Here is a 57671-nt window from a genome sequence, read left to right as displayed (position 1 = left end):
TACCAATGTCGTACTCGACATCAGAGGGGATATAGTTAAACACCTCTGGTTCAAAGATGTAAATACCTGTATTGATGTTGGTGCTGAGGGCTTCTTCAGTTGAAGGTTTTTCTTGGAAAGCTTTAACACGCCCCTCTTCGTCAGTGACTACCACACCGTAGCTAGAAACTTCTTCCTTGGGGACAGATTTTGTAATAATAGTAGCGATCGATCCTTTAGCTCTATGCCATTTAACTGCGGCAGTTAAATCCAAATCAATCAAAGCATCACCGCACAACACCACAAAGGTATCATCAAAAAACGGTGAGAAGTCTTGGATACGCCGCATTCCTCCAGCAGAACCGATTGCTTCTCCCTCCAGTTTACCTTCGTCATCAATTTTCCCTTCAAAGGAATAGGCAATCTGCACCCCAAACCGTTGACCGTCACGAAAATAGTTTTCTATTTCTTCAGCCAAATGACTAACGTTGACCATAATCTGGTCAAATCCATGTTGGCGTAACAGTTCCAGCAAGAACTCCATCACTGGCTTTTGCAGGATGGGAATCATTGGTTTGGGAATTGTGTAGGTAATCGGACGCACGCGAGTACCCTTACCAGCCGCGAGAATCATCGCTTTCATAAAAATTTATTCCTCAACCACAAGCCAGTTTACTTTTATCGAGTGATACTTAATCATCAGTTTTTATTTCTGCTGTAAGTCATCCCCCAAACAGGGATAACAGGAATTTAGTGGTTATTGCAACCATAAGTATACTTAGATGACAAGCGATCGCTTATCTTTTCAGGGTAACTGAAAGTTTCAACATTTTAAAACCCCTCATTTGTATGAAGGGTTAATGCATCAAGTCATTTTAGACGATTCACCAAACAGCAAAGCTAATTACGACACAGTTGTGAACCGCTAGCCTTTTCAACAAGTCCGTCACCGGATTGTTCCAGAACAGTACCCATTCCCAATGGCTTATCCGTTTTTACGATCGCCTCCGGCGTGCGGAATGCGATCGCGCATATTAGGGATTTCCAAGTAAAAAAATATTCCGTCGCAGAGGGACAAGGGGGACAAGGAAGACAAGGGAGACAAGGAAGAAAGAAGTCTAGTTGAGTAGACAAATTGAATAATTTATTTTTTGGAGTTCCCTTACAGCAGAATTCAGAATTAGAATAGGCTCTGTGCCTAGCTACCAGACCTATATGCTATACTTCACTAACCTGAAATCTGCTGTATTTATAGTAAATTTAACTAATAATTCAATTAATTATAGTAATTAATGTGACTAGTCTAGAAAATATTTGCTATGATATCAGGATTTAATCTAAAATCTATGGTAAATATCTAGATATTTTTAACTAATTCAGATAAGATAATAAATTTGTCTGTTGCGTCACACTTCCTTTGTATATGTCCAAAACTTACACCGTAGAAATTAATCACCAAGGTAAAATTCATACATTGCAAGTTCCCGAAGATGAAACGATCTTATCAGTTGCCGATGCTGCTGGTTTGGAACTGCCAAGTTCTTGCAATGCAGGTGTTTGTACAACTTGCGCCGGTCAAATATCTGAAGGAACTGTGGATCAAGCTGATGGCATGGGCGTTAGTCCAGATTTACAAAAGCAAGGTTATGTGTTGCTTTGTGTTGCCAAACCCCTTTCTGATTTGAAAGTTGAGACAGAAAAGGAAGACATCGTTTATCAGTTACAATTTGGCAAAGACAAATAATCTGTGAACAGTTATCAGTATATCGGATGATTATTCATAACTGAATAACTGTTCACTGGAAATTACTAAACCCGATGGATAACATAAGTATTTCATTGCAACTGACATCAGCTATTGTAGAAACTACAAATTAACAGGATTTCCCAAGATGACAACTCATTTTATTACCGCAGAAATTGATTTACAAGAAACTCCCGCCGAATTACTAGAAGTAATTGAAACAGAATTGAAGAAACAAGGTGAACCCCTCCGTTGGGCTGTTACCTCTGTAGATGTTAAAGAACAAAAAGCTACAGTTGAAGCCGTGGTAACTACAGTCAAGAGTTAGGAGTTAGGAGTTAGGAGTTAAAAGTTATGAGTTGATGGCTTCTGATTTCTATAATTCATCACTCATCACTCATCACTTAAAATGAATCGTCCATACACAGCTATCTTAATTGTGCCAACTGGCGTTGGGGCTGCCATTGGGGGTTATGCAGGAGATGCTTTACCTGTTGCCAAAGTTATGGCACAGGTTTGCGATCGCCTAATTACTCACCCCAATGTCCTTAACGGCGCAAGTTTGTACTGGAATCTCCCTAACGCTTTCTATGTTGAAGGTTACGGGCTTGACAAATTTGCCTCTGGATGCTGGGGTTTGCGTCCAGTCCGCAACAACAAAGTAGGTTTGCTTTTAGACCAAGGCATTGAGCCAGAGTTACGGCTACGACATATACAAGCTGCCGATGCAGTCAGAGCAACTCTGGGATTGACCTTAACTGATTATGTAATTAGTGATGCACCATTAGATGTAGAATTACGGACTACAGCATCGGGAGCTAGTTGGGGAACAATTGGCAACCCAGATAGTTTGTTACGGGCAGCTGAGATATTAATTGAAAAAGCGGGGGCAGAAGCGATCGCAGTTGTTGCCCGTTTCCCCGATGATATGGACTCAGATGCAGTACAAAAATACCGCCACGGTGAAGGCGTTGATTCCTTAGCAGGTGCAGAAGCCGTAATTAGCCATTTGCTAGTGCGAACCTTTCAAATTCCTTGCGCCCATTCTCCCGCCCTTTTGAGCGAACCTCCCCAACCTGATTTATCCCCCCGTTCCGCCGCCGAAGAATTAGGTTATACCTTTTTGCCGTGCGTCCTTGTAGGATTAAGTCGTGCCCCACAATTTATAATAGAGAAAAGAGCGATTGCATCAGATAAAGGAGATATTTGGGCAGATGAAGTGGATGCTGCGATCGCACCTGCAAATGCTTGTGGTAGCAGTGCCTTACTGAGTTTAAGCCAAAGACGATGCCAAATAATTACAGTAGAAGAAAATAAAACTCTGATCGAAGTTCCTCCCCAAGCGTTGGGGATCAAAGCTCTACAGGTAAACTCATATTTGGAAGCAGTAGGCGTATTAGTAGCACACAAAGCAGGCATCAACCCTTCCGCTCTCCGTCCCAAATTATTACCTTTGCAGCCAGTAATTAAAAGTTAGGAGTTAGGAGTTATTTCTATCTCGCCCCCTGCCCCCGCCCCTTTCCCCTTAAAAAACCTGTGGTTGAACAACAAAAGCAAGAGCCAGAAATTCCATATCTGACACGCATCCAAGTACTTGGGGCGATGGGAGCGACTGCAATCATTTTGTTGATAGTCGCCAAATTGTCATTGCACTTTGGTAACTTTTCCCTATTTTCCTGGAAGTGGAACCAGAAGGATTTGCTGTTGGGTGTAGGATTGGGGTTTGTCATCACCGCGTTAAGTGGCATAGCCTATCGCGTTTGGACTCCCTACCGTAAAAGTGCAGATTATTATTTAGAAGTGGTACTAAAGCCCTTAGCCTTACCAGACTTAATTTGGCTGGGGTTGCTACCGGGTTTGAGTGAAGAATTATTATTTCGGGGTGTAATGCTGTCAGCTTTAGGCTTGGATAATGTCGCTGTCATTGTATCTAGTCTTTGTTTTGGCATCTTGCATTTTAGCGGTTCTCAACAATGGCCTTATGTAATTTGGGCAACGATTGTCGGGATGATATTGGCATATAGCGCCTTGCTCACGGGAAACTTATTAGTGCCGATTGTCGCTCACATGATTACTAATTGGACTTCTAGCTATTTCTGGAAAATGTGGCAATTGCGGCAATTAAAAAATATGTAGAAATCAGTGCGTAGGCGTAGCCCAACCCAGGGAGATCCCCGACTTTTTCAATAAGTCGGGGATCTAAATTTAGCTTAAGTAAGTGACGTTAAGCTTAGTGTATTTTTGGACGAAGAAGCTGCCAGAGCGATCGCTAATGGTAAAATCCGATGTTCCTGAATTTGAATCCTGGCATGGAGTGTTTCTGCTGTATCATCCGGCAATACTGGGACTGCGGCTTGCATTAAAATTGGGCCGCTATCCATTTCTAAACAAGCTATATGTGCCGTACAACCAGTAATTTTTACCCCAGATGCCAAAGCTTGTTCTACAGCATGGATTCCCTTGAAGCTAGGTAACAAACTAGGATGGATATTAATAATCCTCTCAGGAAAGGCATCAATAAAAACTGAGGTTAACAATCGCATCCAACCCGCCAAAATCACCCATTCGACATCGTAGTGCCGCAATGTCTGCACAATTTTCTCATCCAACTCTTCTCGAATTTTATAGTTGCGGTGATTCAACAAAACAGCTTCTACACCTCTATTGGCTGCTCTGACGGCTGCTTTCGCCGAGGGGTTATTGTAAATTAAAACTTGAATTTGGGCATTTAGCTGTCCATCTTGGATAGCTTGAGCAACTACATCAAAATTGCTGCCATTCCCAGAAGCCATAATTCCCAGTTTTAAAGGTGCGACTTGCTGGCAATCGCTAATGCTGGGAGAAACCAAGCTAGGGGTAGAATCAGGGCGGAAGGTCATAAACAGCTAAGAGGGAAAATTATAGATGCCAAAACCAAAAATATATACTAAGTCGTGGTTGGATAATGATACAGCAGCAGCCTGGATTTTTCTCACACCAGCACTAATTTTACTAGGCGTTTTTATCATTTGGCCGATCGCCTATTTGTTTTACCTCAGCTTCACTGCTGGTAGCTTCACTTTAAAAGGTATTTATTGGATAGGCTTAAAAAACTATTGGCGCTTGCTACTCGACTCCGACTTCTGGCAAGTTCTGGGTAACACCTTTTATTTTACTGTTGCCACCATCATTCCCAGTATAGTTATTTCCTTGGGCTTGGCAGTGCTATTAAACCGCTCTATTCCCTTGCGAGGTATCTTGCGGAGTGCCTATTTTTTGCCTTCAATTATCTCACTGGTGGCAGCCGGTTTGGGATTTCGCTGGCTGTTTCAAACATCAGGGCCAGTTAACGGACTTTTAGATTTTTTTGGTATTCCAGCTATCTCCTGGCTAGGAGATACATTTTGGGCAATGCCGGTAATTATTTTAATGAGTATTTGGAAACAACTAGGTTTCAATATGGTAGTTTTTTTAGCAGGGTTGCAAGCAATTCCTCCCAGTCGTTATGAAGCGGCAGATTTAGATGGAGCAAATGCTTGGCAACAATTTTGGTATATTACTCTGCCTGGATTGCGCCCTACTGTAATATTTGCAATCATCACTACCGCGATTTTTACATTGCGGAGTTTTGAGCAAGTTTATGTGATGACTGGTGGAGGCCCGCTGAATTCGACTAATTTGCTGGTTTATTACATTTATCAAGAAGCTTTTGCTCAATTTGATTTCGGTTATGCTGCCGCCGGCGCGACGATATTACTAGCAGTGACGATGGTACTAGTTTATTTGCAACTGCAAACTTGGGGAGAGGAGTAGGGGAGGTAGGGGGAAATTTGGGAAATTGCTAAATTATCGCGCAAATATACAATGCCAAAGAATGTTGTGCATTTAATTAGTTAGAAACAACTAGAGTTTTTATTTCTTAGATAGGGTGCGATATTCCCAAGGATTAACAAATTTAGTGTCACTCCAAACACCAAGTCGTTGTTGTTTAGCTTCAGCTTCGGCTTGTTGCACTAAGTCTTTGCTAGGACACTTGTTTAAATAAGGACGATACACTTTTGCCAATCCTTCTTGTAACAATACCTGCTGCACAAAAGTGCCATTTTGTAAACGGACTTCGGCAACTTTGCGTCCATAGCGATCGCTATCGGTGATATTCAAAGTGACGCGATCGCCTCCTTGTTGGACTAGTTGTTGCACCCGTTGTTGGGCTTTCACACCCCAAGTAAATTGATTGCGATCGCTAGTGCGTTTACTCTGCTTTTCTTTGTTGGTATGAGCAATTTCTGGCGCATCTACACAAGCAAAGCGCACGGTAAAATTTTTGCCACTGTTATCTTTAACTACTAAAGTATCGCCATCACTCACACGCTCAACTGGTTCTCCAGAATTACCAGTAAAGCGATCGCAGCCAATCAAACCCAAAATCATGATAGTTGCACAAAGCCAAAATCGCACTGGTTTAATTAATTTATCCATCCCAACTTACCTACATTACCTCTGTGGGATGATATTAGCAAAATGACCAGATATATTTGTTAACTGCTGACATACTGCCACGGGCAATCCCAAAATTCCAAATCATAAGACCCTCTGGCGACAACCGAATAGAAAATGCGGATTAGTATAAGAATTGTAACCTTGCAATTATCAGTGACAATTTCTGATGAACTTCTTAACTCACATTTTGCATCTAGCTGGTTCAGGAGCCTTCGCCTATTACTCTGCTGCTCAAATTCGTGATTCTAAAACCCGTCCCAACATCCTTGCGGGGTTTTATTTTGCTGAATCGGGTTCCGTGCCATTTTTATCTGCACTTAGCGATCGCGCAGCAGCTGAAGGCGATACATGGCTAGCCGCAAAACTAGCAAAACATGCATCAGATGAAACTAGGCATGGTCATATTTTTGCCCACGCCTTACAACAGATGAATAAACAAGTTATAGATTTTAAACGTCAACCCCAAACTACATCTACAAATAAATCACAACAGCCGCGTAGCCCCTTTTTCGCAGCATTCTTTGAAGGCTATACCCAAGAACAACTTAAACCGGCTGTCATTGACTGGGATGTGTTTATGGCTAGCACATACATTCTGGAGTTAGATGCTAGTAAAGACTTTGCGCGAATGGCAAAAGTATTACCTGATAACGATCCAACCGCTCGTAATTTAAAGTTAGGAATGCTTTGTATTGCCCAAGATGAAACTGGACATGCTGCTTATCTCTACGAAGCGATGATGCGACGGATGTCTGCTGTCAAAGTGCAAAAACTTGTAGATATGTGGCGAACCCAGAAGGTAAACGCCTTGCTAGCAATGGTTGGTGGTATCCTTCAGCGTAACGGCGAAACGCGATCGCTAGTCCAAGACGGTACGCCGTCGGAAATCGATTCTGAGTTGATAGCTACGTAGTTATCGATATTCTTGAGTATCTAATGTTCAAAAAATTGAGAACATTAAACAGCTAGCTGGAAAGGCAGGATATCTGCCTTTGTACTTTCTATAAAAAAACTATGAAAGCTGAAGCAGAAAACAATAGCAGGCTGACTTGTGAAGTAGAAACTACCCTAAAAATTATAGGAGGACGTTGGAAAGTTTTAATTATTAGAGAATTAATGATTAGCGTTAAACGCTTTGGTGAGTTGCAACGGGCTTTACCTGGAGTTACACAAAAGGTGCTAACCCAACAACTTAGAGAAATGGAGGAAGACGGCATTATTCATCGAGAAGTTTATCCCCAAATTCCGCCCAAGGTAGAATATTCACTGACACCTTTAGGAGAAACTTTGCAACCAATCCTCTATGCAATGCATGAATGGGCTATTCAACATTCAAATATCACAAATCGTCATCAATATTGATGATAGCTAAGAAATAATAATTGTTAATTTTCAAATTGAAATAGCAGATTTATCTGTAGCATTTTGAATTATTTATTCATTGTTTCGTAAATATTCAATCGCTGCCTCTAATTTTGAGGAATAACTTTCAGCAAACCTTTCAAACCAAAGTCCTTCGGACGAAAGCGGATCTACTTTGGCTAACCATTTTTTTGCCTGTACTTTCAAAACCTCTAATTGTTTAGCTTTGAGTTTTTCTTGTCTAATTCCTTCCTGTTCTACTTCTTGCTGTCTTTTTAACTCAATAGCAGCATCCTCTTCTGCAAAATCAGCCTTAACTTCTGCTAAAAGGTTATCCATAAAAGATGCCGACTTGGGCAATGATGGAATAAACGATTTGGCTGCGGCTGATTTTGACTGCTGCTGTTGTGGTTGTACTCCTTTGTATTCAGTTTCGAGTTCGGCTAACAGCTTATCAATGGAATCCATTTTTGCAATTCCTAATAAATAGTATAGCTAGTCATTAATGGCATTAAGTAGAACTTCCGATAAACTCATATCTTCCATATCTTCCATAGTAATGGTGTCACAGATATCAAATTTAGCGCCAGCACTTTGAAGTTCATCGTCTAAGACTTTGAGAAAACGGGTAGCTTGGGGATCTACACCGACTTGAATGAAGGAAATGGCTAATTCTTCATCTCGATCGATGCGGCGAGAAGCTTCAATAATTACCTTCATAACTGCTTTGCGATCGTCTGGTTCGCCGTCAGTAACTACTAAAATTGTTTCACCATTTGGCTTTGTTTTACCAGACGCTTTGCGTTGTAAGTAATCATCAGTTGCGTGTTTTAACACACCTGCTAAGTCGGTTGTACCAGAAGGGTCATTTTCTCGAAAAATTTGCGATACTATGCTGGATGTCACATTTTCATATCGCTTAAATTTACCAGAAAATACATAGATTGTAATCCCATCTGGGTCAAATTGCTCACACTTGCTAGCTAAAGCTAAAGTAGATTCCTGTGCCGCTAACCATCTACTTCTACCACCCTTTTGATCTTGGGTGGCCATGCTGCCGCTTTTGTCGATAATTAACGTATAGTCACGATTTTCTAACATTATTCAATTCTCCAGTTAAAAGTTAAGAGTTATTGGATTTTAATACATTAGTCAGTTATTGCGTTTGTCAATACATCTACCAGGCTCATGTCTTCTAAATCGTCTAAAGTAACCGTGTCACAAATATCAAATTTAGCGCCGACACTTTCCAACTGGTCATCCAAAGCTTTGAGGAACTTAGTTGCTTGAGCATCTGAACCTACTTGAATAATCGAAATTCCTAATTCTTCATCACGCTCCATCTGGCGAGTAGCATGAATGATGACTTCAAATACAGCTTTGCGATCGTCTGGTTCACCATCAGTGATAACTAAAATTGTCTCTCCGTTTGGCTTACTTTTACCGGCAGCTTTGCGTTGAAAGTAATTATTGAGTGCATCCTGAAGCACACCTGCTAAGTTTGTTGTCCCAGCAGGGTCATTTTCGAGAAATACCTGTGCGACTTTAGCTGAAGTGACATCATCGTAGCGTTTAAATTTACCGGAAAACAAGTAAACGGTGATGCCATCGGGGTCAAACTGTTCAGCCTTTCTTGCCAAAGCAAGAGTAGACTCTTGGGCGATCTCCCATCTAGTTCTACCACCCACTTGGTCTGGAGTGGACATACTACCGCTTTTGTCAATAATTAATGTATAGTCGCGATCGCTCATCATAATTTTCCTCTGATTGTTACCGTGTAATTCTAGTTTAACTCCGTTTTTTTACCAGTAAGCAAGGCTTTTAAGCTTTTGTATCAATTATGCTACTAAATAAACCACGCCACAGATGATGAGTGCATTGGCGTAGCCCAACCCAGGCATCACCTAGCATCAGTGTTCCAACAGAAAACAAAATTTTCCTAGTCCCTAATCCCCTGAAAACACTCAAAATTAAAGATTGGCTTGGTTGTTACATCCATTATTTAGTCTGGGAATAATAAATACTAATCATCCTGACACAGATGAAACTAAATAAATGTGAGTTCAAGAAACCTCTCCCTACCTTGAAATTTCGTTCAACTCTTTCCCTCTCTGACTCAGAGAGGGACAGTTTTGGGTAGTAATACCAGGGAGAGGTTTCTTTATTGCTTAATTTTAAAGATAAATTCCGGTATGAACCATCATAGATTCTTAGATAACCCTGCGCCAAAACAAAACACACAGCAGCAAACCTTTTCGCTGGCATTTCTGCATCAGACGATCGATGCCATATCTGACCCAATTTTTGTTAAAGACCGTCAACATCACTGGGTATTAATTAACGAGACTTACTGTGATTTCGTCGGTTATAGCCGAGAAGAATTAATTGGCAAATCAGACTATGATTTTTTTCCGCAAGCAGAAGCTGATGTGTTTCGACAAAAAGATGAACTAGTTTTCACCACAAATATTACTAATGAGAACCAGAATCTTTTTACCGATGCTCAGGGTATAACTCATCTCATCTCTACAAAAAAGTCTTGCTTTGAGGATGACACTGGTAACAAATTTCTGGTGGGTAGTATTCGAGACATTATTTTACAGGATGAAGCTGGGAAATTTCTGGGTGTAACTGAGAGAGTTACCAATTTTACTGAACTCATGCAAACCTGTGAAGCACTTCAGGAAACGGTAGAAGAACTGCGCCAACAAAACCAAGAACTAGCGATCGCTTGTGAAACGGCAGAATTAGAGCGGCGGCGTTACCAAGATTTGTTCGATCTCGCCCCAGATGCTTATTTAGTGACTGATGCTGACGGCATCATCAAAGAGGCTAACTATGTAAGCGCAGCCTTACTATCTGTGAGACAAAACTATCTAGTAGGTAAACCATTCATTATCTTTATCGCTGAAGCAGATCGCCAAATCTTCACCAATAAACTGGCAAATTTGCAGCAGATACAAGATTGGGAAGTCAATCTACAGTCACGAGGAGGTACAACCTTTCCTGCTAGTATCAAGATGGTTGCTATGTATGATTCACAAGGTCAGCGACTTGGCTGGCGTTGGTTACTTTGCGACATCAGCGAACAACAAGCCATACTGCGCGATCGCCAGAAAGCAGAATCATACCTACACCGCATTAATGCTGTACTGCAAGCTCAACAAGAAGCTTCCATCGATGGCATTTTGATAATTGATGAAAATCGTATAGTTACATCATCCAATCAGAAATTCTCCCAGCTATGGCAAATTCCTGCGGCACTGCTGCAAACACACGACGATCGCAAACTCCTGGAATGGGTACTAAACCAACTAGTAAATCCAGACGAATTTCTGGCAAAGGTGGAGTATGTTTACCAGCATCCAGAAAAAAGCAGCCACGATCAAATTTTGCTCAAGTCTGGAAAGATTTTTGAGCGCTATTCTGCACCTGTGTGTAAACACCAAGGAGCTTGTGGTGATACATCACCTATAGGAGACTATTACGGTAGAATTTGGTATTTTCGCGATATTACCGAATACAAACAAGCCGAAGCAGAACTTAGGACTTCACAGCAAAGGCTAGCATTGCTGATTGAACAAACACCTTTAGCCATTATTGAATGGAATACCAACTTTGAGGTTCAAACATGGAATCGGGCAGCAGAAGGAATGTTTGGATACACCACAGAGGAAATGTTGGGCAATCGTTTTGAGATCATAGTACCTGAAAACGCCAGGAAGCACGTAAATGAGATTATCACCGCCCTGCTAGCACAACGTGGAGGAAGTTTTAGTGTCAATGAGAACGTCACTAAAGATGGTAGAACGATGGTCTGTGAGTGGTATAACAACCCGTTAGTGGCTCCTGATGGCCAGGTGGTTGGCATTGCTTCAATGGTGTTAGACATCACAGAACGCAAACGCGCCGAAGAGGAACAGCAAAAATTTGTAGCGTTGATTGAAAACAGCAGTGACTTTATTGGCATTGCTTCAATGGAAGGGCAAGTTGTCTATGTAAACCCTGCCGGACTCAAGATGGTGGGACTTAGTAGCCTGGAAGCAGCTAAAACCAAATTCTTGAATGATTTTCATTCACCAGAAGCTTTTGCAGAGTTGAAAGAGCAAATTACTCCTTTGATGTTTCAACATGGTTTCTGGCAAGGTGAATTTCGCCATAGGCATTTTCAAACAGGCATAGAAATTCCTACTGATTGCAGCCTGTTTATGGTTAAACATCCTGAAACAGGAGAGCCTTTCTGTCGGGTAGCTGTTGCTAGGGATATTACAGATCGGAAACAAGCCAAAGAAGCTCTGCTAAAGTCGGAAGCGCAACTAAGGCAACAAGCTGAAGAACTCAAAGAAGCCTTCCGCGAACTTCAAAACACCCAAACTCACTTAATTCAAAGTGAAAAGATGTCCAGCTTGGGTCAACTAGTCGCAGGAGTAGCACACGAAATCAACAACCCGGTCAATTTTATCTATGGCAATCTCAAACCTGCCAAGGAATACACTCAAGATTTACTTTCACTTTTGCAACTCTATACAAGTCATTATCCTGAACCCATCCCAGAAATTCAGGATTTTGTAGAACAAATTGAACTGGACTTTTTGAAGTCAGATTTACCAAAAATACTAAACTCAATGAAAGTCGGGGCAGATCGCATTCGAGAGATTGTGCTTTCCCTACGAACTTTTTCGCGCTTGGATGAAGCCGAAATGAAAGCTGTTGATATCCATGAGGGAATCGACAGTACTCTGATGATTTTGCAAAACCGCATCAAGGGTAATAAGCAACGCCCGACAATTGAAATAATCAAAGAATACGGCAAACTACCCTTGGTTGAATGTTACGCCGGGCAGCTAAATCAAGTATTCATGAATATTTTATCAAATGCGATCGATGCTTTAGAAGAGAGAGTGGATAGTGTAGATGAGGCAAACAAGGGGAATAACCAATACCCAATTCCGACAATTCGCATTTGCACTCAACTACAAGATTCAAATCAGGTAATAATTAGGATTGCCGATAATGGATTGGGAATATCAGAAGATTTGAAAAAACAACTATTTGACCCCTTCTTTACCACCAAGCCCATCGGCAAAGGTACGGGGATGGGACTTGCCATTAGCTACCAGATCGTTACAGAAAGACATGGTGGTTCCTTAGAATGTATTTCGCAGCTAGAACAAGGCGCTGAGTTTGTGATTAATATTCCCCTAATTCAAGATACTCAACATAATTCGTAATTTTAAGAGCTTTCATCCCATTAAAAATTATGCACTGGATAAAAGGATCGTGCTGTGCATTAACGTAAAAACGTTGCTTTAGGTTTTTATTAATCATTATTTGATGGTAAATAGACCCGGACTGTAGGGGCAATTCATGAATTGCCCCTACAACAGATGTGGTTTTTCAAATCATTTATATTTGATCTTTCCTGTTAATGGGTAAGTCCTAACGGTAAGTAAAAACAAAGTATTTCCACTGCCATCATCTACTTCTCTTCAGAAAGGAGTAATTACGATTAGTAATTATCTCAATACCTCTACTTCTTGGACAACTTTCATTTGATCGAGAATTCCCCAGATTTCTTGTAGCATCGGCTCTAACCCCGTGCGGGTAACTGCTGAAATCACAAAAACCGGGGCGTAAGAGAGATGATTAAGTTGGGTAGCTAACGCCTCTAAATCGACATTTTCTCGATCGACTGCATCAATTTTGTTCAGCGCCAAAATTTGCGGGCGTTCTGCTAAACCCCGTCCATAAGCTTGTAATTCTTCCTTAATTGTGTTGTAGTCTCTAACCACATCATCACTAGTGGCATCAATCAAGTGAAGTAGCACTCGCGTGCGCTCGATATGACGCAAGAAATCGTGTCCCAACCCAGCCCCGTGAGCCGCTCCCTCAATTAGTCCGGGAATGTCGGCGAAAACAGTACCATCGCCAGTGGGTTTCCGCACTACACCCAAATTTGGGATCAGGGTAGTGAAGGGATAGTCTGCGATTTTTGGACGTGCAGCTGATAAAGATGAAATTAAAGTGGATTTACCAGCATTTGGTAAGCCAATAATCCCGACTTCTGCCAAAAGTTTTAACTCTAGGCGCAGCTGCTTTATTTCCCCTGGTAATCCTGGGAGGGCGTATTCTGGGGCGCGGTTACGGTTACTTAAGAAATGCTGATTTCCTAATCCACCTTTACCACCTTGGGCAATCCGCAAAGACTGCTTAGGCTCGATTAAATCCCCCAGCAATTCGCCAGTTTCAGCATCATAAATGGTTGTACCACAAGGAACTTCGATGATTAAATCCTTTCCTGCTGCCCCAGTGCAGTTATTTGGGCCACCACGAGTCCCTTTTTCTGCCTGAAATCGATGGTTGTATCTGAAGTCAAGCAAGGTTTGCAGGTTTTCATCGGCGACAAAAAAGACCGAACCACCTCGTCCTCCATTACCACCAGAGGGGCCACCAGTCGGTACGTATTTCTCTCGCCGGAAGGCAACAATACCATCGCCACCCTTACCAGCTTCAACTTCAATTTTTGCTTGATCGATAAATTGCATATTTCTAGAGTCCTGTTAGCGGTAGCGGGGCATTTAGCCCGTGCTGAGTTAAGAGTCGCGAGTTATAAATTATAAGTTTTAAAACCTCATTCCTCACTCTTTACTTGTAACTCACACTCCCCACTCAGCAATCAGCACTCAAATATATGGTGAAATATCTTCACCGCATTTATCTGCTAGATAAGAGAGGGCGCGAAAACGTAACCCCACCAGTTGCTCATACAAGGGGTTAATTTTACACATCGGCGGGATGTGGACAATCTTGCGTCCAAATAAGGTGACATCTCGCTCAAAGGGACACTGGGAGGGAATCATTTTACATAAAAAGCGGGCTACTCTTGGGTCTTGGATATCTAGCCTATCAAGCCAGTCACGCAGGGGATATAGTGCATTAATTTGACGCTTTGTAAGTCCAGGGCTGGGGATAATGGGGGTAACTTGCTGTGGGTTCTCTAGGGTGTGGCGAAGGGCTTCTAGTAAATTCTCTGGCTGTTCTAAGGCTTGGCAGAACTGATGTAGAACCTCATCTTCGCTGGGGGAATAAGTACCATCTGCGATCGCTACCATGATCGCAGTCCTTAAGAAATTTTCTGCGGCTGGTGTACCTTTACCCAACACTGCGGCTAATTCTTCTGGCGTAATTACCTCTAATGAGTCCCATTTTATCTTAGGAGCTAATTCATCTTTGGTGATGTTGGCAATTAATTCCTGTTCTTGGTCATCAAAATTACCATCTGCCCAAGCAATGGTGAGCAGTCCACGCAACCAAGCGGCAATCTGTTCGCTGCTGTAGGGGGATTGAACGGTACTTGTCATAAACTCACGTCTCAAGCTTTCCTCAGTCACTACTAAGCTACCCTAACCAGTGACTATGAAGATAGTGGGGCAGCAGAAAAAATAAATCAGATTTCAAATCGCAAAAGTCGGTCTTAGGGTAAAATCCATTTATACTAACTATTATTGAGAATTTTTATATTTAAAGTGAAATTGATTGGAGTATCTCAAATATTCATAAGATTTAGTACTGAAATTTGCACTACAGGGCGATTCAATTTTGTGATTCAACTTTGTAAGTATGCGAACTTGCAATCTAAATATCGCTAACATTTTTCTCTAATTAATTGTTTACTGGTTTTACTTTTTTATTTTTAGGATTTCTATTGTTTGGCATTATATATCTCCGAAAAAAAATGTAGAGACATCGCACTGCTACATCTCTACGATGATTCTGGCTAACGCATATTTAGTTTCGGGAAATATCTATTAGTTAGATTAGATTAACTCTCAGCAATAAAGGTATAGATAATGTTTTTCTTTGGCATTGAGCATGAAGTTGCTTTCCTAAACAAACAAGGAAAGTTTGCTGATTTTTCCCATACAAAATTTGCTGATTTTAATCAAATTATTGAAAAGCTACCCACATACCCCAGTGACTATCCTCAACTGCGCGTAGGCGATGCGGGTATTAAGATGAAGAGATGGTACATTGAGGGATTTGAAAGATTTGCAGATTCTGACGAAGTTATAGACTGTCATGTTAAAGGTATTGAAATTAGAACAACTATACATTCTGATATTCAAGGCGCTATTACGGAGTTATCAGAAAGTTTTCATCTACTACGTGAGGTTGCTGCTAACTTTGGTTTATCACCAGTTTTAGTCAGTTTTAATCCCTACAATCCGGCTTTTGAGCCTCAACCCCCACTAAATGATTACGAAATAAAACAGCTAGAGGCTTATCCTGACGAACAAACTGCTAATATTCACATGGTGTCTTATGGGCCAGATTTAAATATTTCAGTGGCAGGTTTATCTACTGAAGATGTAATTGATATTGGCAAAAAGTTAACTTATTACAGTCCTTATATCGTCCCTTTTAGTTATAGTTCCCCTTTTTATAAAGGAGGTTTATGGGATGGGTTATCTGTACGAACTTTTATCAGAACTGGAAAAAGACCAGCAGCTCTAGTTTTCGTTCAGAAAGAGGAGCAACTAATTAATAGCATACCTTCCTTAACAAAAATCGCCCGCATTCCATTTGAAGTGGGACGCATTGAATTTAAGGCGTGTGATAGTTGTGATGATTTTTTAATCTACGCGGCTTTGCTGACGCTATTGAAAGGTTTTGTGTTAGATGAAACCTTGGTAGGTAGAGCAACTGTACCCGATGCAGCACTACATCAAATTTCTGCAAAAGAAGGTTTTGACAACAAGGATATTTTTGAGAATGCGACAAAAATCTTGCAAGCAGCCGAAGTTTCCTTGGGAGATGACCCAGATATTCAGTATTTAACGCCGTTAAAAGTGCTGTTAGCGAAGCGAAAAACAAGATCCCATGAATTAATAGAAATGTTCCATTGTGTAAGTTCAATAGATGAGGTAATAAGGCAGACTTATCAATTTTAAAGAAAAGATTTATTTTTCCCCTTAAAAAAGGGGGACTTTATATAACTTTATACTTTACAAATATCCGATAAGGTGCATATTCCTGAAAGTCCTTTGATTAGATAAAGTCGAGCTAAATAAACATAAATACTAAAGTCATTAAGCTGCCACAACTATATTAAGTCGATATATCTAGAGACTGATTTTATTGTAACCACAGATAGAGGAAAGTTCATTCCAGAGATTGATGCAGGCTTTAGTATTTTCAAAGTACAAGTAGAAACAGCGAACGTTGAGAGAAGAATGTCAAGATAAAATGTAATAATTGTGCTAGAAAATTAAGGTGGTATTTGCTTATTATCCCTTACTAATTCGATGCAGAAATACAAAGACATTTCCTTCATCAACTTCATTTTAAAAGAAATTCCAGATTGAAGTGTAGCTTGCTATTTTTATTATTGCTTGCCAAATAAAGATATAAGCTTACGCTCTCTCAGTGAAGTTCTGCGTTGTTAAAGCTGTTATCGAGGATTTCAAATGAAGATTATTGCTTCTGTTTTATCTATCTTAAGCCCAGTCCGTTTTCTAGTTGTGGCTTTTACTTGCGCTTTACTACTGTTATCTAGTGCTTTTCCTGCTTTTGCCATCGATAGCTATCAAAGCGATCCCACCGAAGGTACTACACAACTGCTTGATATTCAAAGCAAAACTGATAAAGCTGCTAAAGAACCACCAGCAGGATTGAAAAAGGTTCAAAAGGAGTCCAACAAAGGACTCAATGAAGTTCAGGGAGATGCTGATATTGACAAGCAGAAGCGTCCTGAGAATTCACAGAGTGCAACCACTGCTGAAGAAAATATAAAGAAAGTGTTGGAGAAAGTTACAGGTAAGTAACTAAATTAATAGTTCTGGTAATTTTTCGGTAGTAATGGGTGATTGCCTAAAAGCAATCACCCATTACTAATTTCAACCTGGCAAATTTAATTAAGTATCAAATGGGGAAAACTACGTTTCGATAGTTTTAATTATGAATTAACGACAGCTATTGTATTTAAAATTTTATGTTTGGAACTAAAAAAATAATAAAATCCTCTAATGACTAGATTGTTGTCTCGATCCTACCTATTAAGGCATAGGCATAGTTCTAAATGGGGTGATTAATTTAAACTCATAATGCTTCCTTTGGTTGATGTGGAATCTATATGAAATTTGAGATATTAATAAATAAGTTTGCTTAGGGATGGAAAAAAATGCGTGCGATAAACATTGGGTTGACAGAAGAACAGCGTCAAGGTGTAATCAATCTGTTAAATCAAGATTTAGCAGATGCCTATTTACTGTTGGTGAAAACCAAAAAGTACCACTGGGATGTCGTCGGCCCTCAGTTCCGCTCTTTGCACCAGCTTTGGGAAGAACACTACCAAAAGCTGACTCTAAATATTGATGCCTTAGCAGAGCGGGTTCGTGCTTTGGGCGGTTATCCAGTTGGTACATTGGAAGGATTTCTCAAGCTTGCTACCCTCAAGGAACATGCTGGTAATGTTCCCACATCAACGAAGATGGTATCTAATCTAGTGCACGATCACGAGCAGGTTATCCGTAACTTAAGAGACCACGTGGATCAGTCTAGCGATAAATTCCACGATCAAGGTACTGCTGACTTTTTGACTGGACTGCTGGAACAGCATGAGGAAATAGCTTGGATGCTGCGTTCATTTATTGAAGGGGAAGCATTAGATCCAGATGGTAAGCAGCCAGCATCTGGGGCTAAGACTCCGGTAGGCGTGTAGCTGATAACGTCTGAGTTGAGGATGGCTGTGTGTGAAACCAATTAGAAGGGGGAATCCATCCTCCTTCTAATTGGTGTGAAAGGATTAATCTACATCTTCACATAGCTTACTCTTCGCGCATCTTCATTAAAAGGGGGGATCTAAAAAGAGCCAACTTTTTAATGGGGTTGGGAAATCCCTTTTGCGTAAGTCCTAAAAATAATCCAAGGAGTATTTAAGTGACAGAAGTATATAAAGCAGAACGTACCATTTCTGCTGTATTCAAAGAACAGAAGCAAATTGATGATGTGATTCGACGTTTACTAGACAGGAGTGTACCTAGAGATCATATTTCGGTCATGGGTAGAAACTTTCAGTCAGAAACTAGAATCGCTGGCTTTATTAGTAAAAAGGATGTAATTCTGGGAGGTTTGAGAACAGGGGCAGTTTTTGGTTCTTTGTTTGGTTCCTTTCTCAGCTTACTCACGGGTGTAGGCGTACTGTTTATTCCCTTTGTCGGCCCAATTGTGGCAGCAGGGCCTATTGGTGCAGTGCTGCTGGGGGCTGCAAGTGGAGCGATCGCAGGTAGTGCAGGTGCTGGTCTAGTATCGGTTCTAACTACTTTGGGGATGTCAGAAGATAAAGCGGCTATCTACCAAACCCGCTTACAAGCTGGTGAATTCTTAGTGATGGCAGAAGTTCCGAGCGATCGCACTGGTGAATTTCAATTGCTACTCGAAAGTGCTGGTGGCGAAGAAATTCACACGATTGAAAAAATCTTTGCTCGCCCTTGTCCTGGACAGTGCAACAGCCCAGAAGACTTGTCTCCTGAAGTTCGCGCTCATCTTTCTGATGCAGCTCAACGCACATTCATTGAGAGCTATAATACTGTCTTCAATGAGAAAAATGACGAGTTTACAGCTGAACAAGCCGCCTGGGAGTCTGTTCATCAGCAATATGATGAAGATGAAAACGGCGTTTGGTCAAAAGCTAAAGTTAAAGCTTAAACTGCTGCGCGTTGAATTATATCGGAATCTGATTTGATTCATAAAATCAATTTGCGTGGTGCGCGAAGCCCAATAAGCAGGCAATAGGCAACAAGATTCTTTTAGAGAAGTTTCTGGTGTCAATTCTCGCAATAGTAGCAGGATAAATGTAGAGCAAGCTAATCCGATCGCGATCGCTTTTACGGTATCCATTGCAGCTTGATGAGCTAGCCAGCTATATATCTGCGTTTCCGAAAGCCTTCTGTCTGATTGAGCAAGTAAACCACAATAAACATCAATGCGATCGCTATCATCATCAGTTGTGGTTTGGCCCGCGATCCTATCCACCAAACCTCCATTGTGTACAGTAAAGGTATGCCAAATAAAAAACCTCCACAAGCACCCCGAATAATGTCATTAATCTCACTCTTCCATATATTTTTTTGACGTTTTGTTGTCACTCCTTTACTTTCCTTTTATTGAAAATTTGCTTTTATATCATGTCTGGATAAATACTTGTCATTACGAACGCAGCGATAGCGAAGTGAAGTAATCGCAGAGTCCGCAGCGATTGCTTCGTTCCACTCCGTTTCACTCGCAATGACATATCGGAAGTGATTAAGCGGACTTGATTTTACTTATAATAATTCTCTATGAAAATGCATATAGCAGTCCTAAATTTATGGTGAAAAGTTAAATCCCCAACTTCTTTGAGAAGTCAGGGATTTAGATAAAGTAAATTTTCACAGACTGGTATCTACGTAGGCGTAGCCCAACCCAGGTATCGCACTTTTAATAAAAATTAAATCCAGCTTGAGGCTGGACAATTGCTAGAGACATTTTTGAAATTGAATGTTTCCTTGATTTTTAACTTACCAAATCAACCAAGGCGTTTGACTGGAAGCGGACTATAGATGAGACTGAGCAGCCACGATAATTCTCAGAGGTGAATACTGATAGTGTGATATTAGCTTGACCGGGATCTAAGATGCGTTTTACCTTGCAGGTTTGCATTTTGTTGTTGCAGTAAGCAATAATGCGATCGCCAGCCTTGACATCTAATGCTTGAATTTTCACTTAATATCAACCTCGCCCAAGATTTTGTTTAGCTAAAGGAAAAATATATTGCTATATTTCACTTGCTCAACAATTTAAATATTTATTTCACTATAACACAAAAACCACGGGTTCTAAATTTTATCAATTTCATCTTGATAATGTCAAGTTGATTTATGCTCAAAACTCTTTTCAATCCTGGATTTTATTGGAGGAGGCAGGAGGAGCAATTCACTTACTTGTATGACAATACGGTTCAGTTAAGTATTTTTCTTTCTCTCTGTGTCCTCTACGGTAAGCCACTCCGCGTCTACGTTAAAAAAACTGACAAAGAGTTTTAATTTTAACCCAAGCGTGTTGAAGTATATGTAGTGGCGTGGCAGGGCTAAATCTGATGATAGGTAAACTTTCGCCATAGTGTACTAACTTGGAAGCCTGATCTTGAAAACCCAGATAGGACTAAATCTCTCTCTGCTCTAAATTTTTGTGAGTGCAAATTTTTTCCTTCTATGTTTTTGTTACAATTATTGAAATTTTTACCTAAAAATACCACTATGGCTTTATATGCTGAATTACATAGGCACTTGGGCGGTTCCGTCGTACCGCGAGTTTTATGGCGATATTTCGAGCGACATTCTTTGGAGTTGATTTCCCGCTTTGCTGACTATTCAGAATTTGAAGATTTTTACACGCGCCCACGTAACAGCTTAGATGAATATCTAGAATTACACACCCTAGTAGAAAGTGTGCAAACTGTGGAGACTTTGCCTTACTTTATCTATCGCTTGGTGCGGGGTGCTTACATTTTTGAAAATTTAGCTTACCTGGAACTACGCTACACCCCCTATTTGCGGACACCTGAGCATCTAAATCAATCACAGAGAATTGACAAGATGGCAGAAATTGTACAAGTAGTAGGACTTGCTAGCCACCAGCCTGAATATCCGATTGTTACTAGCCAAATTCTTTGTATGCACACGCGGCTACCATATCAGGTGAACAAGGCGATTATCGATTTGGCGGCGCAAAATAAGCAGTATGTCTGTGCAGTAGATGTAGCAGGGGGTGATAGCTATTATGCCGATCGCTTAGAAGAATGGATTAGCTTATATGATTATGCGCGATCGCTAGGCGTTAACACCACGGGACATCTATATGAAACCACCGCCGGTTGTTATCCCGAACTGTTACCTTATCTGATGCGAATCGGTCACGGTATCCAAATCCCCCTACTGTATCCAGAGTTACTTAATGATGTCGCAAGACGCGGACAATGTTTAGAGATTTGCCCCACAACTTACATAAAAACTGGTACTTTGCAAGATATCCGTCAACTCAAATTAGTTTTTGACCGTTGTTTTGATGCTGGGGTAGATATTGCTATCTGTACTGATAATGCTGGATTACATAATGTACGTCTACCGTTTGAGTATGAAAATCTCTTGACTTACGACATTATCAGTTTTGAACAACTACAAGCTTGTCAGGATGCTGCTTTCCGTCATGCTTTTGCTTGGCCTTATGGTGAACGTCCTGCATCGTTGTTGAACGGTTTGCTCAAACCTGAACCACCTAAAGTTTTGGCAATAAGAGATAGTAATTAACCACCGCCAAGTAGTGCTGCGCGTAATTCGTAATTCGTAATTCGTAATTCGTAATTCCTATATGGCAAGTATTTCGTTGATTTGGAAGGGGTAGTTAATTTACGCCATGCTGCGCTAGAGGTGAGAGAAAGTAAGGTGATTTAATGTTAATTAATGTTGCAATCAGTGATTTTTATATGATGCTGTAGAGAAAGCTGTAATGCACAATAGATATCTGGCAAAAACAATGTTTTAGAAAGTGAACCACAGATGTACGCAGATAATTCATCAGTGTTTATTTGTGGCTCATTTTTCATTATGATTTTTGCTAGAAGTCTAATGTGCAGTACAAAAAACCAGCAATGACGGAATAAATAGACTTAGATTAGTATGCTTGGGTTAAGTTTAAGCGCCAACACCTTCTGTAGCACCACCGGCAGAAATCCAAGCTGCAAGGCCACCTTTGATTTCCGCTACTTCAACAAACCCTGCTCCTCTCAGAATTTGTGCAGCCTGGTTTGTATGCTCGTCACTATCGCCATAAATATAGATATGGCGTTCTTTATGTAGGGCAGATTTGGCTTTAGATGCCAAATCGTCTAATGGTATGGGTATTGCTCCACTAATCCGACCGTGATTGTAGGTGTGGCGATCGCGCACATCAACAATTGTAAAACCTGGTTGACCCCATTGCAAACGGGTCTTTAAATCATGGACATCAGCAACTGAATTATTACTCATAAGCTTATCCCGCTTATAACCTCACAAGCAATTTATCAAAAATCGCCTTGTAATTGAGTTTTCTTTACAATTAATAAAAATTCCTCGTTAATTCGCCTCCTTATTTGCCCAAGCTACGGTAAGCTAAAGCTACATATCCTCCGGTCTTTTTCTTCTCTGCGAACGCGAACAGCATGTCGCAGAAAGATATTGCGCGAACAATTTTGAATTGATTTCTCCCCCACTTACCTTACCCCCAGAAGCTATAAACTATAATTTATGGCATCTACTATTCAAGCTCTACCAACAGAAGTCGTATATCTTATTACAGCTGGTGAGGTAATCGACTCTTTAGCTTCTGTGGTGCGGGAATTGGTAGAAAATTCCCTCGACGCAGGTGCAACGCGAATTGTGGTTTCTCTATGGCCGCAGCAATGGCGAATTCGTGTGGCAGATAATGGCTGTGGAATGCTCCTAGATGACTTGCAACAAGCAGCCACAGCCCACAGCACCAGTAAAATTCGCTCTAGTGCCGATTTATGGAAAATTAACAGTTTGGGGTTTCGTGGTGAGGCGTTACACAGCTTAACAACTCTGGCAGATTTGGAAATTTTGAGTCGGACTGTGGGTGGAAAATTAGGATGGCGGATTAGCTATGGCAATGGTGGGGAAGTTGTGCAAGTTGAAGTAACTGCGATCGCACCTGGTACAGTAGTTACAGTTTCCAATCTTTTCGGTAATTGCTCATCTCGTCGTCAGGGATTACCCACAACAGCACAGCAAATGAAAGCCGTGCAAGCCACAATTCAACAAATTGCCTTATGTCATCCCCACGTCACCTGGCAGATTTGGCAAAATGACCGTCAATGGTTCACCATCTCTCCAGCAGCGACAACTGGGCAACTCCTACCGCAGATTTTACCCCAGGTACGACAAGGTGATTTACAAGAGGTGAAACTCCAACTCCCCAACCCTTGTACAGACGCGATTAATCGCGTCTCTCCTAACTCTTCACTAAATTTAGTGGTAGGATTACCCGATCGTTGTCATCGTCATCGTCCAGATTGGGTACGTGTAGCCATTAACGGACGGATGGTTAAGACACCGGAACTAGAGCAAACGATATTATCAGCATTTCACAGAACATTACCACGCGATCGCTATCCGATTTGTTTCTTACATCTTGCCATTTCACCCGATCAAATTAACTGGAATCGCAATCCAGCCAAAACAGAAATATACCTAAACGAAATTATTTATTGGCAAGAGCAAATTACCCAAGCAATTAACCAAGCACTCAGCATTTCTTCTAACAATCTTAAAGAAGCTGTCCACACAACACGAGTTAGTAAATTACTCAAAGCCGCAGAAACTAAAGGCGGCTACAATTTCAATCCTAAAACTCCTAACTCCTCACTTCCAACTCCTAACTCTTTAAAAGCTGTTGCTCAAGTTAGCAACACCTATATTGTGGCTGAACATTCTGGGGGAATGTGGTTAGTCGAACAGCACATTGCCCATGAGCGAGTTTTGTATGAGCAATTGTGTGATGATTGGCAACTTATACCCGTTGAACCGCCAATCATTCTTTATCAATTGTCGCCAGCGCAATTATCGCAACTGCAACGCATCGGTTTAGACATAGAACCCTTTGGCGAGCAACTTTGGGCTGTCCGAAACATACCCACACCTTTGCAACAGCGAGACGACTGTGCAGAAGCAATTTTAGAGCTTAGTTGGGGAGGTGATTTACAAACAGCCCAAGTAGCTGTTGCTTGTCGCAGTGCCATTCGTAATGGTACACCCATGAACCAAGAAGAAATGCAGATACTTTTAGATAATTGGCAACGCACTCGCAACCCTCGCACCTGTCCCCACGGACGACCAATTTATTTATCTTTAGAAGAATCAGCTTTAGCCCGATTTTTCCGGCGTAATTGGGTAATTGGTAAAAGTCATGGAATTTAATGTTTTCAGTTATTTAATTATTACAGGATGCTTTCTGGGAATTATGCTATAGAGAAGAAGTAAATTAATAGATTTGGACTGGATTTTATCGTAATTATTGATTGACAGACTTAGGCTAAAGTTCAAGATATTGAGAGGTTTGCTTAACTTATGTTAAATTAGTTTTTTTCTTGTATTTTGACTTTTTATTTTAATTAACTTAGCTATTAATAATCTGTTCCACCGCAACAGAAATATCTGGAAATGCTAGGGGTTGAATTGTTCCCGCAGTCAATGTCAATTTTGTCGCATACTCTCCGTCTAAGATTTCTCGAAATACCACTAAATGTAGCTTTTTGATATTTACGACCCAATACTCTAAAATACCTGCTTCTGCGTAGATTTTGCTTTTTCTCTCTAAATCTTTTTCTAAACTGGAGTTAGCATACTCAATCAACCAGAAGATATTTTCTGGATAGGGATGATGCTCTCGATACTCACGTCCTAAACGCTGGACAATGGCAATATCTGGTTCTGGTTCTGAGTCGTTGGGTAAGGTAATAGGCTTTGCTTCACGAATTTTGGCGCGTTCAGCTAATAAATTTGCTAGATACTCACCAGCTTCATCACTACAATAAGCATGGGGTTCCCCTTCCGGCGACATTTCAACAATTTCTCCCTTAAGTAGTTCAACTTTGCGATCGCTCAAAATGCCAGCATCAATCATGCGATGATATTCGTCAATCGTCCATTTCGCAACAATAAAAGTCATGACGATTGATTCCTCCCAATAATTCTTGATATTTTACCATTTTAAACAGACCTGAAAGGAAAACACTAACGGATCTGTAACCCTCAGTATCCCTGGTGTAATTGTTGCTGTAATTGGCGCAATAATTGCCATCTTCCTCTGGAACTTATTGGCTAATCGTACCAGTTATTAGTTGAATTAAGTTGCTAAACAATCATGGTTAGAGCCAGTTTGTTAGTAATTAAACTTTTACAGTTTTGCACAAAGACAAAAACTCCACTAGCTTTGAGTTAGTGGAGTAATTAATGTCAAACTATCAGGAGCAAATCATGGCTAATATTGCTATTTGTACTGTATAAGCAAAATTAGTCTACAACTTTCTTCACTTCATCTTTGATGTTTTCTACAGTGTGAGTAACTTGAGCATCAGCTTGCTTTGCTTGTCCTTCAGCTTTGTCTTGTGGATTACCAGTGATTTCACCCACAACCTCTTGAATTTTTCCTTCAATATTTTTCGCAGTAGCTTCTATTCTTTTCTCGATACTCATGGTTTTATTTCCCGCTTGTAGTTGACTCAGCTATTACATAAACTAACAATAGTGTATTCTTTTTGACTTCCATCAACCGATAGAATAATTTGGTAGATTATGTATCTTAAGATAGATGTGGGTTGCTACAGATGTAAATTAACAAGCCTTCAAAATCAAGGAATGAGTTCCGAATAATTTGATTTATCAAAGGCGATCGCTATATTTTCCTCGCTTCAGAACATAGCTAACTTACTACTATAATTCGCTCAGATTTTGTAGGAAAAAACAAAAAATTAATATTGACTGAATATTAAAAACACTGTCTGCAATAACCCGATAACAAAACCCAAAACACCACCTAAAGTGACAATCGCTTGCAATTCATTTTTGACAATTCCTTCAATAGCATCTTCCAATTCAGCCGGCGAAGTTGATTTCACGCGGTCAACTATCACTTGATCTATCGATAAAATCGGAATAACCTGTGCCACAATTACTTCTAAATCTTTTTCCAAATACTTATCTAAAATTAGAGCCAACTCTTGACTCATAACTTCTAAAGAAGTACTGACAACAGGTGAAGTGCTAAGACGATTCAGCAGGACAACAGCAATATTTTCCCAATCAACAGAATCAGTTAATCCTTGTAAAAAATCGCTACCACTGTTTTGTAGGTAATGACGAACACTTTCGCGGGTGGTCTTTCGCAGTTGGCGCACCGTACCCATTGGCAAGTTTTGGAATGATAAATTTTGCAGTAATTTCCTGATGCGATCGCGCATCTGCAAATCTTGGGTCAATTCCTGCAAACGACTATTTGTAGCCTCCTTTTCATCCAAGCAAAAAGTCCGCAACCGCGTCAGAGTATTACGTAAGCCAAACAAATTTGCTACTACCCAATAAGTCCCACTGGTTTTTTCGCGGAAGCCTTCATCAATAATTTGAATCGTGCGATCGGTTAAAAAATCAACTATGGTTTGGCGCAAAAGATCCGGTGGTAAAACTACTTCTAGTAACCAATCAGCAAGCCTTGTAGCCTGTTCTTCACTCAGTTGAAATTCCAGCAATATCTGGTCAAAAATTTGGTTGATCTGCGCTTCCAAAAAGTCTTCACGTCGCGCTAAAACCTTGAGTAACCGTGGTAATGATTCGCCTAGCAAATCCCGTAAAATTCCCGCGACAATTTTGGCACTTTTTTGGTTTTTATCTGTTTTGATTTGTTCAATCGCCAGTTGCAACAACCAGAGAATTGCTGCTTGCACGCGTTCTGTTTGCAACAAACGTCGGGCTAGATTTTGCAATTCTTGTGGTGTCAAGAGTGACCCCATGATTGTCTTAGAAATGTTCAAAGCTAGACGTTCCTGGTTGCGGGGAATCAAGCCAGGGGTGAAGGGTACTCTTTGTCCAGCAATGTAAATTGCTCGGTAAGGACGGAACAACATTTTTATGGCTATATCATTTGTGAAATAGCCAATAATTCCACCCAGTACCGGGGGAGACACATAAAGCCAAAGATGAGACCAGTCCAAGGGAAGAATTAAAAAAGTTAGGAGTTAGAGACGCGATTAATCGCGTCTGTACAAGAGTTAGGAGTTAGGAATTAGGAGTTAGGAGTTAGAAGTTGGGAATGATAAATTTTCAATGAGAATTTATCACTACTGATAATTCATAACTTTTAACTAATAACTCCTAACTTACTAAGCACTAGCACTCCCATCATACCGTTCGCAATGGGGTAGTGTGTGGCAACACCAAAACCAACTTGACGCGCTAACTCTATTTGCTCTTTCCCGATGGGAAACCGGTCTAAGCTGGGGCTAATGTAAGCATATTCTTCTTTTAACCCTAAATGATTCGCAACTGGCACCACAAAACCGTTCAGATAAAACTGCTGAAAGGTACGTAGCTGAGGATTGCTCGGTCGATGAAAGTCTAGAATTGCGGCTTTCGCACCCGGCTTCAAAACCCGGTATACCTCTTGGAGACTGCGGGAAATATCTTTAACATTTCTTAAGCCATAGCCCATTGTGGCGGCATCAAATTGGTTATCGTCAAAGGGTAAATTTAGCACATCGGCTTCTACCCAGGCGATCGCAGGTTGGGGGTACTGTCTTTGAGAACGTTCTCTAGCAGTTTCTAGCAGGTTGCATGAAAAATCCACTCCATACACCTGTCCTGCTGCTCCCACACGCCGTGCCAAACGTAAGGCTAAATCACCACTACCGCAGCATAAATCTAATGCAGTATCACCTGATTTAGCTGCACTCCATTTCACTGCCATTTCCTTCCAGATGCGGTGCTGTCCCAAACTCAACCAATCGTTCAACTGGTCATAAACTGGAGCAATACGGTTAAAAATGGACTGAATTTCGTTAGTCATTGGTCAATAAGTCATTAGTCATTGGTCATTAGTCATTTGCCTAAGATAAAGGACAAATGACTAATGACAACTACACAATGGTTTGATGGCAGCGACTACTAGTAAGAGCGATCGCTACCAGTTCGGCTGATAAATTAATTAGCATTAATTCATCTTCCCGCAAAGTGCATGGTTGTTTCCACTGTAGCGACAATACACCCAAAAGTTCATGACGGTAGCTAATTGGGATAACTAAATGTGCTTGCACACCCGTATTTTGGTAGTGAGTAGCATCAGCTAATTTAGTGTCTTTAAGTACATTTAAGGAAACTTGCATTTGCCCAGTGGCGATCGCTTCTGTTGTTAGTGGGTCAAGAGATAGCCAGTTCTCTATTGTACCTGTATCGCTGTAAGTTCCTTGAGTCGCAACCAGATTCTTTCCATCTGTAAGCTGTAGGATACAGCCTTCTGCCCCAAAAGTCTCACTCACAGCCTTAGCGATTGGAGTGAGAGTTTCCTCTAAGCTAGAAGCCGCTTGAGTTACCTGTACCAAAACACTCAGCAGGGCCATTTGAGCATGAGCGCGACGTAATTCTTCTGTACGTTGCTTGAGCAAGTCGTAGGTTTCTGCTGCTCTTTGCACTACTGCCTTCAGTTCCCCTGGATCCCAAGGCTTAGTGATATATTTGTACACTTGCCCTGCATTAATTGCTTCTACCAAGTCTTCAATATCAGTAAATCCGGTGAGAATTATCCTGACTGTATCGGGAAACTGAGGTACAGTCTTACTGAGAAACTCAGTTCCTTTCATTTCTGGCATCCGTTGATCGGAGATAATTACCGCTACTTCCCCTTCTGCTGCCAAAACTTGTAAGGCGTTCACCCCACTATCAGCTTTCAGAACATTAAAGTCGCGTCGAAATGTGCGATAAAGTAAATCGAGATTATCTGGCTCATCGTCAACTACCAAGATTTTGAGCTTTTTTGGTCGTTCTAGAGTCATCACTTGATATTGGAGTTTATCAATTTCGCCACTGGGCTTATCCATAAGATATTTCCTTTAAATATTCACTATCTTGTTATATTCCATACCAAGCTTAGTTGAGAATAGCTCAAATTTATCAAGGGTTTTTACGGACTTAATCTGCCTGTTTCAATACGTAAAATATAAGTAATACAGAGGATGTTTGGCTGTCCAAACATTTTAATTAGCAAAAATTGCCCTGGAAAAACCAACTAAATCAGCCTAATTATGGCGATTGTTACCCAGTCATGGCGGCATAGTTAATAAAACTAACTTTAAATGGATGGTTTGAAAAATAGTACTAAGAATCATGACTAACTAACGGCAATAGCAAACGGCTAACTACCCGATTATCTGGTAATTGATAGAAATTTAACTCTCCTCCCAGTTCCAGCATGAGGTTTTGGCAGATTAGCAGATGTAAAGCTGGGGGTTGGTCGAGCTTGGAGGGAGCAAGCACATCTTTGAGTGTATTTTGATGTAGTTCAGTGAGTAGCTGTGATTCGATCGCACCGTTGTATGTAATCGACAGTTCCAGCGATGTCTGATGTTCAGCGCCTACAATTGCAGAAGACTGCTTTGCCTCTGAGGGTTTTGACGCATCTAAACGGCGACACCAAATGTCAATTCTACCGCCGATTGGAGAACGGTTACAGGCAGTAACCAATAATTCATGGATAACTAATTCAATTTTGACAATATCACCAGCGATCGCCATTGCGGATTGAGCGCTGGAACTAGGAACACCTCTGACTAACGAAGAATTTTTTGGCGATTCTTGCTCATCAATTGGTTGTCCCAAACCATGCACACCAATCCACAGTTTTTGTTGTTTAAGTAAATTTTCGATGCGTTCGAGCGATCGCTTTAGCAAACTGGCTATGGGCATAGTTTCCCAACTAATATGTAGTTGCCAGTTTTCAAGTTTTAGCATTCCACTCATAGAAGTGGCTGTGTGGTCTAATTGCCGTAGCAATAGCTGGTAGCGCATTTGAGTCAGTTCATTGGCAGGAATGCCCAAATCATGTATTTGTTTCAGCGATAGCGCCGTTATTCTTTGGATTTCCTCTAGACGACGATGCTTGTACCAGTTGAGTTGTCGTAATTCCTCTGTGGTGGATTCTAGAAGTCGGTTAATTTGCTTTTGACGACGCCACCAAGCTAATTGAGAAATCAGAGTTGCGATCGCATTAAGATTTTGTTGTGACCAGCGACGCTCTTGATAGTCTGCTAACAATACTACACCTGTGATTTCATAATCTGCATTGGTACGTAATGCCATCACCAAAATTTGACCTTTATCTGGAGTATTCAACCATTTTCGAGTTTCTGGGGGTAAATTATCCACCTTCAAAGTCAAGTAATTCTCCGTAACCAGTGCCCATTGAATTAAGGCTTCCGACTGGATAGGAATAGATGCATCAGAAAAAATCCCAAATTGACTATTGTCAATCACTCCAGGAATAATTTCTGCCAAATTTTCACCAGGCGACCAGGATAGCAGTAACGCTAGGGGACAACCCAGAATCGATGCTATTTGTTCGAGTGCTGTATGTTCTAAATGCTTTTTCTCGACCTCGTTGCTGTTCTGGGTTTTTGTCAGGATGTTTAAGCATTGTTCAAACGCCTGGGAAGTTTTTTGCTGCTGGGTAGTGCGGTTGTGCAATTGCCACTGACGAACAATCACCCCAATCTGTTGACTAACAGCCCACAATAAATCCTTTTCGAGAGTTGTCCAAGAACGATGGGTTTCGTGAGTGATGACCAAAAGTGCTGCTGGGATATGACTTTGAGTGCATTTACAAATAAGTAGCGATCGCACTCCACTTTCTAGTAAAAAGGGCCGCCAGTTAAAAAAGCGTAAATCTTCATCTAAGTTCTCAATCTCCACCGCTTCAGTTGAACGTTGCAAAAGCTGTACATCTAATTCTTTGAGAGTATTCAGGGTAAATGTCAACGGTCGGCGATTATGAGGCTGACTTTGGTAAATAAATTGATAATTATTCTGCTCAGGATCGTACTGCAACAGCAAAAAACGGGTGGCTGTTAGTCGAGCTAAAACTCTTTTAGCACAGATGTGTAATGTTTCCTGAAGATCGTGTTCGCTATAGATACCCTGGGCAACTTGACCAGTCAGTTGGGCATCCTCTTGAATCTGTTTGATAGTGCTTTCCATACTTTCAGTTGGTGTAACTAGGGACATTAAACTAGCTACACTCTGAACAAAATTTTTGTCTGTCTCCGTCCAGATTCGAGGTTCATTGCTTTCCACCGCCAGAAAACCGAGCAAGTTCTTTTGCCAGATAATCGGAGCAGCCAAAAGCGATCGCACCTTCAGCCGTTGCAGCAATTTTGCCGTAAAATGGCTTTTTAAAGAACTGCGGGCATCACCAATTGAGACAATTTGGTTCACTGCCAAAGCATAATAAAAGTCGCTCAAGTCCTGTACAGTCATTCCCGGAGCTTGCTGATTGCTGGAATTGCGATCGCTTTTGACAAGCTGATTGCTCATCCGACACCAAAAGTAGCGCCCTTCTCGATCGAACCAGTAAACATTTGTCCGATTAGGGGAGATAAATTTATGAGTTGCTTGTACCCCTGCTTCAAGTCTTTGATTAAGGTTTGTGAGGGTGCGTAAATTTTCGAGCAATTCTAATAATGGCTCATCGCTTCGCTTGGTTTGCTTTTGCTGCTTATGCATCTCATGTTGATAAAGCAATGCCCCCAATTCACCTAAAACCATCATCAAACGTGCTTTTGCTTCCCCTGTCAGTAGATAGCCCCAGCGATCTGAACCGAGTAACAGCAAACCCAAGCAACGGTCTTTATAGCGAATTGGTAAAATAATTGTTCCTTGGATCTGCAATTTTTCAGCAATTTTGCGCCATTCGGCGGCGCGGATTTCAGTTTGCAAATCAGCTATCCCCAAGGGATGCTGTTCAATCACCACTTGCTCTAATAAATCCCCCGGACTGAGAACAACCCTTTGGTGTAAAAAGCTCGTGTCCCGATCGGGTGTAATGCCGCCTTTGCCGAATAATATGTGATTCAGGCGATCGTAAAGAGCAATCCAAATCAGTCTGTAATCAAACTCTTCCTTAAGATAAGAAATAGTAGTTTCAATCAGAACGTCAACATCATCTTCTTCTCTGAGGCTCTGGAGGACGCGCCCCAAAGAGAGGATCTGCTGTTCGGCGGCTATAGGTTTTTGCGGCTGCCCCATCTGATTTATTGGTTAACATAACTTGTAATATATAAGATGCCCAGAAAACCACCCTGAGTAATATTGCCACAAGTGTTTAATGTTGAACCTGAACAGCTTAATAGGCGGTTATGTACCCACAAGTACCTACAGGAAAACAAACCGTTGAATTTTTCTTAGTTTGCGTCAGATTAAGTAATGTACTTCAGCCAATTAATATAGTCAGACTAGATGAGAGAACCAACCAAATCTATAGGACTCATATTTGATTTTTAAATATACAACGTAGGGTGTGTTATGCCGTAGGCTAACGCACCACCCTTTATGTTTTGGTGCGTTACGGAAGCCGTAACACACCCTACACATACTTAGATTTTTTCAGAAATCAAATACTAGCTAGTCCGCGAGAGAATTAGACAATCTCAAAAAGAATGATGTGTGCTAGTTCCAAAAATCAAAGCTAATGGATATTTATAAATTTGCAATTAGTCCGCTTTTGTTCAATTTGGTAAAAACAGACCCAGAGTGGTTACACCAGCAGACGATTCGCAGTTTTAACTGGCTATCACAAACCCCTGCTAGTTGGGCAAACCAACGCTTACAAAAATCTTTATGTCTGTATGATTCCCGCCTAGAACAAAATTTGTTTGGGCTAAACTTCCCAAATCCTGTAGGGTTAGCGGCTGGCTTCGATAAGGATGGAGTAGCTGCTGGTATTTGGTCTAATCTGGGTTTTGGCTTTGCAGAACTAGGAACTGTAACTTTTCACGCCCAGCCAGGAAATCCGCGTCCCCGTTTGTTTCGCTTGCCGTTGGATAAAGCCGCTCTCAATCGCATGGGCTTTAATAATCTCGGTGCAGCAGCAATGGCGACACGTTTGACACATGAAAAACAGGAGTCAACTCACTTAATACCCATAGGGATAAATTTGGGGAAATCTAAGGTAACTCCCCTGGAAGAAGCCGCACAAGATTATCTCGATAGTTTTCGCTTACTCAAGGATTTGGGAGATTATTTTGTTGTTAATGTCTCTTCTCCTAATACGCCGGGGTTGCGATCGCTCCAAGATGCCTCTATGCTCAGTGCCATCTTGAATCTATTACAACAAGAAAACACTGCACAAAAACCACTTTTTGTCAAGATAGCGCCAGATTTGGATTGGGTTGCGATCGCTGACATTATTTCTTTAGCTAAAACCTACAATCTGGCGGGAATTATCGCCACCAATACCACCATCAGCCGCGATCGACTGAAAACTCAGGTGATTGACCAAACTGGCAAATCACCCAAGGAAGAAGCTGGTGGAATTAGCGGTGAACCATTGCGCGATCGCTCCACTGAGGTAATTCGTTTTATTTGGCAGCAAACCCAAGGACAAATCCCGATTATTGGCGTTGGTGGAATTTTTTCCCCAGAGGATGCTTGGGAAAAAATTACTGCTGGTGCTAGCCTGATCCAGGTTTATACAGGCTGGATTTATGAAGGCCCGCTGATGGTACGCCAGATTCTTTCAGGTTTACTTTCCAAGTTAGAACAAAGCGGATTAAATTCCATCAACGAAGCTGTGGGCTTAGAATTCAAAAATCAAAAGTAATTAATATTTTTTAATTTTGAATTACGATCCTTCTTCCTCCAGTGGGAAAAACTCCTTAGTTTTTTCCGAGTATGACCAGGCAATACCATCAGGGTCTTTACTGCGACTCCATTCAGGAAACTCTGGATCGTTTCGTCGTTTATAAACCGTGCTGGAATAGACATTTAGCCGTTTGGCAAGTTCAGATTGAATGAGAGAGCCAAAAATTAATTGTTTTTCCAGCGATCGTTTAGCTTCCTCATGGGTTTGGGTTGGCTGTGGTATTGATTCGGTTTCTGCTTCTTCCTCCTCAAGTGTTGTTGGTGGTGGTGCTAGGAGCGATCGCGCAGTTTTAGTAACTGGTTGAGCCGGAAGCTCTTTGACAGGCTCACTACTGTCAAGAATATTGCCGAGAATACTGGCAGTTATAAAGTAATAAGACTGCCCTGCGTCTTCGGAGTTGACTATACTGGCACCAAATTCCGAGGCTTTACCATCCAAGTAGCGTTTTGCCGTTGTTCCAGGAAAATTGCCCTTGATTGCCAAGTCCATTGGCGTAAGTCTGCCTTGATTTTCTCGAACCAACTGATGAAAAATTGGGTTAACTCGCACAGTCCACTGTTGCCATTGATATTCCTGCCAAATCTTGAAGCCAATCACCAGCACAATTAGCGCTAGTAAAATTCTCCAGGTAGCAACCAGGAAAATAATCAAAAACGAGATGGGCAAAAGTAGAACGAGAAAAGCCTTGCCGTTGTCTTCTATGGGTTTTTCACTCATGCCGATTTTTGCCAAGTGAATTTTGGGAAATAGTATTATATATCTTGGCAAAAATTGTGACACTTTTTTGTATCTTTTGGCAAAGTTGCGGCAAATTTGTTGGCAAAATCTTTCCTGGGTAGGTGTTATACGCTTATCTAAGATTGGTGTGCGATCGCCCAAAAGTTTTTCCCAGCGAAAAAAAGAAGATTTTTAACTCAACCAACAACTCCATAAATTAAATCGTCAGCCCCTTGACAACAGATAATACATAGACTACGTCAATAATACAAGTTAACTTTCATTAGAGAGTTAACTTGCACCAGTAGCGGATAGCTCAAATGACAGAGCGCCCACCTTGCCCGTAAAGGCCGATGTATCGAGGGTTATCGTATATAGCTTAAACACCCTTAATCAAACTTCTGGAAGTGCAGGTACAAATCCTGTTCCACTACACCAAATTCAGTGCTAAATGACGAATTTTAAATGTTTAACTCATAACTTTATATGTGGTGGGTAGCTCAGTGGATAGAGCGCCTAAATATCCTTATTCACCCCTTGCCTGAAAAGGCCGACGAATTGAGGGTTATCGCCTGCCAAGCGGGAGGTCGCGGGTTCAAATCCCGCTCCACTACACCAATTAATTTTAGATTTTAGATTGAATTTAAAATCCTAAATTTTCATGTGGCGGGTAGCTCAGAGGTAGAGCGCTAAACATCCTTTTTCACCCCTTGCCTGAAAAGGCCGACGAATTAGGGTTATCGAATCAAGTTCGAGAGGTCGCGGGTTCGATTCCTGCTCCGCTACACCAATTAATCTTAGATTTTGGATTTTAGATTTTGGATTTTAGATTTTAAATTCCATCCCAAATCCCAACTTTTCATGTGGCGGGTAGCTCAGTTTGGTAGAGCGCCGAAAAACATCCTTGTTCACACCTTGCCTGAAAAGGCCGAAGAATTAGGGTTATCGCATTTTAAGCCGGATGTCGCAGGTTCGATTCCTGCTCCGCCACCTTTCATTTTTGCCCGTAAGGGCCGGGAGATGAAGCGATGAATTACAATTTTTTCACCAAAAAGAAAACAACTACACCACAAAATCAACCTATCCCCGGACGAGAAGCAGAAATGGTTAAGGGACGTTCCGGTGGCTGGATGTTTGATGCTGGCATTTGGAAGATGCTGCGTCGCTGTCTGTTGGTTGGCACAGCAAAAAGCACTTACTACGCTGGTAAACAGGAATTAACTGAAGATTTTGTGACAGTTGTAAGACTTGCTGTTGCCGAAAATCCCAGCCGTGTAGCAGAAGAAATTTTGTATGCTAGCGATGGACGCGCCATCAACAACAGTGCGCCTATATTAGCTTTGGTACTGCTGTCGATGGGTGAAGCACCACAGGCAAAACAGGCTTTTGGTGAAATCAAATCTTCCCGCAAGTTGTTCGTACTGGTAGCCACTTCTACGAATGGTTGAACTACACAAAATCTCTGCGGGGATTTGGCAAAGTCGTGCGGGAAGCTGGTAAAACTTGGCTCTCAAGGGAAGATGTCAAGGGTTTAGCTTATCAACTGTTGAAATATCAACAGCGTCAAGGCTTTTCCCACCGAGATGCGTTGCGGTTGTTCCATGTCAAACCGCCTACAGAAAATCACCGTGAACTATTTGAGTGGGTAGTTAGAGGCTGGGAAGAATTGCCAGCAGACATCCCCTCAGAGGCTTTGGCACAAATTTGGTGGTATGAGTGGCTGAAGCGGAATCCTACCCAAACCCATGAAGCTATTTTGCAAGGACACTTAACCCACGAAATGGCTGCACCGGTGGGCAAAATGGATCGGCAAGCTTGGCAGCTGCTATTTCAGGAAATGCCAATAGGTGCAATGTTGCGTAACTTGGGTTCTTTAACTGAACTGGGTGTGTTACGAGCCGATGAAAATGCTAACTTGCTGCGAGTGGAAGAAGTTCTTAATCGCAGAGAACATCTGCGTAAAGGTCGTATTCATCCGATTGATGTTTTGAAAGCACTCAAAACTTATGAATCTGGTGGAAGATTAGGACGCAGTAAGAAAACTTGGAATCCAGTTCCTCGGATTGTGGACATTTTAGAAAAGGCGGTTGAATTATCTTTTGATGTCGTCAAACCCACAGGTAAAGTGTTTATGCACGCCGTAGACATTTCTGCTTCTATGAGTAACTTAGTTGCAGATATGGGACTGAGTTGTTGTGAAATTGCCACCACAATGGCACTGGTGACAGCAAAAGCGGAGAAAAACTATATGATTCGCGGCTTTTCTACCGAATTCCGTGATTTAGGTATCAGTGCCAAAGATAGTTTTAGTTCTGCGGTTCGCAAAGCTAGCAACCAAAACTTCGGCGGAACGGATGCATCTGTAGCCTACGACTGGATGATTAAGAATAAGTTCAAAGCAGATGTAGTGTGCTTTTGGACTGATTCGGAAAGCTGGGCTGGAAATAAGCATCCAAGTCAAGCGCTGAAGGAGTACCGCAAAAAGGTAAATCCCAACGTTAAGGCGGTGTACGTCACTTTGACACCTTACCAAATTACTTTGGTAGATCCTCAAGATTCGCTGTCTTGGGATTTGGCAGGGTTCGATCCGGGAACGCCTCGCATCATCCAGATGCTAGCTATGGGTGAGTTGTAGATATTTTTGAAGGATAAAGGGTGAAAAACTTTATCCTTCATATTTCATGGCGGGTTATCCTTGTTCGCAACTTGCCTTTCGGGGACGGAGAATTTAGGGTTATCGGTTACGTCTCCACCATTGTGGGGATTAGCGGGTTCAATCCCCGCACCCGCCTTTATTTGATTTGTACCTTACATAAAAGAGAAGGCGATTTAATTTTTGAATCGTCGTTTTTTATTTCGGCGATGGGTAGAAGTAGGGTATCTTCGATGTGCGATCGCTTCTTCACGCCCCACAAAATCAGAGTTGGCGTTCTTCAACTTTGGTTTTTTTACACCTGCGAAAAAATAAATGGCGGGTTTACAGCCTCAACCCTCTACAAATTGGGGGATAAGGTTAAAGCTGCTGCCCACAAGTGCGATCGCATACCCACCAAAACTCGGCAATATGCTTATTTTACAACAAAATGTAATATAACTTAGCAAGGAGCGAGCGATCGCTATTCCTTTTAAATCTAATGCACCGCGTCCTTCTCAAGGAGTTTCTGAGGATGATTCTGAGCAAGATTTTGTGGGAGCGTTTACTTGCTCTAAGGTATTGGTTAATGAGTCATCCCGTAGTATGGGGTATCTGCTTTGGGAATTTATAACATCGTCAAAAGCTTCCAGATCCTCTAGAGCTTCTAATGCAGACTGATATCGCTGTTTGAAGTCATCCAGCACCATTTTACTGAGAATTTTAGCTAGGGAATTGCTCACTTTAGAGCGTAGTTTACCGCCGTAGGCATCGCTCCATTTGATCTCTCCATAACCATCTCTACCTAGCTCACGGGGTGCTACACCAGTCAAGGCTTTAATCCCAACCATACCCACTGCATAGATATCACTACTGTAGTGGGGACGACCAAAACATTGTTCGCTTGGTGCGTAACCCTGAGTCCCAATGCCAATGGTAAAGGGGGTTTGCTCTTGTGCATCAAGCTGTTTGATGCTGACTTCTTTGACGGCTCCAAAGTCAATCAATACAAGTTTTCCGTCTGAGTGTCGCCGGATGATATTACTGGGCTTAATATCCCGGTGAATCACGTTGTTTTTATGAACAAATGTTAATGTTTGCAATAAGTCCCTGACAATTTTGATCGTGGCAATTTCATCAATTGCTCTACCTGGTGGTAATTCCTGATTTAAAGGATGACCAATTATCTGTTCTTGCACTAGATAAAATTCCTCATCTTCTTCAAAATAAGCCAAAAGTTGAGGGATTTGATCGTGTGTTCCCAATTTTTCTAGAGTTTGCGCCTCTGAGTGAAATAAACGTCTGGCAAGTTGCAAGGCTTCTGGTTTGGTGCTGGCTGGTTTTAGTTGCTTAAGAACACATTGCGGATTTCCAGGACGTTGAGTATCTTCAGCAATGTATGTTTCGCTGAATCCACCGGAACCGAGAACTTTGACAATTTTGTAGCGTCGAGCTAGAACTTTCCCTGATAAGGCTAAATCTCGTTGCTGGATTAGGTCTTGCAAGTCATCTTGTTGACTGATAATCTCTTGGACAACGGGAGAAGTTTTATACTTCTGAAAAATATCTACTAATTGGCGTTTCCTGATATTTTCTCTCACTAATGAGGTTCCCAGGTAGGAAAATCCGGTCATCGCGATCGCAATCATTGGTACAGTAGTAGGGAAAATTAACTGACCATAGATAAATAACCCATAACTAATTCCTACCCAAGTGCCAGAAAGGGCGAGGCCATATAGAAATCTATTGATACTACGCTTGCGTCTGCTAATCATCAAGGCTGTACTGCCAACTAGAATTAGCACAAACAAACCCCGCAATGGTGGAGTGTTAATTCCTGGAGCGATCGCTTTTCCTGACATTAAAGTTGCGATCGCATTGGCGTGAATTTCCACGCCTGACATGGGTTTGGCACTGTTGCTAGCAGCTACTGGATAATAATCATTATTTAATTTATCTGTTGCACCTATTAGCACTATTTTGTCTTTGAACACCTTTCCCTGCTGCAAATAGGTGTTCCAGTTTTCCGGGTCGAGGACGTGCCAAAAGGGTATTTGCTCAAATGTACCCGCAGGGCCCCAAAAATAAATGCGATCGCCCTTTGGTCGGGGATAATTTACTTCTGCTATCCTGAGTGCTGCTTCATCAAAAGAGGGTAGCTTCTCGATCAAATTATCTTCAGCCAACGACTTAGAAAACTCACTCGCCAATCGATGAACTTTACCATCAGCTTCTAAGGGGAAATTAACTGAGCCAATGGACACTGACCTTGTACGAAACATCTGTTGTGGGTCTATCAGTTGTGTAAAAGACCCTTGGCGCGTCTGGGAATTTTCGTAGACGGCTGCTAAAGTAATTTTACTACCATATTTTTGCAATACTGTATGAAGTTGGCGATCGTCAGTAGCTCCATAGCTGCTAGGAGTGTCAAATATTACATCTACCGCTACAGAGCGGACACCTGCTTTAATTAATTTTGTAATTATCTGGGCATAAGCAGCACGTTTATAAGGATAAGATTTCAGTGTTTCTAGGTAGGCATACTGTTTTGGATTTGTTTTATAGTACTGTTCGGGAACTGATATTGACTGATCGTCTATTGCTAAAATTACAATGTCTTCTGGAGGTACAATCGGCCCGCGCAGTTGAAAAAAGCCAGAAAGCGCCTTACTTTCCATCAATTGAACCAATTCTCCACCAGAAGCACTCAGCAATGCTGCACCCATTACCCAAGCCCCAGCGAGGAGATGGCCTAAGCGAATCATCCACCTAGACTGGCGAGCCGATGCTGTCGAGGTTACTTTTGTCGGTTTACTTGAGTGTCTATTGGCAGCAGAGACATAGTTCTTAGTTAAGGTAGATGTAGGTTCTTCTGCCATATTGTGTTACTGATTGATTTAAGTCCAACACTTTTATTTATTCAGACCACGTTTTAGTGCAAGCACATTGAAATAAGACTTAAATGACAATCTTATACATTTGTAAAGTATCTTCTATCAATCGACAAACTTTTATTAGCAGAGCTAGCCCCCAAGACATTCCTACTCAGGTACTGCTTAACTTATTATTTTTCTGTTAAGTGAGTTACAACTAGTGATTGTCTCACAGATCGGAGTCAAAGTAGATCCGACTCTGTAATTGGTTGCAGCAAGATTTTACCGTAACCTAACCAACAGGTATGCTCCTAACTGGGTGTTTTACCATAAGCTGTCCCAAGGCCGTCTTCTGTCTTTGGCGCAATATTGGTACTCCCCACAAAGCTTGTCCTGATACTGACAGCTTCACTTTATAGATAGGCATCAACTTATATCCTACTCTAAGCTTATGCTATACCTCTTTAGGAGTAAACTTTAGTGTTATACAGCAATGAATGCTGTTATTGGTTCAATTTTATTGGTAGATTTCGATCGCAGGGTAGCTCTTGCAGTGCTGGAGGTGAATAAGGTTTAGCACCCAGGATCTCAACTCCAATATTGCATCCGTTTTTATGCTTTGAAAGAGGTAGGATAAAAGCTATAGATGAAGACTTACTTTATAGATATTAGCAAACAAGGCATTTGAAAATTGCTATAATCTATTGTTCCATCTAAATTCATTTATATTATTAGGTGTAAATTTGTATGGGTTCTCCAATGAATCGTCTGTCTATTTTTGTAGACGGAAACAATATGTTCTATGCACAACAAAAAAATGGGTGGTTTTTTGACCCGCGACGAGTCTTAGAATACTTTAAACATGAGCAATCAGAAACAACATTAATTAATGCATTCTGGTACACTGGCTTAAAAGACCCACAGGATCAACGAGGTTTTAGAGATGCTCTAATTAGTTTAGGATATACAGTCCGAACGAAAATTCTTAAAGAATATTATGATGATACGTCCGGTCGTTACTCGCAAAAAGCTAATTTAGATATTGAAATTGTTGTAGATATGTTTAATACAGTAGACCAGTATGACCGAGTAGTATTATTCAGTGGCGATGGAGATTTTGAAAGAGCAATTGAACTATTACGGTCGAAAAATACACATATTACGGTAGTATCAACAGAAGGAATGATTGCTAGAGAACTACGGAACGCTACTGATAGATATATAGATTTAAATGATATCAGAGATCAAATAGAAAAAACCGAAGGTTAATAGCCTTAGCAATTATTTACAAAGGTAAGAGTAAAAGAAAAACTAAGGTTGAAGATATATTGAGCCACAAGTAAAAACTAAACAACAAACGGCAAATGACAAACAAAACCGATCGAATCATCATTTTTGATACTACACTGCGAGATGGAGAGCAGTGTCCGGGAGCGACTCTGAATATAGACGAAAAGCTAGTTATTGCCAAACAACTGGCGCGTCTGGGTGTGGATATAATTGAGGCAGGATTTGCCTTTGCTAGTCCGGGAGATTTTGAAGCAGTCAGTAAGATTGCCCAAATTGTCGGGACAGAAAATGGCCCAGTAATTTGCAGTTTGGCAAGAGCCATTAAAGCAGATATTGAAGCGGCCGCAGAAGCATTAAAACCAGCTGTAAAGGGCAGAATTCACACATTTATTTCGACTTCTGATATTCATTTAGAGTATCAGTTGCGGAAGTCACGGGCAGAAGTGCTAGCGATCGCTGAAGAAATGGTAGCCTATGCCAAGTCCTTCATGACAGATATCGAATTTTCGCCAATGGATGCGGCCCGTACCGATCCAGAATTTCTGTATCAAGTTTTAGAACGAGCGATCGCAGCTGGTGCAACAACAGTTAACATTCCCGATACTGTTGGTTACACCACCCCTAGCGAATTTGGAGCAATGATTAAGGGCATTATTGAAAATGTCCCTAACATCGACCAAGCGATTATTTCCGTTCACGGCCACAATGATTTAGGCTTGGCAGTTGCTAACTTCTTAGAAGCCGTAAAAAATGGCGCACGGCAACTCGAATGTACAATTAATGGCATTGGCGAACGCGCTGGCAATGCATCACTAGAAGAATTGGTAATGGCGTTGCACGTGCGGCGGCAATATTTTAACCCTTATCTCGGCAGACCAGAAGAATCTCAAGAATCCCTGACAAATATCGACACCCGGCAAATTTACAAAACCTCACGCTTGGTTTCCAATTTGACGGGTATGTTGGTACAACCAAATAAAGCGATCGTTGGGGCGAATGCCTTTGCTCATGAGTCTGGGATTCACCAAGATGGTGTATTAAAAAACAAACTCACTTATGAGATTATGGATGCCCAATTGATTGGCTTGACAGACAATCAAATAGTTTTGGGCAAACATTCAGGGAGAAATGCTTTCCGTACTCGGTTGAAAGAATTGGGCTTTGAACTGTCGGATACTGAATTAAATAAAGCCTTTGTTAGATTCAAAGAAGTAGCAGATAAAAAGAAAGAAATTTCTGATTGGGATTTGGAAGCGATCGTTAACGATGAAATTCAACAAGCACCCGATTTGTTCCGAGTAGAGTTGGTGCAAGTTTCCTGTGGTAGCAACGCCCGTCCCACTGCTACAGTCACCCTGCGTACCCCAGAAGGCGAAGAATTAACCGATGCTGCGATCGGTACTGGGCCAGTGGATGCAGTTTACAAGGCAATTAACCGGGTGGTGAATGTACCCAATCAGTTGATTGAGTTTTCTGTGCAGTCAGTAACAGGCGGTATTGATGCTATTGGCGAAGTGACGATTCGTTTACGTTATGAATCTAAAGTGTTTTCTGGTCATGCAGCGAACACAGATATCATCGTGGCATCTGCTCAAGCTTATGTAAATGCGTTGAATAGGTTGTATGCATCTTTGCAAACTCAACAAAAGCCAGAGGAAGTAACTGCACAGAAAGTCTGAGATCGGAATCTGTGAAACTGCTAGTTTTTAGCTAATGCTAAAAAACTCCTCCCCGAAGTTGGGGAGGAGTTTTTTATGAGTTCCAAAAATCGTTGGAAATTATGCTGACAGAAAAACATATAACTATCAGAGAAGCTACTACCAAACAAGATTTACTGATTGCAAAACACTTTTACCAAATGGGGTGCATCCCAGTTTTTATTTTTCAATGAGAAAATAAATGTCATTGCGAACGCAAGTGCGTCTCGTAGAGAGGAGGAACGACGTTCGCAAGAGCGTGTCGCAGACAAGCAATCGCATCGACTCGCCCTGAGTTGGGGGATTTTGCGATTGCTTCGCTTCACTTCGTTTCGCTCGCAATGACATACAAAAAAGTGGGATGCTCTCTACCAAATGTGGCTAAATATTGGTGTTGATGAGAGTAATATCCTTCTAGATTGGCAAAATATTACCCTCAAATTTATAGAAGAAGCGCGTCGAGATTTGTTTTATAAGGCTTTTATTGCAGAGATTGATAATACAGTTGTGGGTTCTGTAAATTGTCAACTGTTTGCAGGCTTATACCCTGATTATGAATATTGTTTACTTTTTTAGATTTTTCAATTGACTTGTATGCATAAAACTTTATTCTGAGAAACGATGTTTATAATCAGTCAGCTTGTATGAGTAGCGAAAAAACAACAGAATTGCCACTCTGGGTACAAGATAGAGATATAGTCATTGCTCATGATGAAGAAGTACAGTGGCGAGAAGGAAAACGCCCAGATTATTCATACACCAATGAATTTCTTCATCAAGAGAGTAAATTTCAGCATCCAGAAGGTTCTTTAGAAGCGATCGCCCAAAATTTAGTCCGAAATTTTGAGATGGAAGCTTCTAATAAATCTAATCCTCAACAGTGGCTCTCAATTGTTGCTGATAAGTTTAAGATGAGTACCAATGGGGGACAACAATTCACTGCTCAGGATGTTGCAGTTGAAGGTACTTATAACCTGTTTTTGGGTGAAAGTGACCAGTATAGCTCCGAAACAGAAACCTTTGAATCTTCATTTCAAGTTTTTCATAATGCTTTTCCTAATGGCTTTCTTTGGGAATTAACAGAAGTTCTTTCGGGGCCGCCTAATGTTACCTTTAAGTGGCGACATTGGGGAACATTTAATGGTTCCTATAAAGACTATGCACCCACAGGTGAAACAGTAGAAATTGTAGGAGTTAGTATTGCTCGCGTGACTAATGACTTAAAGATTGAGTCTTTAGAGCATTATTTTGATAATAATGTCTTTCTGCAAAAATTAACGGCAGGTGGTTGTCCCTTCCATTCTCAAAATCAGAACAATCACTAATTTTGATTTAGCCGTAGTCATCAAATAGCAAGCACACTCGATTGGCGCTCTTAGGAAACAGTAGCGAACGCCGGTCGAGTGAGTATAATCATTGAAAATATGCAATGGATGTCATATTATCTGCAATTGGAAACTTATTATTAGGGCTGATGAGGGGATGCAGATAAATTTTAATAAATTGAAAAATGCCGTTCATGGTATTAGTGTTTGCACAGTAGTAGCAGGTGTATTGGCTGGAAGTGTAAACCCAGCCAGTTTACCCAACTTCTGGGGTACAAAGTCAGTTTCTTTGGTACCTTGAACCTCAGATAAGTAGCAATCTCGCACCGCTAACAACAAGCCTTTGATGGTATCTTGTCTGCCTGTTTTAACTAAATCGTCTGCCTTTTTGAAAAAAGCCGATCGCCATTTGCCATCGTTATTCCCATACAATTCTATTAAATACCAACCTGCAAGATACTCAGCCAAAGGGTCAAGACAAAAACGGATTCTATCTTTAGCAGAACCAATAGTTTGAATTAAGTGCAGGCGCTTTTCCAGATAATCAAGGTGTGCTTCGGGGTCATCAATACCCAAATCGGCTAATGCAGCAATGGCATCTGCACGCTTGGCGGTTGCTGGTTGATAACTTTGCTGCAAGCATTCCCAGGCTATAGTTTTAGCATCTTGATGCACAGTGCGATCGTCAAATCGATCGTCTGTAACATCACGATTGAGTTCATTGATATAACCCAGCATCAAATTGGGAATATTCTCTGGTAACGCAGAAATATTAGATGCAACGTCTTTACTGGCGATTAACTGTTCAGCATAAAGTTTCGCTAGCAAAACAGTGATATTGTTTTGACCTACCATCAGAGAAAGACGGTTACAAGCGTCAAAAAATTCCTGGTCAGTAAAGCGATCGCGTTTACCTCGCTGCATCAGATAAGCTTCCATAAAGGACGATAGTTTATTAGCCTCAATCCGCAGAGGTTTAATTATCGTCTTATTAATCCGCCCCAGCTTTTCGTCAATTCGGGAAGTAATCACGAATGCATTCACCGGAAACTCTGGCGACTCCGGTTCAATTGCTTCTCGTGTAGTGGCATTCATTTCTGAGAAACGATCTATAATCACTAGAATGCGTTTCTTTCTTAACAAACGTAACAGTAATTCTTGACAAATCGGCTCTGGCTCATCAATTAAAGCTTGCAACTGTCCTCTGATGGCTGATAAAAGTGGCAACTTCCCTTCAGATACCCGGAATTCTTCTTCCAACAACACTGGTAACATCAAATGTTTGCAGAGTCGTGTGTCTTCAGCCTCTGCCATTGCCCAGCCAGCTATTTGACAGGCTACAGTGGTTTTACCTACACCCCCTTCCCCGTTGATTACGAGGCAGCTACGTTGTTTATCGAAAGTTGAGCGCAAATTCTCGAAAGAAAGTTGCGGAACTGTTGCACCATCTAGAACAACCGGAATGGGAATGTAACAGGCGCGACTGCTAACTGTATCCTTTTTGGGAAATTGTTCGCGGGCTGATTTGATGTATTTAGCTACCCACGCATCTAATACTCTGGGATGGTAATGAAACCAGCCAACAAATAGCACATATCGCAGAGGTACATTAACACTGATAAATGGTAGGGAAAAATCTGTGTAGGGTTTGAGGGCGTTGTTAATTTTCAGCAACCATAAAGGCGCTACCCGCAAGAGAATTAACCATAGAGAAGGCAATAAAATCGTGTAGGCGGCAATTCCTAAGAGTAATTTATGCTTAAATAGCGATTCTAGAAATCTATCAAAGAGGCGAGTTTCTTTTTCTGCTTTCAGGGCATTCAGAGGGCGACGGATCAGCCTAATGTCGGTTTCTGTGAATTTATCTTTGTATTCTTGTATTTTTGTCAATACCTGTTCAAAGTCTAAGATGACTTTCTGCAACTTTGAGCTAGGTAAAGCATTTGCTTTATCCTGAAAGCCTGCTGCTATTCCTCCCAAACCCTTGACAGCACCTAAACGCACGTAAGAAAGGTTATCATTCAACAAGATAATTAAATTCGGGACAGCCGATACTGCTTCTGTACCCATTGCACCCAGAGCGTAGGCGGCATTATAACGTACTGTAGGGTTATTATCTTTTAAGGCAGTAGTTAAGACTGGAACAGCTACTTTCGCTTCTACACCAATTTTCCTAAGTGCAGAAGGAACATAAATACGAACATATTGCTCCTTGTCTTGTAATGCCGCCATCAAGGATGGAACTGCTGCTTTTGCTGCTGTACCAATATTTCCTAAAGCTAAGGTGGCGTAGAGGCGGACTTGTCCATCCTCATCCTGCAATGCCGCACTCAAAGCCGGGACAGCTGGTGCTGCTTCTGCACCCAAATCCCCTAAAACCGAAGCAGCGTGCCAACGAAGATTACTATCCTGATTTTTCAAAGCCTCAATCAGAGATGGCACTGCTGACGAACCCATATTAACTAATGCATCTGCTGCAATGGTACGGATGTGGGCATCGTTATCTATTAGCTTCTCAATTAGGGGAGCAATTTTGCTGTCAGTAATGATTTGTGCCCAACTATTGCTTGTCCATAGTAGGAATAGTGTCAGGCATAAGACAACTATCTTGAGGGCACTGAGTAATACTTGTCTGGTGTGCTTTGTCATTGAATCGGATTGAATCACCCGATGAACAACTCCAGTCAGAGAAACTATACCTAGATTGTAATCTAACTGTCAATGCGGGTTAGCGATCGCACTGGTTAGCTTCCGCGTTGCCTAACCTAGTACTCTGTCAGACCAACTTTGCCGAGTAAACCAAGTTTTAGAATCTTTGTCTCTGTGTTCTCTGTGCCTCTGCGGTTCGTTCTTTTATCCTTCAAAGTTAGCTTGAATCCCCAGTGACTATTCGTTAATCGGCTTGCCACGGATTAAGCACGCTTTAATTTCTCTGAGTTCATTGGACTGATTATTGTAAAGACGGCGATTTATCGCGTCTTTGCGATCTAGGGCGTGTCATCAAAAAACCTTATCTGAACTGTATTGAGAGTTAAGGGATTTCCAAGTAAAAAAATATTCCGTCGCAGAGGGACAAGGGGGACAAGGAAGACAAGGGAGACAAGGAAGAAAGAAGTGTAGTTGAGTAGACAAATTGAATAATTTATTTTTTGGAGTTCCCTAAGCGATCGCCACTTTCAAGCGGAGGCAGATATCTCTGGGCTGAGTACTCTCTAACCATTTGCCAATCCTTGGAGTTTCTGGATATTTCTGACTTTAGCAAACCTCAGTTATCAGTTAGAATTTATTGATTTGCTGCTTTCCTCAAATTCCAAAAATCATAAAATGTAATGTTAATTGTCATCTTGTGTTTTACTGTGCGATGCTGTATTCGCCCAGGTAGACATCGCCCACAGTTGATGCTGCATAACAGAGTCCAACTAGCTATCATTAGCTAAGTGGTATGTCAGATACGATGGCAATACCATTTAGTTTGCAGTCTTTATCAACTGCTTACACTCGCACCCATAAAAATTAGTTTGATTTACTTTTTATTTTCTACTCTCTATTTTGATAACCATTACCTAAAATTTCTCTAACTAGGTACGGGATACAAAAAATACAAAAAATTCCTCAAGATTCAAGATTAAGGATAAGGCTATGGCAACCGAACAGCTAACTAGAGACAGCGATAATCTAGATTTAAATCAACTACTAAGAACGCTGAATGCTGTTAAACATGGTGACTTCTCTGCTCGGATGCCCATAGACCATACTGGTGTAGCCGGGAAAATAGCTGACACGCTCAATGATATTATCGATCAAAATGAGCGAATGGCGGCGGAGCTACAGCGAATTGGTAATGTTGTCGGCAAAGAAGGCAAAATTGCCGATCGCGCCTCTCTCGGAGATGTTCGCGGTTCTTGGTCAGATTGTGTTAATTCTGTCAATACTCTAATTACAGATTTAGTTCAACCAACAGCTGAAACTACTCGCGTAATTCGGGCGGTTGCCAATGGTGATTTATCCCAAACGATCGCTACAGAAATCGATGGCAGACCCCTCCAAGGTGAGTTTCTCCAAACTGCTAATATCGTCAACACGATGGTAGATCGGCTTGGTTCTTTTGCGAGTGAAGTAACGCGGGTGGCGCGTGAAGTGGGAACCGAAGGGAAGTTAGGCGTTCAAGCCCAAGTGCAAGGTGTTGCCGGCACTTGGAAGGATTTGACTGATAACGTTAACTTGATGGCGGGTAATCTCACCGGTCAAGTTCGCAACATTGCCGAAGTTGCCACTGCGATCGCAAATGGTGACTTATCCAAAAAAATCACTGTGAATGTAAAAGGCGAAATTCTGGAGTTGAAAAACACCGTCAATACAATGGTGGATCAACTTAATTCTTTTGCGAGTGAAGTAACGCGAGTTGCCCGTGAAGTAGGAACTGAAGGGAAGTTGGGCGTACAAGCAGAAGTTAAAGGTGTCGCAGGAACTTGGAAGGATTTAACTGATAACGTTAATTTGATGGCAGGAAATTTAACTGCCCAAGTCCGTAATATTGCGGAAGTAACAACGGCGGTAGCAAATGGCGACCTTTCCAAGAAAATCACTGTTGATGTCAAAGGCGAAATTTTAGAGTTGAAAAACACCGTCAACATCATGGTGGATCAACTTAATTCCTTTGCATCAGAAGTAACAAGGGTTGCCCGTGAGGTGGGTGCAGAAGGTAAATTAGGCGGTCAAGCAGAAGTCCGGGGGGTAGCGGGTACGTGGAAAGACCTTACCGATAGTGTGAATTTCATGGCGGGAAGCTTGACGGCACAGGTGCGGAATATTGCCGAAGTGACAACGGCTGTAGCGAATGGCGACTTATCCAAGAAAATCACTGTGGATGTGAAAGGCGAAATTCTGGAGTTGAAAAATACCATTAATACAATGGTGGATCAACTGAATTCCTTTGCATCAGAAGTAACAAGAGTTGCCCGTGAAGTGGGAACTGAAGGGAAGTTGGGCGTACAAGCAGAAGTGCGTGGTGTGGCGGGGACTTGGAAAGATTTAACTGATAACGTTAACTTAATGGCGGGTAATCTTACCGGACAGGTGCGAAATATTGCCGAAGTTGCGACTGCGATCGCAAATGGCGATTTATCTAAGAAAATCACCGTCGATGTCAGAGGTGAAATTCTTGAACTCAAGAATACCATCAATATAATGGTGGATCAACTCAGTTCCTTTGCAAGTGAAGTTACAAGAGTTGCGCGGGAGGTGGGAAGTGAAGGTAAACTGGGTGTCCAAGCCGATGTGCGCGGTGTTGCGGGTACTTGGAAAGATTTAACCGACAGCGTAAACTTCATGGCGGGAAGTTTAACGGCACAGGTGCGAAATATTGCCGAAGTGACTACGGCGGTTGCAACCGGCGATTTATCGAAGAAAATCACCGTCGATGTCAAAGGTGAAATTCTGGAACTCAAAAACACCATTAACACAATGGTGGATCAACTCAATTCCTTTGCATCAGAAGTAACAAGGGTGGCGCGTGAGGTGGGAAGCGAAGGTAAGTTGGGCGTGCAAGCAGAAGTGCGCGGTGTGGCTGGCACTTGGAAGGATTTAACTGACAGTGTGAATTTCATGGCGGGAAGTTTAACGGCACAGGTGCGGAATATTGCCGAAGTGACTACGGCGGTTGCAACCGGCGACTTATCGAAGAAAATCACCGTCGATGTCAAAGGTGAAATTCTGGAGTTGAAAAATACCATTAATACAATGGTGGATCAACTCAGTTCCTTTGCAAGTGAGGTGACGCGAGTTGCCCGGGAAGTGGGAACTGAAGGTAAACTTGGCGTACAAGCGGAAGTGAAAGACGTTGCCGGCACTTGGAAAGATTTAACTGACAGCGTAAACTTCATGGCGGGAAGCTTAACGGCACAGGTGCGGAACATTGCCGAAGTTACAACTGCGATCGCAAATGGTGACTTATCCAAGAAAATTACTGTTGCTGTCAAAGGCGAAATTCTCGAACTCAAGAATACCATCAATATAATGGTGGATCAACTCAATTCCTTTGCAAGTGAAGTCACAAGAGTTGCTCGTGAGGTGGGAAGTGAGGGTAAACTCGGCGTACAAGCAGATGTGCGCGGTGTAGCTGGAACTTGGAAAGACTTAACCGACAGCGTAAACTTCATGGCGGGAAGCTTAACGGCACAGGTGCGAAACATTGCCGCCGTTACCACAGCTGTAGCTAATGGCGACTTATCGAAAAAAATCTCCGTTGATGTCAAAGGTGAGATTTTAGAGTTGAAAAATACCGTCAACACGATGGTAGATCAACTCAATTCCTTTGCTAGTGAAGTTACAAGAGTTGCCCGTGAGGTGGGAACTGAAGGTAAACTGGGCGTACAAGCAGAAGTTAAAGGTGTAGCCGGCACTTGGAAAGATTTAACCGACAGCGTAAACTTCATGGCGGGAAGTTTGACGGCACAGGTGCGAAACATTGCCGAAGTTACGACAGCCGTCGCAAACGGTGACTTATCGAAAAAAATCACAGTCGATGTGAAAGGCGAAATTCAGGAACTCAAAAACACCATTAATACAATGGTGGATCAGCTAAATTCTTTTGCATCAGAAGTTACCAGGGTTGCCCGTGAGGTGGGAACGGAAGGGAAATTGGGCGTGCAAGCTTACGTTAGAGGAGTTGCTGGAACTTGGAAAGATTTAACTGACAACGTTAACTCGATGGCGGGGAACCTCACCGGACAAGTTCGCAACATCGCCGAAGTTACCAAGGCGGTAGCCAATGGCGACTTATCTAAGAAAATTACCGTCGATGCCAGAGGTGAAATCTTAGACTTGAAGAACACCACCAACACAATGGTGGATCAACTTAGTTCCTTTGCATCAGAAGTAACGCGGGTGGCGCGGGAAGTGGGAACTGAAGGGAAGTTAGGCGGACAAGCCCAAGTGCAAGGTGTTGCAGGGACTTGGAAAGATTTAACAGACAATGTTAACTCGATGGCGGGGAACTTAACGGCACAAGTGCGCGGTATCGCCAGAGTTGTAACGGCAGTTGCTAACGGTGACTTAAAACGGAAACTGATGTTAGATGCCAAAGGAGAAATTGAAACTTTGGCAGAGACAATCAACGAAATGATTGATACTCTCGCGACATTTGCCAATCAAGTAACCACAGTAGCGCGAGAAGTGGGAATTGAAGGGAAGTTGGGCGGACAAGCGAGAGTCCCTGGCGCGGCTGGAACTTGGAAAGATTTAACTGATAATGTGAACGAACTTGCTGCTACACTGACAACTCAGTTAAGAGCGATCGCAGAAGTTGCTACAGCTGTAACTAAGGGTGATTTAACTCGTTCAATTGCTGTCGAAGCATTAGGTGAAGTAGCGATCCTCAAAGACAACATCAACCAGATGATTGCCAATCTGCGGGAGACAACGCAGAAAAATACTGAGCAAGATTGGTTGAAAACTAACTTAGCCAAGTTTACCCGAATGCTGCAAGGTCAGCGAGACTTGGAAACTGTATCTAAACTAATTCTCTCAGAACTAGCACCCTTGGTAGGAGCGCAACACGGCGTATTCTTTCTGATGGAGTCTGCTGAAAATACATCATATTTGAAATTAATTAGTAGCTACGCTTATCGGGAACGCAGACATCTAGCTAACCGTTTCCACTTAGGTGAAGGTTTGGTGGGACAATGCGCTTTAGAAAAAGAGCGAATTCTGTTGACGGAAGTGCCAAGCGATTATATCAGAATTTCCTCTGGTTTAGGAGAAGCCACGCCCCTAAATGCCGTGGTGTTACCCGTACTCTTTGAAGGACAGGTGACAGCCGTGATTGAATTAGCATCCTTCCGCCGCTTTAGCGAAATTCATCTGACATTCTTCGACCAGCTTACCGAAAGTATAGCGATCGTCCTCAACACGATCGCAGCATCAATGCGAACTGAAGAATTACTCAAGCAGTCGCAATCTTTGGCTGAAGAACTCCAAACTCAGCAAAGCGAACTCCGCGAAACCAACAAGCGCCTAGAACAACAAGCCCAATCACTCAAAACTTCTGAAGATTTACTCAAAGGACAGCAAGAGGAACTCCAACAAACCAACGCCGAATTAGAAGAGAAAGCAGAGTTGTTGGCGATGCAGAAGAAAGAAGTTGAGCGCAAAAATCGGGAAATAGAACAAGCAAGAATGTCTTTGGAAGACAAGGCTGAACAACTCGCCCTTTCCTCAAAATACAAGTCAGAATTTCTCGCCAACATGTCCCACGAACTGCGGACACCGCTAAACAGCTTATTAATTTTGGCGAAGTTGTTGACAGATAACATCGATCGTAACCTCACTGCCAAGCAAGTTGAATACAGCCAGACAATTTACTCAGCCGGTACTGACTTGTTAACGTTAATCAATGACATTCTGGATCTCGCTAAAATTGAATCTGGAACTATGTCGATTGACATAACCCAAATGCCCTTGGTAGACTTGGGCGAACAAATTGAGCGTACCTTCCGGCAAATAGCTGAAAGCAAAAGACTTGCCTTCATAATTGAATTTATTCCTGAATTGCCCACAACCATTTATACAGATGTCAAACGCTTACAACAAGTGTTAAAAAATCTCCTCTCCAACGCTTTTAAATTTACAGAGCAAGGTGAAGTCCGCTTGCAGATTGCGCTAGCAAAACAGGGATGGAGCAACGACCAAGCAACTTTGAATCAAGCTCAAAATGTCATCGCCTTCTCAGTCAGCGATACAGGTATTGGCATCGCTCCCGACAAGCAAAAAGTTATTTTCGAGGCATTTCAGCAAGCCGATGGCTCTACTAGTCGCAGATACGGCGGTACTGGATTAGGCTTATCAATTAGCCGCGAAATTGCCCGTCTCTTTGGCGGTGAAATTAAACTTACAAGTCAACCAGGTCAAGGTAGCACCTTTACATTCTTCTTCCCACAATTAAATCCTGAATCTACATCAACACAATTAAGTACTCATCAGCCCTCACTCCTCACTTCTCACTCTTCACTTCCAACTCAACCCTTAGCGCTGATAAATGACGATCGCGCTACTATTGCCATAGGCGATCGCGTTTTGTTAATTGTCGAGGATGATGTGAATTTTGCCCGTATCCTCATAGATATGGCGCAACAGCACGGATTCAAAGTGATAACAGCCCAAAATGGCAGTACAGGTTTATCATTAGCGCAACAATTCCTACCTTCAGCCGTTTTGCTAGATATCCGAATGCCAGAAATGGATGGTTGGACGGTATTGGATCGTCTAAAACACGACCCGAATACCCGCCACATTCCTGTACACATTATGACCGTTGAAGAAGGGCAACAACGTAGTTTGCAACTCGGTGCGATCGCATATTTGCAAAAGCCCTTAACCAGCGAGATAATATCTGAGGCATTGGTCAAAATTAAAGGTTTTGTTGAGCGCCAGGTCAAAAATTTACTGGTAGTCGAAGACGATGACACTCAACGGCTTAGTATTGTCGAGTTAATTGGCAACAGTGATGTTTCTACTACTGCTGTTGCTACTGGTACAGAAGCCCTAGAAGCCATCCGTAACCAGCATTTTGATTGCCTTGTCCTCGATTTAGGGCTACCCGACATGACCGGGTTTGAACTGATCGATCGGATTAAACTTTTACCTAACGGTAAAACATTGCCAATCATTGTCTACACAGGTAGAGAAATTAGCAAAGCCCAAGAAACTGAACTGAGGCGGATTGCCGAAACGATCATCATTAAAGATGTGCGATCGCCCGAACGTCTCCTCGACGAAACAGCATTATTTTTACACCGAATCCAAGCAAATTTACCAGCACCTAAACGACAAATACTTGAACAACTGCATTCTATAGATTACTTACTCGCAGGCAAGAAAGCGCTAATTGTAGACGACGATATGCGTAATATTTTCGCGCTGACAAGTATGCTAGAGCGTTATCAAATCCAAGTGATATACGCTGAAAACGGCAGAGAGGGGATTACCCTATTGGAAAATACACCAGATATTGATGTGGTTTTGATGGATGTAATGATGCCAGAAATGGACGGTTACGAAACAACAAGCTTAATCCGCCAAAACGAGCAATTTAAATCTTTGCCGATTATTGCACTGACCGCTAAAGCCATGCAAGGCGATCGCGAGAAGTGTATTGAAGCCGGTGCATCAGACTACATCACCAAGCCCGTAGATACCGAACAACTGCTTTCACTCTTGCGTGTTTGGCTATACCGATGAAGAAGAGGCAGGGGGAGCAAAGAGGACAGAGGAAAATGATTATGAAACACCTTGAAGATAAAGTGGCATTGGTGACAGGGGCTACGCGGGGAATTGGGAGAGGAATTGCTATTGGTTTGGCTGAGGCTGGGGCAACTGTATACGTCACAGGCCGCAGCCTCAACAACTCTTCTAGTAATGCGGTTTCAGGAAGTCTTAGTGAAACCCAATCAGCTATTGACAAAATCGGTGGTGTGTGCATTCCGGTGCAAGTAGACCACAGCGACGATGAGCAGGTGCGTTTACTGTTTGAGCGCATCCAAGATGAGCAAGATGGACAACTTGACTTACTGGTGAATAATGCTTACTCAGGAGTTCAGGCAGTAAAAGACGCTTTTGGGCAGCCCTTTTGGGATTGCGAACCAAGTATTTGGGATGCTAGTAACAACGTTGGTCTTCGTAGCCACTATATTGCGAGTGTTTTTGCTGCTCGAATCATGACCAAGCACAAATCTGGACTAATTTGCACCATTTCCTCGTGGGCGGGGATGTCCTATATATTTAATGCAGCTTATGGTGTTGGTAAGGCAGCTTGCGATCGCCTCGCAGCTGATATGGCTGTTGAATTAAAACCCTATAATGTCGCTTCTGTTTCAATTTGGCCGGGTATTGTTGGGACTGAGCTTTTTGACAGTTTTGCTTCTGAGATGAATCAAACCAATGCTACTGAGCAAAAAAACTCATTCATAAGCGATCGCTACAACTGGGAAACTCCCTTATTTACTGGACGGGCGATCGCTGCCCTTGCTTGTGAATCAAATATCATGCGCCATACAGGACGCGTGCAGATTGTTGCCGAACTAGCTGATAAATATGGAATTGTCGATGAAAATGGCGATCGGCCCGCATCGCTACGTTCTTTACGTTTTTTACTACCGACTGCATTGCCACTATTGAGAAACTATTCATGGCTCATACCCGATATTAAAATACCGTGGTCACTATTATTATTAAATGCCCTTAGCTCACCTAAAATTTAATGGGAATTGGGCATTGGGCATTGGGAGTTTTTATAGTTGTTCACGAGTCAATATGCGGGCTTTTGCGGAAGCCTACCCTGACTAGCAATTTGTCCAGCAGCCTGCTGGACAAATTCCCTGGTTCCATAACTGTGTCTGTCATAGAGTTCTCATCAGTAAAAGTTGCTATTTCTGACTCACTTTGTGAACGCTGCCAGTGGCAGCTAGTTTGCCATTTGAATAAAACCACTTATATTGTAACGTTTCACCTGAATCTGGCTGTAGAACAACTGTTCCATCTTTGACACAGTTTCCGACAAAGGTTAACTTCTCAGACAGTTCTATTGATTGCGTATTAATATGACGCAACGTTAATTCGCCACCACAACCCAGTGAAGGGTAAGCCATTGTGCCAACAATAGCCTTAGTATTTCCCGGTGTTAATGCCATTAAAATAGACCATTCCTGATTACTTTGAGCGCCTCTACCTTCCCATACTCCTACATAGGCAGCAGGTAACTTTATGGACTGTGCATATACTGTTGGCTTGAAATACCCAGAGAGCAGGGAGGGAAAGAACACTAGACATCCAGTGAATAAAACAATCACCAGGCTACGAAATCGAGTAAGTTTCTTGGTGAACATTAGAAGTAATTTTGTATCTGGGAATGATTTTATGTACATATACTAACGAGTTGCTAGTAACTTAATATAATTACACGCCACAGCTATTAAAAGTAAGTCTCTCCATTTTTATAGTTCTAGGACTTACGCATTGACAGAAAAGCGAAAATAACAGGTATAGTTTTCAAGGCTTCGGGCTAGGTTTTTGAATCATATTTTGGTGATCGCCAGCAATCAAAAGCGCCCTTTAAAAGCCTGAAACGACATATTTACCTTAATACACAAGATGCTTTTTTTGTACAGTGCGGAATTAGGAATTGGGCATTGGGCATTGGGCATTGGGCAGTTGCGGACTTCCAACAAATAATTTACCCAATCTTGTGGGGTGGGCAACACGATCGCCCATATACAAAGGCGCTCATGTTGTCCACCCCACAAGAAGCAGTTGAGTATTTTTTATTTGGAAGTCCCTTGCGGGTAAGCCGTAGGATTATATTAATGCAGCATGGACGCAGTTATTAGGGGAAATTGTAAAGTAGAGGTAGAGGTTTAGTCTTCTCTATTGGCAGCGCATGGGTGTAACGCAACTAGAATTTGGTGGAGCGGAATTAATTATGACTGCTTTAACTTTACAATTACCTCCTAATCTCAAATTTACGGATGAGGAATTTGAGCAGATTGTTGCTGTGAATAAAGAGTTGCGTTTGGAATTAACTGCTGAAGGAGAATTGGTAATCATGTCACCCACTGGAGGAGAAACGGGAAACCGTAATTTTGATTTGTTAGGTCAACTATGGTTTTGGAACAGCCAAAAAAATTTAGGAAAAGCCTTTGATTCTTCCACTGGTTTTAAACTTCCCAATGGTGGAACTCGTTCTCCTGATGCTTCTTGGATGAAGATGGAACGGTGGGATGCTCTCACACCACAACAAAGAAAAAAATATCTCCCTTTGTGTCCTGACTTTGCAGTAGAATTGGTTTCCGAAACTGATGATGTGGAAGACACTCAAGCCAAAATGCTGGAATACTTAGCTTCGGGATTATTACTTGGTTGGTTAATTAATCCCAAAGAGAAACAAGTAATAATTTATCGTCCAAATCTTGTACCAGAAGTTTTACAATCTCCTACAAGTTTATCTGGTGAAGATGTTCTCCCTGGTTTTATTTTAAATTTACAGCCGATTTTTGGGTAGATGAATTAATATTCGCGAACAATCCCCAG

46 protein-coding genes, 4 tRNA genes and 3 pseudogenes (1 of these 53 running past the window's edge) are annotated in these 57671 nt (G+C 41.8%); 30 read left to right on the top strand and 23 right to left on the bottom strand.

Annotated elements, in window-relative coordinates:
* Together CDG79_RS17770 and CDG79_RS41125 are read right to left on the bottom strand one after the other, a co-directional pair.
* On the bottom strand, nt 1-622 hold the 5' portion of the coding sequence (locus CDG79_RS17770; protein ID WP_094332070.1) for a sugar phosphate nucleotidyltransferase. The gene continues 548 nt to the left of window position 1, outside the view; the window shows 622 of its 1170 coding nt (coding positions 1-622); the start codon lies at nt 620-622; its stop codon lies off the left edge, out of view.
* A gap of 257 nt (nt 623-879) precedes the next feature.
* Nucleotides 880-1113 (bottom strand): hypothetical protein, encoded by a 234-nt coding sequence (locus CDG79_RS41125; RefSeq protein ID WP_143855506.1) that lies wholly within the window; start codon nt 1111-1113, stop codon nt 880-882.
* A gap of 289 nt (nt 1114-1402) precedes the next feature.
* Between CDG79_RS41125 and CDG79_RS17765 the strand changes: the two genes are divergently transcribed.
* The 4 genes from CDG79_RS17765 (at nt 1403) to CDG79_RS17750 (ending at nt 3859) form a co-directional block, all read left to right on the top strand.
* Complete coding sequence (locus CDG79_RS17765) at nt 1403-1723, top strand: 2Fe-2S iron-sulfur cluster-binding protein (protein WP_094343304.1); 321 nt, start codon at nt 1403-1405, stop codon at nt 1721-1723.
* Nucleotides 1724-1871: 148 nt separating this feature from the next.
* Nucleotides 1872-2051, top strand: coding sequence for a hypothetical protein (locus CDG79_RS17760; protein WP_094343303.1), 180 nt, complete (start codon nt 1872-1874; stop codon nt 2049-2051).
* An 81-nt stretch (nt 2052-2132) separates the two neighbouring features.
* Nucleotides 2133-3200: a DUF3326 domain-containing protein gene (locus CDG79_RS17755; protein WP_094343302.1), complete on the top strand. Its 1068-nt coding sequence runs from the start codon at nt 2133-2135 to the stop codon at nt 3198-3200.
* A gap of 59 nt (nt 3201-3259) precedes the next feature.
* A complete protein-coding gene (locus CDG79_RS17750) occupies nt 3260-3859 on the top strand; it encodes a CPBP family intramembrane glutamic endopeptidase (protein WP_094332066.1) in 600 nt (199 codons plus the stop codon).
* A 74-nt stretch (nt 3860-3933) separates the two neighbouring features.
* On the opposite strand, the gene purN is transcribed toward CDG79_RS17750, so the two are convergent.
* Nucleotides 3934-4602 (bottom strand): phosphoribosylglycinamide formyltransferase, encoded by a 669-nt coding sequence (purN, locus tag CDG79_RS17745; protein ID WP_094343301.1) that lies wholly within the window; start codon nt 4600-4602, stop codon nt 3934-3936.
* A 25-nt stretch (nt 4603-4627) separates the two neighbouring features.
* Between purN and CDG79_RS17740 the strand changes: the two genes are divergently transcribed.
* Nucleotides 4628-5515 carry a carbohydrate ABC transporter permease gene (locus CDG79_RS17740; RefSeq protein ID WP_094343300.1) on the top strand — a complete coding sequence of 296 codons (888 nt, stop codon included), beginning with the start codon at nt 4628-4630 and terminating at the stop codon, nt 5513-5515.
* A gap of 99 nt (nt 5516-5614) precedes the next feature.
* Here CDG79_RS17740 and CDG79_RS17735 read toward each other — a convergent pair whose 3' ends face one another.
* A complete protein-coding gene (locus CDG79_RS17735) occupies nt 5615-6181 on the bottom strand; it encodes a thermonuclease family protein (protein ID WP_094343299.1) in 567 nt (188 codons plus the stop codon).
* 187 nt (nt 6182-6368) lie between these two features.
* Between CDG79_RS17735 and CDG79_RS17730 the strand changes: the two genes are divergently transcribed.
* Together CDG79_RS17730 and CDG79_RS17725 are read left to right on the top strand one after the other, a co-directional pair.
* The gene (locus tag CDG79_RS17730; protein WP_094343298.1) at nt 6369-7115 is read left to right on the top strand and encodes a rubrerythrin family protein; all 747 of its coding nucleotides are present in this window, start codon (nt 6369-6371) and stop codon (nt 7113-7115) included.
* Between the two features lie 101 nt (nt 7116-7216).
* On the top strand, nt 7217-7564 hold the full coding sequence (locus CDG79_RS17725; protein WP_094343297.1) for a winged helix-turn-helix transcriptional regulator: 348 nt from the start codon (nt 7217-7219) through the stop codon (nt 7562-7564).
* Between the two features lie 72 nt (nt 7565-7636).
* Here CDG79_RS17725 and CDG79_RS17720 read toward each other — a convergent pair whose 3' ends face one another.
* The 3 genes from CDG79_RS17720 to CDG79_RS17710 are packed head-to-tail and all read right to left on the bottom strand — an operon-like array spanning nt 7637 to nt 9318.
* A complete protein-coding gene (locus tag CDG79_RS17720) occupies nt 7637-8032 on the bottom strand; it encodes a salt stress protein, Slr1339 family (RefSeq protein ID WP_094343296.1) in 396 nt (131 codons plus the stop codon).
* Nucleotides 8033-8059: 27 nt separating this feature from the next.
* Nucleotides 8060-8665, bottom strand: coding sequence for a vWA domain-containing protein (locus CDG79_RS17715; RefSeq protein WP_094332059.1), 606 nt, complete (start codon nt 8663-8665; stop codon nt 8060-8062).
* Nucleotides 8666-8712: 47 nt separating this feature from the next.
* The gene (locus CDG79_RS17710; protein ID WP_094343295.1) at nt 8713-9318 is read right to left on the bottom strand and encodes a vWA domain-containing protein; all 606 of its coding nucleotides are present in this window, start codon (nt 9316-9318) and stop codon (nt 8713-8715) included.
* A gap of 438 nt (nt 9319-9756) precedes the next feature.
* Here CDG79_RS17710 and CDG79_RS17705 point away from each other — a divergent pair, with 438 nt between their 5' ends.
* Complete coding sequence (locus CDG79_RS17705; protein WP_094343294.1) at nt 9757-12795, top strand: PAS domain S-box protein; 3039 nt, start codon at nt 9757-9759, stop codon at nt 12793-12795.
* A gap of 285 nt (nt 12796-13080) precedes the next feature.
* Here the strand turns inward: CDG79_RS17705 and obgE are convergent, their stop codons facing one another.
* On the bottom strand, nt 13081-14109 hold the full coding sequence (gene obgE, locus CDG79_RS17700) for a GTPase ObgE (RefSeq protein ID WP_094343293.1): 1029 nt from the start codon (nt 14107-14109) through the stop codon (nt 13081-13083).
* Between the two features lie 138 nt (nt 14110-14247).
* A complete protein-coding gene (locus CDG79_RS17695; RefSeq protein ID WP_094343292.1) occupies nt 14248-14925 on the bottom strand; it encodes a Mo-dependent nitrogenase C-terminal domain-containing protein in 678 nt (225 codons plus the stop codon).
* Nucleotides 14926-15414: 489 nt separating this feature from the next.
* Here CDG79_RS17695 and CDG79_RS17690 point away from each other — a divergent pair, with 489 nt between their 5' ends.
* The 4 genes from CDG79_RS17690 (at nt 15415) to CDG79_RS17675 (ending at nt 19270) form a co-directional block, all read left to right on the top strand.
* Entirely contained in the window at nt 15415-16515 is a 1101-nt protein-coding gene (locus CDG79_RS17690) for a glutamate--cysteine ligase (protein WP_189525031.1), read from the top strand.
* Nucleotides 16516-17031: 516 nt separating this feature from the next.
* A complete protein-coding gene (locus tag CDG79_RS17685; protein ID WP_094343290.1) occupies nt 17032-17388 on the top strand; it encodes a hypothetical protein in 357 nt (118 codons plus the stop codon).
* A 356-nt stretch (nt 17389-17744) separates the two neighbouring features.
* Nucleotides 17745-18284, top strand: a complete 540-nt coding sequence (locus tag CDG79_RS17680) for a Dps family protein (protein WP_094343289.1) — start codon at nt 17745-17747, stop codon at nt 18282-18284.
* Nucleotides 18285-18502: 218 nt separating this feature from the next.
* On the top strand, nt 18503-19270 hold the full coding sequence (locus tag CDG79_RS17675; RefSeq protein WP_094343288.1) for a ChaB family protein: 768 nt from the start codon (nt 18503-18505) through the stop codon (nt 19268-19270).
* A gap of 93 nt (nt 19271-19363) precedes the next feature.
* Here the strand turns inward: CDG79_RS17675 and CDG79_RS17670 are convergent.
* Both CDG79_RS17670 and CDG79_RS17665 read right to left on the bottom strand, forming a co-directional pair.
* Nucleotides 19364-19710 (bottom strand): annotated as a pseudogene (locus CDG79_RS17670) (DUF2391 family protein); the annotation flags it as partial.
* Between the two features lie 406 nt (nt 19711-20116).
* Nucleotides 20117-20326 carry a hypothetical protein gene (locus CDG79_RS17665; protein WP_041565457.1) on the bottom strand — a complete coding sequence of 70 codons (210 nt, stop codon included), beginning with the start codon at nt 20324-20326 and terminating at the stop codon, nt 20117-20119.
* Between the two features lie 533 nt (nt 20327-20859).
* Here CDG79_RS17665 and CDG79_RS17660 point away from each other — a divergent pair.
* Complete coding sequence (locus tag CDG79_RS17660; RefSeq protein WP_094343307.1) at nt 20860-21909, top strand: adenosine deaminase; 1050 nt, start codon at nt 20860-20862, stop codon at nt 21907-21909.
* A 384-nt stretch (nt 21910-22293) separates the two neighbouring features.
* Here the strand turns inward: CDG79_RS17660 and CDG79_RS17655 are convergent, their stop codons facing one another.
* Nucleotides 22294-22629 carry a rhodanese-like domain-containing protein gene (locus tag CDG79_RS17655; protein WP_094331214.1) on the bottom strand — a complete coding sequence of 112 codons (336 nt, stop codon included), beginning with the start codon at nt 22627-22629 and terminating at the stop codon, nt 22294-22296.
* 258 nt (nt 22630-22887) lie between these two features.
* Between CDG79_RS17655 and mutL the strand changes: the two genes are divergently transcribed.
* Nucleotides 22888-24576: a DNA mismatch repair endonuclease MutL gene (gene mutL, locus CDG79_RS17650; protein WP_094343287.1), complete on the top strand. Its 1689-nt coding sequence runs from the start codon at nt 22888-22890 to the stop codon at nt 24574-24576.
* 199 nt (nt 24577-24775) lie between these two features.
* On the opposite strand, the gene CDG79_RS17645 is transcribed toward mutL, so the two are convergent.
* Nucleotides 24776-25327: a Uma2 family endonuclease gene (locus CDG79_RS17645; protein WP_094343286.1), complete on the bottom strand. Its 552-nt coding sequence runs from the start codon at nt 25325-25327 to the stop codon at nt 24776-24778.
* 73 nt (nt 25328-25400) lie between these two features.
* Between CDG79_RS17645 and CDG79_RS43780 the strand changes: the two are divergent.
* Nucleotides 25401-25499 (top strand): annotated as a pseudogene (locus tag CDG79_RS43780) (GlsB/YeaQ/YmgE family stress response membrane protein); the annotation flags it as partial.
* Between the two features lie 172 nt (nt 25500-25671).
* On the opposite strand, the gene CDG79_RS17635 reads toward CDG79_RS43780, so the two are convergent.
* The 5 genes from CDG79_RS17635 to CDG79_RS17615 all read right to left on the bottom strand — a co-directional run bounded on the left by CDG79_RS17635 (nt 25672) and on the right by CDG79_RS17615 (nt 32442).
* Nucleotides 25672-25854, bottom strand: a complete 183-nt coding sequence (locus CDG79_RS17635; RefSeq protein WP_094343285.1) for a CsbD family protein — start codon at nt 25852-25854, stop codon at nt 25672-25674.
* A 275-nt stretch (nt 25855-26129) separates the two neighbouring features.
* Nucleotides 26130-27365, bottom strand: a complete 1236-nt coding sequence (locus CDG79_RS17630) for a DUF445 domain-containing protein (RefSeq protein ID WP_094343284.1) — start codon at nt 27363-27365, stop codon at nt 26130-26132.
* A gap of 146 nt (nt 27366-27511) precedes the next feature.
* Entirely contained in the window at nt 27512-28216 is a 705-nt protein-coding gene (gene ubiE, locus CDG79_RS17625) for a bifunctional demethylmenaquinone methyltransferase/2-methoxy-6-polyprenyl-1,4-benzoquinol methylase UbiE (RefSeq protein WP_094343283.1), read from the bottom strand.
* Nucleotides 28217-28286: 70 nt separating this feature from the next.
* A complete protein-coding gene (locus CDG79_RS17620; protein ID WP_094331221.1) occupies nt 28287-29243 on the bottom strand; it encodes a response regulator in 957 nt (318 codons plus the stop codon).
* A 277-nt stretch (nt 29244-29520) separates the two neighbouring features.
* Complete coding sequence (locus CDG79_RS17615; protein WP_094343282.1) at nt 29521-32442, bottom strand: GAF domain-containing protein; 2922 nt, start codon at nt 32440-32442, stop codon at nt 29521-29523.
* A gap of 110 nt (nt 32443-32552) precedes the next feature.
* On the opposite strand from CDG79_RS17615, the gene CDG79_RS45505 reads away from it, so the two are divergent.
* Together CDG79_RS45505 and CDG79_RS17610 are read left to right on the top strand one after the other, a co-directional pair.
* Entirely contained in the window at nt 32553-32690 is a 138-nt protein-coding gene (locus CDG79_RS45505) for a DUF6888 family protein (RefSeq protein ID WP_442937509.1), read from the top strand.
* 194 nt (nt 32691-32884) lie between these two features.
* Nucleotides 32885-34015, top strand: coding sequence for a quinone-dependent dihydroorotate dehydrogenase (locus CDG79_RS17610; protein WP_094343281.1), 1131 nt, complete (start codon nt 32885-32887; stop codon nt 34013-34015).
* Nucleotides 34016-34036: 21 nt separating this feature from the next.
* Here CDG79_RS17610 and CDG79_RS17605 read toward each other — a convergent pair whose 3' ends face one another.
* On the bottom strand, nt 34037-34774 hold the full coding sequence (locus CDG79_RS17605; protein ID WP_094343306.1) for a hypothetical protein: 738 nt from the start codon (nt 34772-34774) through the stop codon (nt 34037-34039).
* A 304-nt stretch (nt 34775-35078) separates the two neighbouring features.
* On the opposite strand from CDG79_RS17605, the gene CDG79_RS41995 reads away from it, so the two are divergent.
* The 6 genes and pseudogenes from CDG79_RS41995 to CDG79_RS41120 all read left to right on the top strand — a co-directional run bounded on the left by CDG79_RS41995 (nt 35079) and on the right by CDG79_RS41120 (nt 37873).
* Nucleotides 35079-35212 (top strand) — tRNA-OTHER (locus tag CDG79_RS41995).
* 50 nt (nt 35213-35262) lie between these two features.
* Nucleotides 35263-35392 (top strand) — tRNA-OTHER (locus CDG79_RS41990).
* Nucleotides 35393-35437: 45 nt separating this feature from the next.
* Nucleotides 35438-35564, top strand: a tRNA-OTHER gene (locus CDG79_RS41985).
* Between the two features lie 74 nt (nt 35565-35638).
* Nucleotides 35639-35765 (top strand) — tRNA-OTHER (locus tag CDG79_RS41980).
* A 37-nt stretch (nt 35766-35802) separates the two neighbouring features.
* Nucleotides 35803-37409, top strand: a pseudogene (locus CDG79_RS17600) (TROVE domain-containing protein).
* Nucleotides 37410-37429: 20 nt separating this feature from the next.
* Complete coding sequence (locus CDG79_RS41120) at nt 37430-37873, top strand: hypothetical protein (RefSeq protein WP_143855505.1); 444 nt, start codon at nt 37430-37432, stop codon at nt 37871-37873.
* A gap of 51 nt (nt 37874-37924) precedes the next feature.
* Here CDG79_RS41120 and CDG79_RS17595 read toward each other — a convergent pair whose 3' ends face one another.
* Nucleotides 37925-40285, bottom strand: a complete 2361-nt coding sequence (locus tag CDG79_RS17595) for a CHASE2 domain-containing serine/threonine-protein kinase (protein ID WP_094343280.1) — start codon at nt 40283-40285, stop codon at nt 37925-37927.
* 286 nt (nt 40286-40571) lie between these two features.
* Nucleotides 40572-40706, bottom strand: a complete 135-nt coding sequence (locus CDG79_RS44870) for a hypothetical protein (RefSeq protein WP_258169465.1) — start codon at nt 40704-40706, stop codon at nt 40572-40574.
* 320 nt (nt 40707-41026) lie between these two features.
* Here CDG79_RS44870 and CDG79_RS17590 point away from each other — a divergent pair, with 320 nt between their 5' ends.
* From CDG79_RS17590 to CDG79_RS17575, 4 genes are all read left to right on the top strand, one after another.
* On the top strand, nt 41027-41548 hold the full coding sequence (locus CDG79_RS17590; RefSeq protein ID WP_041565194.1) for a LabA-like NYN domain-containing protein: 522 nt from the start codon (nt 41027-41029) through the stop codon (nt 41546-41548).
* A 95-nt stretch (nt 41549-41643) separates the two neighbouring features.
* Nucleotides 41644-43248, top strand: coding sequence for a 2-isopropylmalate synthase (locus CDG79_RS17585; protein WP_094343279.1), 1605 nt, complete (start codon nt 41644-41646; stop codon nt 43246-43248).
* A 393-nt stretch (nt 43249-43641) separates the two neighbouring features.
* The gene (locus CDG79_RS17580; RefSeq protein ID WP_094343278.1) at nt 43642-43842 is read left to right on the top strand and encodes a hypothetical protein; all 201 of its coding nucleotides are present in this window, start codon (nt 43642-43644) and stop codon (nt 43840-43842) included.
* A gap of 68 nt (nt 43843-43910) precedes the next feature.
* On the top strand, nt 43911-44591 hold the full coding sequence (locus CDG79_RS17575; RefSeq protein ID WP_094343277.1) for a SnoaL-like polyketide cyclase: 681 nt from the start codon (nt 43911-43913) through the stop codon (nt 44589-44591).
* A gap of 192 nt (nt 44592-44783) precedes the next feature.
* Here CDG79_RS17575 and CDG79_RS17570 read toward each other — a convergent pair whose 3' ends face one another.
* Nucleotides 44784-47240 (bottom strand): HEAT repeat domain-containing protein, encoded by a 2457-nt coding sequence (locus tag CDG79_RS17570; protein ID WP_094343276.1) that lies wholly within the window; start codon nt 47238-47240, stop codon nt 44784-44786.
* 990 nt (nt 47241-48230) lie between these two features.
* Here CDG79_RS17570 and CDG79_RS17565 point away from each other — a divergent pair.
* Both CDG79_RS17565 and CDG79_RS17560 read left to right on the top strand, forming a co-directional pair.
* Complete coding sequence (locus CDG79_RS17565; RefSeq protein ID WP_094343275.1) at nt 48231-54827, top strand: HAMP domain-containing protein; 6597 nt, start codon at nt 48231-48233, stop codon at nt 54825-54827.
* Between the two features lie 41 nt (nt 54828-54868).
* The gene (locus tag CDG79_RS17560; RefSeq protein ID WP_094343274.1) at nt 54869-55846 is read left to right on the top strand and encodes an SDR family NAD(P)-dependent oxidoreductase; all 978 of its coding nucleotides are present in this window, start codon (nt 54869-54871) and stop codon (nt 55844-55846) included.
* A 165-nt stretch (nt 55847-56011) separates the two neighbouring features.
* Here the strand turns inward: CDG79_RS17560 and CDG79_RS17555 are convergent, their stop codons facing one another.
* Entirely contained in the window at nt 56012-56470 is a 459-nt protein-coding gene (locus CDG79_RS17555) for a hypothetical protein (RefSeq protein WP_143855504.1), read from the bottom strand.
* 593 nt (nt 56471-57063) lie between these two features.
* Between CDG79_RS17555 and CDG79_RS17550 the strand changes: the two genes are divergently transcribed.
* Nucleotides 57064-57642, top strand: a complete 579-nt coding sequence (locus CDG79_RS17550) for a Uma2 family endonuclease (RefSeq protein WP_094343305.1) — start codon at nt 57064-57066, stop codon at nt 57640-57642.
* Nucleotides 57643-57671: the final 29 nt, after the last annotated feature.

The organism is Nostoc sp. 'Peltigera membranacea cyanobiont' 232 (genome assembly GCF_002245985.1).
Lineage (GTDB): Bacteria > Cyanobacteriota > Cyanobacteriia > Cyanobacteriales > Nostocaceae > Nostoc.
The sequence above is the reverse complement of the archived record's forward strand: the minus strand, read 5'-3'. Positions and strand labels throughout refer to the sequence as shown.

Bases quoted from the DNA above. Each gene is read 5' to 3' on its own strand.
- CDG79_RS17555 (WP_143855504.1), bottom strand. From the start codon at position 56,470: ATGTTCACCAAGAAACTTACTCGATTTCGTAGCCTGGTGATTGTTTTA.
- CDG79_RS17705 (WP_094343294.1), top strand. From the start codon at position 9,757: ATGAACCATCATAGATTCTTAGATAACCCTGCGCCAAAACAAAACACA.
- ubiE (WP_094343283.1), bottom strand. From the start codon at position 28,216: ATGACTAACGAAATTCAGTCCATTTTTAACCGTATTGCTCCAGTTTAT.
- CDG79_RS17740 (WP_094343300.1), top strand. From the start codon at position 4,628: ATGCCAAAACCAAAAATATATACTAAGTCGTGGTTGGATAATGATACA.
- CDG79_RS44870 (WP_258169465.1), bottom strand. From the start codon at position 40,706: ATGCCTATCTATAAAGTGAAGCTGTCAGTATCAGGACAAGCTTTGTGG.
- CDG79_RS17590 (WP_041565194.1), top strand. From the start codon at position 41,027: ATGGGTTCTCCAATGAATCGTCTGTCTATTTTTGTAGACGGAAACAAT.
- CDG79_RS17715 (WP_094332059.1), bottom strand. From the start codon at position 8,665: ATGTTAGAAAATCGTGACTATACGTTAATTATCGACAAAAGCGGCAGC.
- CDG79_RS17690 (WP_189525031.1), top strand. From the start codon at position 15,415: ATGTTTTTCTTTGGCATTGAGCATGAAGTTGCTTTCCTAAACAAACAA.
- CDG79_RS17585 (WP_094343279.1), top strand. From the start codon at position 41,644: ATGACAAACAAAACCGATCGAATCATCATTTTTGATACTACACTGCGA.
- mutL (WP_094343287.1), top strand. From the start codon at position 22,888: ATGGCATCTACTATTCAAGCTCTACCAACAGAAGTCGTATATCTTATT.
- CDG79_RS17635 (WP_094343285.1), bottom strand. From the start codon at position 25,854: ATGAGTATCGAGAAAAGAATAGAAGCTACTGCGAAAAATATTGAAGGA.
- CDG79_RS17550 (WP_094343305.1), top strand. From the start codon at position 57,064: ATGACTGCTTTAACTTTACAATTACCTCCTAATCTCAAATTTACGGAT.
- CDG79_RS17735 (WP_094343299.1), bottom strand. From the start codon at position 6,181: ATGGATAAATTAATTAAACCAGTGCGATTTTGGCTTTGTGCAACTATC.
- CDG79_RS17560 (WP_094343274.1), top strand. From the start codon at position 54,869: ATGAAACACCTTGAAGATAAAGTGGCATTGGTGACAGGGGCTACGCGG.
- CDG79_RS17710 (WP_094343295.1), bottom strand. From the start codon at position 9,318: ATGATGAGCGATCGCGACTATACATTAATTATTGACAAAAGCGGTAGT.
- CDG79_RS17660 (WP_094343307.1), top strand. From the start codon at position 20,860: ATGGCTTTATATGCTGAATTACATAGGCACTTGGGCGGTTCCGTCGTA.
- CDG79_RS17755 (WP_094343302.1), top strand. From the start codon at position 2,133: ATGAATCGTCCATACACAGCTATCTTAATTGTGCCAACTGGCGTTGGG.
- CDG79_RS17720 (WP_094343296.1), bottom strand. From the start codon at position 8,032: ATGGATTCCATTGATAAGCTGTTAGCCGAACTCGAAACTGAATACAAA.
- CDG79_RS17565 (WP_094343275.1), top strand. From the start codon at position 48,231: ATGGCAACCGAACAGCTAACTAGAGACAGCGATAATCTAGATTTAAAT.
- CDG79_RS17685 (WP_094343290.1), top strand. From the start codon at position 17,032: ATGAAGATTATTGCTTCTGTTTTATCTATCTTAAGCCCAGTCCGTTTT.
- CDG79_RS17610 (WP_094343281.1), top strand. From the start codon at position 32,885: ATGGATATTTATAAATTTGCAATTAGTCCGCTTTTGTTCAATTTGGTA.
- CDG79_RS17570 (WP_094343276.1), bottom strand. From the start codon at position 47,240: ATGACAAAGCACACCAGACAAGTATTACTCAGTGCCCTCAAGATAGTT.
- CDG79_RS17725 (WP_094343297.1), top strand. From the start codon at position 7,217: ATGAAAGCTGAAGCAGAAAACAATAGCAGGCTGACTTGTGAAGTAGAA.
- CDG79_RS17620 (WP_094331221.1), bottom strand. From the start codon at position 29,243: ATGGATAAGCCCAGTGGCGAAATTGATAAACTCCAATATCAAGTGATG.
- CDG79_RS17680 (WP_094343289.1), top strand. From the start codon at position 17,745: ATGCGTGCGATAAACATTGGGTTGACAGAAGAACAGCGTCAAGGTGTA.
- CDG79_RS17645 (WP_094343286.1), bottom strand. From the start codon at position 25,327: ATGACTTTTATTGTTGCGAAATGGACGATTGACGAATATCATCGCATG.
- CDG79_RS17765 (WP_094343304.1), top strand. From the start codon at position 1,403: ATGTCCAAAACTTACACCGTAGAAATTAATCACCAAGGTAAAATTCAT.
- CDG79_RS17615 (WP_094343282.1), bottom strand. From the start codon at position 32,442: ATGGGGCAGCCGCAAAAACCTATAGCCGCCGAACAGCAGATCCTCTCT.
- CDG79_RS17760 (WP_094343303.1), top strand. From the start codon at position 1,872: ATGACAACTCATTTTATTACCGCAGAAATTGATTTACAAGAAACTCCC.
- CDG79_RS17595 (WP_094343280.1), bottom strand. From the start codon at position 40,285: ATGGCAGAAGAACCTACATCTACCTTAACTAAGAACTATGTCTCTGCT.
- obgE (WP_094343293.1), bottom strand. From the start codon at position 14,109: ATGCAATTTATCGATCAAGCAAAAATTGAAGTTGAAGCTGGTAAGGGT.
- CDG79_RS17655 (WP_094331214.1), bottom strand. From the start codon at position 22,629: ATGAGTAATAATTCAGTTGCTGATGTCCATGATTTAAAGACCCGTTTG.
- CDG79_RS17605 (WP_094343306.1), bottom strand. From the start codon at position 34,774: ATGAGTGAAAAACCCATAGAAGACAACGGCAAGGCTTTTCTCGTTCTA.
- CDG79_RS17580 (WP_094343278.1), top strand. From the start codon at position 43,642: ATGTGGCTAAATATTGGTGTTGATGAGAGTAATATCCTTCTAGATTGG.
- CDG79_RS45505 (WP_442937509.1), top strand. From the start codon at position 32,553: ATGTACCCACAAGTACCTACAGGAAAACAAACCGTTGAATTTTTCTTA.
- CDG79_RS17695 (WP_094343292.1), bottom strand. From the start codon at position 14,925: ATGACAAGTACCGTTCAATCCCCCTACAGCAGCGAACAGATTGCCGCT.
- CDG79_RS17575 (WP_094343277.1), top strand. From the start codon at position 43,911: ATGAGTAGCGAAAAAACAACAGAATTGCCACTCTGGGTACAAGATAGA.
- CDG79_RS17730 (WP_094343298.1), top strand. From the start codon at position 6,369: ATGAACTTCTTAACTCACATTTTGCATCTAGCTGGTTCAGGAGCCTTC.
- purN (WP_094343301.1), bottom strand. From the start codon at position 4,602: ATGACCTTCCGCCCTGATTCTACCCCTAGCTTGGTTTCTCCCAGCATT.